Here is a 57,117-nt window from a genome sequence, read left to right as displayed (position 1 = left end):
GCGTTATCAAGCGGCTGCCAACTGACCTTCCTCGCGGCGATGGTTTTCTTGACCGGCCGTGCGCTTTTGTTCAGCGCCGCATAGAGCGCCTCGAAACGTTTGTCGGAAGATAGCTGATGAAAATTGTCGTCTTGCAGGACCTTGGCGACACTTGCCGCATTGGCCGCTTTGCCGGCGAGCAGCGAAAGTTCCACCCAGCGTTCGCGACCGACGCCGGGCGCCGCGCCGATCGCCTGGACGACCTCCGACGAGAGGCGATCCATGACCGACAGCATCTTCGAGACTGAAGCCGCGTTGGCGGCAAGTGCTGTCGAGATAACCTCCCTGTCATAGCCGAGCTCCTCGAGCCGTCTGGCGAACAGCGCCCGCTCGATGAAGGTGAGGTCCGAGCGCGCCGAATTCTCCTGGCCCTGGGCGATCACGTGGGTCCGGTCGTCGATCGTCTTGACGACGGCGCGGACATTGCGGCCGAGCTCGCGGGCGGCGCGCAGCCGCCGATGGCCAAAGACCACCTGATAACGCCCGTCGATCCTGGCGTGGGGACGCACCAGGATGGGCGTGTCCTGCCCGCGCGCCCGGATCGCTTCCACCAACGCGTGAAAATCCTCGTCATCCTCTGACAGGCGATCCTTGACGAAGGAGGCTTCGACGAGATCGGGGTCGAGATCGACCACCGCTTCGCCCTCCAGGAATTTTTCCGCCTGCTTGGCAAGCTCATCCAGCGAGCGGACGAGCGACCGGCCTGCCCCGCGCATCGGATAATTCGGCGCGCCGGCGTTTTCATCCGGCATATCGGCCAGCCCTTCAAGCAGATTCTTTCGTGCCATCGCTTCCTCCGATTGCGGTCATTGCATTGATTTGCTTTACGGAAACGGCGAATTTGTCAGCCGACAAATTCACCGCCCCCATGCCTGGTGGATGAGGCCGGCGATCTCCGCGTTGACGGCGTCCATCGCCTCCAGCGCGCGATCATAGGTTCCCCGGTTCATCGAGGCGCGCTCGACCTCGTAGAGCGTTTGCTTGGTGATCCCGGCATCCGAGATCGCCGTCGATTTGACCATCTGGTTCTTCAGCATGAACTCGTGGAACATCGTCGACATGAAGCCAACCATCTGCGCCTGCGGCACGTCGGTCGGCTCGTAGCGGGTGATGAGATAGCGATACCAGGAGAGGTTCACCTCGGCGCCGGCGGCGCGGATCGGCTTCAGGATGCCGCCGAGCAGGAGCAGGAACTGGCCCATCGACATGACGTCGAGCATCTGCGGATGGATGGTGATCAAGACACTTGATGCCGCCGTCAGCGCCGTCAGGGTGAGATAGCCGAGCTGCGGCGGGCAATCGATGACGACAACGTCGTAGCGGTCGTCGACTTCGGCGAGCGCGCGCGAGATGCGGGTGAAGAAGGTCTTGCCGTCATTGCTCGACTTGTCGGCCATGGCGAGGGGCGTATCGTACTCGTATTCCTGCAGGTCGAGATTGGCCGGCACGATATCGAGGCCAGGAAAATTCGTCTTTTGGATGATCTCGGAGAGCGGCTTCTTCCCGCCGTCATAGCGGATCGCCTCATAGAGCGAGGAGGCCTGGTCGAATTCCGGCTGGAAGCCGTGCAGGGAAGAGAGAGAGGCCTGCGGATCGAGATCGACGGCAAGCACGCGATGGCCGGTCAGCGCCAGATGCTGGGCGAGATGGGCTGATGTCGTCGTCTTGCCCGAGCCGCCCTTGAAGTTGACGACGGCGATGACCTGCAGTTTCTCATGGGCGCGGCGGTGGGGCACATACATGCGGCTCTCGGAGCGGCCATGCGCATCGAGATAGCGCCGGAGCTCCAGCATCTGCTCGGCGCTGTAGGAGCGCCGCCCGGAAGGCGAAGTCTGCGGGCAGGGGCCTTTGCCTTCGAGATGCAGTTTCTTCAGCGTGCTCTGCGAGGCCCCGACATAATTGGCGACCTCGGCCAGGGAAAAGCGGCGCAGCGTCTTCTTTGCGTTCGGCGGAAAGCGCTGCACGCTCAAAAGATGCAGCTTCTTCGAAATGACATCGCCGTGCTCGAGAATCTGATCCTCGAAATGCAGCGGCGCGGCCTTCAAGGCGTTCGAATTGGCGTTCATCGGCAGCAATCTTTCGGATAACGATTTTCGGGAGCAAAAGCCCTTCTAACCGTTATTATCCGCGATTCTCCGATGCCGGCCAAGAAATTTAAGGTTAACGCATATTAACCTTTTCGGTGCTTGTTCAAGCACTTGCCGCCTCTCTGCGTGATGTCCGGACGACCGGGGATTTTGGGCCGGGGGCGCGGCGAACGCGCCCCCGGCGGCACCCGGCCGAAGGGGAGGGGTCATTCGGCGGGCTTAGCTCAGTGGCGCTTCGCCTGTCGTGATGCGCTGTTCGTCTTCGCCGAACAGGTGAACGGTGTCGTGACCAGGGGCGATCCTCAACACGTCGCCTGGGGCGGCCCTGATCCGCTCGCGGAAGACGCAGGTCAGCGTCTGCCCTCCGAGCCGAACAAGGACGAGTGTTTCCGAGCCGGTCGGCTCGACGACGACAGTCGTCACTTCGATGCCGTTGGGGTCGAGCATGATATGTTCGGGGCGAATGCCGTAGGTCACCGCATTGCCCGGGCGGCGTTCGCTCGGCAGCAGCAGGCCGTCCCCGGTTCTGAACCCGTCTTCGCTCATGCTGCCCTTGATGAAATTCATCGCCGGCGAGCCGATGAAACCGGCGACGAACAGATTGTTCGGGCGGTCGTAGAGTTCGAGCGGCGACCCCGATTGCTCGATCAGCCCGTCCTTCATGACGACGATCTTGTCGGCCATGGTCATGGCCTCGATCTGGTCGTGGGTGACGTAGATCGTCGTCGTCTGCAGCCGCTGGTGCAGTTCCTTGATTTCCGAGCGCATCTGCACCCGCAGCTTGGCGTCGAGGTTCGACAAAGGCTCGTCGAACAGGAAGACGGCCGGATCGCGCACGATCGCCCGGCCCATGGCGACGCGCTGCCGCTGGCCGCCGGAAAGCTGTTTCGGATAACGCTCCAGCAGGTTTTCCAGCCCGAGGATTTTTGCAGCATTGCCGACGCGCTGATCGATCTCCGATCTTGGCATGCGCTTCATCCGCAGCGAAAAACCCATGTTCTTGGCCACCGTCATATGCGGATAGAGCGCGTAGTTCTGGAACACCATGGCGATGTCGCGATCCTTGGGCGCAAGCTCGTTGACGATGTGCTTGCCGATCTGGATTTTCCCCGAGGTGATGCCCTCCAGGCCGGCGATCATCCTGAGCAATGTCGATTTCCCACAGCCGGACGGGCCGACCAGGACGACGAATTCGCCGTCGCCGATATCGACGGACACGCCTTTGATGGCCTTGAACGCGCCGTAATCCTTGCGCGCATTGCTGACCGAAACATGGGCCATGAAATTCCTCCCGAATTCGCCGTCAAAGACCGTTCAAGACACTTTTGAGATAATCGAGGCCGAGGCGCTCGCCTTGCCTGCGCGCGGCCAAGTCCTTGCCCGGCCAGCCATAGGCGGCATCCTCGTGCTCGATCGACAGCGTGCCGTCAAAACCGTAGCCGCGGGCCTGCCTGAGGAAACGCGGCCAGTCGAGCAGGCCGAGCCCCGGCAGCTTGTATTGCCACCAGCCCTTGCCGTGATAGCCGAGCGCCTGCAGGGCCTCCTTATCGATCGCCGTATCCTTGGCGTGCAGAATGGCGATGCGATCCTTAACCGCCTCCAGCGCCCGATAAGGATCGACACCGATGCGGATGAGGTGCGAGGGATCGAATTCGAGGCCGAAGCGGCTGTCCTCGATTCGGCGGAAAAGCTCCTGCCATCCCTTCGGCGTCGTTCCGATGAAATTGTCTCTCGGACCCGGCCAGTTCTCGATGGCGAAGGTGAGGCCGCTTGCCTGCGTCTCTGCGATCAGCCCGTTCGCGAAATCGGCGAAGTCATCATAATTGGCGTCGTCGCTCGCCGTGTCGTCGCGGCCGGGAAAGATGACAAAGATCGGAACGCCGGCCTTGCCGACCGCTCTGGCAAATTCGGAGGTCCTTGCCCGAAGCTCACGGCGCTTGTCGCGGTCGGCATCGAGCTGGTTGCCGAAAAAGGTGATTGAGGAAACGAAGAGGCCGCGGCTTCTTGCGAGCGTAACGGCGTCCTCCACCCGGTCGGGCGTCTTGATGTGGCCGCCGACATCGATCTCGATCGCATCGAACCCCGCCGATGCGGCGAAATCCACCACTTCCTCCAGCGGGCGGTCATTGAATGTCGAGGTATAGAAGCCGATCTTCACCATATCCTCCGATCTTCATCAAAATCCAGGCCCTGCGGCCGTTTCAACTGTTCAGCCGATCCATGAATTTCAGCGGCGAGCGCGTGCGTTGCGCCACATCTGCCGATGCGAGCATGAGGGCCGCCGCCATCGGCATCGCCGCCGCGCCCATGGCCGAGGCATCCTCACCGATCGAGGCGCGATGCAGCGAGGGCAGGTTCGTGTCCTCGGCGTCGAGATGTTCGTGCACATACCGCAGCAATTCATCGACGATGCGGATCGGCAGCCGGCCGCCGACGAGCACGGCGTCGGGATCGACGATCATGGCGATATGTTTGACGGCGACGGCGAGATGCGCGCTCATTTCCTTCAGCCACTGCGAAACGAGGCGCTTGCCGCGCGCATCGAGCGCCAGCAGATCCTGGGGCACGCTCACCTTGATCCCATGCCGGGCGAGGAATTCATAGAGGAAGAACAGCGAAAAGATCTCACCGAGAAGCTGAACCTTCTGTGCCTCGCCGTCGCGGCCGTCGGCAATCGGAAGCCAGCCGATCTCGCCGCTGAGGCCCATGGCGCCGCGATGGCCGTTGCCGTCGAGAACGAGGCCGCCGCCCGGGCAGGCATTGACGGCGATATAGAAGAAGCTGCTGCTTTCCGCGCCGAGGCCGTAGTTGAGCTCGGCAAGGGCGGCGGCATTGGCCTCATTCTCGGTGAAGACGGGATGCGGCGTCAGGTTCTCCAGTGCGGCGCGCACGTCGAAATCAGTCCATTCCTGATAGGCATCGGGCTTGCCGAGTAGCGAGATTTCGCCCAGCCAATCCGGCATGGCGAGACCGATGCCGGCAAGGCGCGCATCGTCGATCAGCCGGCTGCGCTGGAAATGCGAGATCGCATCTGATGTCAGCTGCATGAATTCCGACGGCAAGATGAAGCGCTTTTCGTGATGCACCCGGGCGCGCACATTGCCGACGGCGTCGACGGCCAGAATCGTTAGATGGTCGCGGTCGATATTGATGCCGATCGCGTAATAAGCATCCGGATTGATCTCGAGCTCGATCGCCGGCTGGCCCCTCAACCCATGCCGACGGCGGGCTTCCATGATCAGGCCCTCGTCGAGCAGGCGGTCGACGATGCGGGCGATCGCCGGTTTGGTAAAGCCGGTTTGCCTGGCGATCTCGGCGCGTGAAATCGGCGCCTGGCGGTGGATGCAGCGGAGCACGACGGCCCTGTTGTGCTCGCCCGCATCTTCGACATTGGCGCCCGTCAGATCGGGAGAGTGCCTGGCGCCGAGTGTCTGGTTCATGTGTTCAATCCTTCCGCACGCGTGAAGAGTGAAGCAGACCTCTTCATCCCTTCACCGCGCCGCTGGTCATCGCACCGAGGATCAGCCTCTGGAGCGACAGGAAGGCCACGATCGCCGGAACCACCGCAATCAGGCAGGCGGCGGCAAGCAACTGGATGGATGAGTCGGTCTGCATGCCGCGGAAGTTAAAGATTCCGACGCCGATCGGCATCAGGTCATTTTTGGTGAGCAGCAAGAAAGGCACCAGGAATTGCGACCAGCCGGCAATCACGGTGATGATGAAGACCGAGGCGATGCCCGGCGCCGACAGGGGCAGGATGATGCGCCAGAAGACCGAGAAGCGGTTGCAGCCGTCGATCATCGCCGCCTCGTCGAGGCTGCGCGGAATGCCGTCGACCGTGCTTTTCAACAGCCAGGTCGCCAAGGGAACGCCAAGCGCGATATAGACCATGACGACGGCGAAATGCGTATCCAGCAATCCGAGGCGGTTCATGTAGCGATAGAGCGGAACCATGATGACGAGCGGCGAAATCATCTGGAAAAGCAGCAGCCCCATCATCGACAGGCCCTTGCCGCGGAACTGGAAGCGGGAGAACGCGTAAGCGGCGGGCAAGGCAACGATCAGCACGCCGAGCCCGCTCAGCGCCGCAAGCTTCAGGCCGTTCCAGAGATAGATCGGAAAATAGCTGTTGTTCAGAACGGTGATGAAATTCTGGATGGTGGGGTTGTCGGGAATGTAGCGCGCGGCGCCGCGATAGACCTCGCGCTTGTCACGTAGCGCCATCGAAAGGAGATAGGTGAGGGGGCCGGCAAAGAAGACGAACATCACCAGCATGAAGAAATAGCTCATCGCGTCGCCGAGCCGGGTTCCGGTGCGTCCGCTCATTGCTCTTCCTCCTTCGGCAGGAACGAGGCGTAGACGAAGGCGAGCCCGAGGCTGATGATCAGCATCAGCACGGAGAGCACGCTGCCGCCGGAGAGATCGTAATTTCGGAAGACGATATTGAAAACGTAGAGCGAGATCACCTCGGTCGCGCGCCCGGGTCCGCCGCCCGTCAGTGTGATGATCGCATCGAAGGTGTTCACCGTCTGGATAGTGATCAGGATCATGTTGACGAGGATGGCGGCGCGCAGCTGCGGCAACGTCACGAAGAAGAACTGCTGCGATGCGTTGGCGCCGTCGACCTCGGCGGCTTCGTAGAGCGAGGGATCGATCGATTTCAGCGCCGCATACATGACGACCATTGAAAAGGCCGTGCCCCGCCAGATGTTCGAGATCAGCGTCGACCACGGCGCCATCGCCGGGTCCGAGAGCCAGGCGACGGTCGGCATGTGCATAAGCCGCAGAATACTGTTCAGCGCGCCGTAAGGCGCTTCGGAAAACAGCATCTGCCAGATGATGCCGCCGGCAATGCCCGGCACGACCCAGGCGACCAGCGCCGTCGTCCTCAGAATCGTGGTGCCGAACAACCCGCGCTTTTCGCCGCGAATGACGGTGACGGCGACCGCAAGGCCGAGGATCTGCTGGCCGATGACGCTGCCGCCGACGAAGATCAGTGTCGCCCAGAGAATGTCGGGGAGCTGCGGCGAGCTCAGCGCATTGGCGATCGAGCCAAACGTATATTGCTGGTTTTCGCCGATCAGCGTCGCATTGGTGAAGGAAAGCCGGAAAACGTCGATGACGGGATAGAGGTAGAATATGCCGATGACGACGATCACGGGCATGATCCAGGGCAGGGGTGCACCGGCGAACCGGCGCATGAACGTTCTGCTTTGAGGCGGGCTGTCAGCCTCGATGGCAATAGGGCTCATTGGCTTCTCTGTCCGGGTTTGGCACTGTCGACGGCGCCTGCTGACAGGCGCCGTCATGCTCAGATGCTGCCCCTCACCCTCACCCTCTCCCCCGTAAAAACGGGGAGAGGGGACGTGCCCTGCGAGGCGCTGGTGAGGGACGGAGAGATCGCGTGTGCGGGGAGAAGGTGCCGGCAGCCGGATGAGGGGCTGGCCGCGATCCCTGAGCTCAGCCGTGGCATCACAGGCGCTTGTAAGCCTCCATCGCCGCGCTGAATGCGGCATCCAGGGCTTCTTCCGGTTTCTTCGTTCCCGAGAGCACGTCGCCCATCATGATCTGGATCTGGTTTGATATTTCCGGATAGATCGGCACGCCCGGACGCGCCTGGCCGTCGACGAGGGCATTGGCGAAGGTCTTGTTGGCTTCCGTCGAGAAGACCTCATACTTGTCGAACAGTGACTTGCGGGTCGGCAGCTGCTGCTGCAGCGCGTTTGCCGGTCCCATATAGACCTCGCGCGCCAGGTTGGCGCACATCTCGATCTTCTCCTTGTCCTTGCTGAAGGAAGCGATCGTCCAGCCGCCGGTGCCGGTCGAGCGTTCATTGACCGAGGGGCCGGGGATCGGCGAGAAGGTCCAGTTTTTGAAATCGTCCTCGTCGAGCGTCGACTTCAGCTGAGCATATTGCCAGTTGCCGCCGATGAAGAGCGCCGTCGTCGCAGCAGCGGCCGCCGCGTTCATGTCGTCATAATTGGCGATGGTGGTGACGCGCTTGGGGGCCGCGCCGGAATCGACGAGATCCTTGAAGTAGTTCAGCGCCTTCAGGAATTTCTCCTTGTTCTCGCCTTCGCCGAAGATGGGCTTGCCAGAGTCGTCGACGAGCTTGCCGCCGAGCGCCCAATAATTGGCGAGCCAGTCGAAGGTCGTGCCTTCCCAGCGCCCGCCGTTGAAGAGCACCCCTTCCATGCCTTCCTTGGTGGAGGCAAGGGCTGCCTTCTTCAGGTCGTCCCAGGTTGCAGGCGCATCAGCGACGACAGACTTGTTGCGATAGAGCACGCGAAGGTCCGTATCCCACCACCAGGCGCGGATCGTCTGATCCTTGTCGGTGATGCCGCTGCGGATGAAGGGGAAGAGGTCGTCCACTTCTTCCTTGGAGAAGTAGGGCGTGAAATCGGCCAGCACGTGGTTGACCATGAACTGCGACAGCACGAAGGAGTCGACGGCGGCGCAGTCCGGCGCATTGCCGGCCTTGGCCTGTTCCAGCATCTTGGCCTGTTCGGTGCCGATGTCGGAGGACATGAATTGCATCTGCAATTTCCAGTCCGGGTGCTTCTTGATGAAATCGACGAAGAGCTTCTGGTAGCCCTCGGCGATGGCGGGATCGGAATTGTTCGGGCTGTCGTTCGTCAGGCGGACGACGAGAGTCTTCGGCGCATCGGCAGTGCCGATCCGGTCTTTGGTGGCAAGTTCCTGGGCAAAAATCGTGGATGCTGAAAATAAGACAGTGCTCAGCGCCAATGCGCTGACGGTTGCGCTCTTCATGATGGGTCTCCTCCCCATTTTGAACGAATACAGCCTGGCGGTCGGTTGACCTCTCCTCATTTCCGTGCTGCATTAATTAGATTAAGTTACTTTGATTTGATGTCAAGCCAGAGCTTGGGAGGATGAGATGCTGGCGACATTCAACAGCAGCTAGCGCACGCCTCGGTTTTCGGAAGGGATGCCCGTCAAATTAAGTTATCGAGCGCGCCTTACGGACGCCCCGTGCATCCAACCCGCAATTTTCCTGAAGAAGAGTCCCGATCGATCGCGGATGGCCGCGATGGTGTCGGTTCGTCTTGGCCCGGCCGCAGCGGCAGCCGGAAACTGAAGTCCATGGAGGAGAAGATGCGTTTACTCATTGTCGGAACCGGCGGCATGGCCAATCAGCACGCCGCCCACTTCAAGACGATCGAAGGCGTGAGCGTCGTCGGCGGCGTCGATGTTGTGCCCGAGCGGCTCGCGGCCTTCTGCACCGAACATGGCGTCGCCAATCACTTCGCCACGCTCGAGGAGGCGCTCGCCTGGGGCGAGTTCGATGCGGTGGCGAACGTCACGCCTGACCGCATCCACCATCCGACGACGCTGCAGGCGGTCGCCGCGGGCAAACATGTCTTCTGCGAAAAGCCGCTCGCCACCGATGCCGTGAAAGCCATGGAAATGACCGAGGCGATCGAGCGGGCCGGCAAGGTCGGCATGGTCAATCTAACCTATCGCAATTCGCCGGCGCTGCAGAAGGGCCGGCAGATGGTGCTTGCCGGCGAAATCGGCGCGGTGCGCCACGTCGAGGCGTCGCATCTGCAAAGCTGGCTGGTCGGCCGCCATTGGGGCGACTGGAAGAGCGAAAGCAAATGGCTCTGGCGGCTGAGCAAGAAGCACGGCTCGAACGGCGCGCTCGGCGATATCGGCATCCACATCGTTGATTTCGCATCCTATGGCTCGGGCCTCGACATCGCCCATGTCTTCGCGCGGCTGAAAACCTTTGACAAGGCGCCGGGTCATAAGATCGGCGAATATGATCTCGACGCCAATGACAGCTTCACGATGAATGTCGATTTCACCAATGGCGCGATCGGCACGATCCAGGCGACACGCACGGCCGCCGGCCAGATGGATCAGCTCCGTCTCCGGGTCTATGGCGAAACCGGCTCGGTCGAGATGATCTACGATACCGGCAAATCGACGCTGCGCGCCTGCCTCGGCGAAGACGTGCACACGGCGACCTGGCGCGACGTGCCTTTCGATCCCGTCGAGACGAACTATCAGCGTTTCGTCCAGGCCGTGCGGGCGGGCAAGACCCAGGAACCCTCGTTCCGGCGCGCCGCCAACCTCCAGAAGGTGCTCGACAAGGCGCTCGCCTCCGATCTCAGCCACGCCGACGAGACGCTTGCGTAAGCCGGTCAAGCGCGCAGCGCTTTTGGCTTCAAGCCGAGGCCGGCGGCAGCAGCAGGGTGTTGAGGAAGGGCAGGAGGGCCGCACCCAGCGCAACGCCGCCGCCGCTGAAGCTTGCCGGCCGCATCGGCGAAATCCATGGCGTCAGCAGCGGCCTGGTCGAGGTGTCGCGCCGCTCGACGGAGAGCTGATGGATCAGCGCCTCGATTACGCCGTGCGGCAGGTCGCCGCCGATCATGACGACGCTCGGGGCGATGAAGCCGGCCATGGCGATGATCGGGTCGAGCAGATGCCCCGCGGCCTCGCGGATCCATTGCGACAGCGACGGCGAGGAAAATTCCTCGCCCTTGAGCAGGCGAGCGAAGTCCTCGTCGCCGATGCGTGAGCGCAGGGAACTGAAGCCGACGACGGTGTTGAGCTGGACATTATCAGGCCCCGTCAGCATTTCGCCGATGCTGCCCGCCCGCCCATGCACGCCGGAGTAGGGAATGCCCCGGATGAGGAAGCCCGCCTGAACGTCATCGTCGATGATGATCATCGCAAGCCCGCCCTCCGGCATGGCACTGCCAATCGTGCGCTCGGCAAGGAGGCTCGCCGTGCATTCGTTTTCGACGCAGGGCCGTGACATCTTCGACATCCCGGAGAGCTGCTCGCTGCGCGCATCGCTCCAATCGTTGGCGGCGATCCCGAGCCCGACGATCGGCAATGTCGCATGCCGATCGACCATGTCCCTGACTGCCGCATGCACCGCGCCGACCCCGTCTTCCGGTTCCACGTCGAAATAGACCCGATCATGCACTTGGCCGCTGAGATCGATCAGCACGATCTCGCCGCGCGTCCGGCGAAGCTTGACGCCGATCGAAAACGCGCCCTCCGGGCGCAGCGAGAATTCCGTGGCTGTTGCCCCACCGCCGAGCCCGTTGCGCCGGTTCGACGTCACGAGCTTCTCTTCGGCGAGCCGACGCAGGATATTGGTGATGCCAGGCCCGGTCAGCCCGCTATGGCGCCCAAGCTCGGTGCGCGTCAGTGGCCCATGCCGGCGGATGGCTTCTAGGATGACACGAATATTCCGATCGGCGATCTCCCCCGACCTCAGACCCACCGTTTTGGCGCGCGCGGCGCCCACCTCCTGCGTGTGAAGCCGACGCGGCCCTGACCGAAGATACCGCATGACTGTCTTTCCTGGAGCACTTCGACGGTGTGTATCACGCTTATCGGTGTTCGTAACGATTTTCCAACATCCGTTGTAACGAAGAGCTCCGGCTTTCGAAAACTGCAAGGGGTGCCGATCATTCTCGCTGCGTCATCTATATGCTAATAGCTGCAAGGACGATCGTTGCCGAATCCGTCGCGACAAGCCGGCCTGAGTGCGAAGTCAGCGCTGGAGTATCCAATCGAGCCGGTCTGCGCCGGGTCGGTAGAGCTCGTCGTGCAGGACGACGCCGACGTGGCAACGGCGATGAGCATTGCCATCGCTGCGGGCAATTTCCGAATCCGGCGCATCCCTCAACCCTCCCATCGCTCACTCACAGCCAGCGTCTTCAGTGTGGTTGCCAAAGCAGATAGATCGATGCTGCGATCGGGAAACTGTCATCATCGATCAAGATTGCGTTATCCTTGCGGCTGATGGTCGCCTACTTAGAAAGGGAGGGAAGGGAATTTCCGACGGGCTCGGAGGCTGTAGAAAGCTCCAGCCGGCTCGGAGAAACGACATGGCACGGGCCGTTGAGAAAATCACGCTCAGTGTTGGACGTGAGATCGCTTTCGATAAACTTATCTTGGGCGTCAGAACGTGCTTTGGATAAAGGCAGGGAGCTCGATCCAAAATCTCCCTGAGGACATAGCACGCCGCGGATTGCTGACCAGCCTGAATGTTCGCCCGCGGATGTTTCCATGCTATGATGGGCCTGCAAAGCTCAAGTTCGACGTCTGCAATATGCCAGAGGCCGAACGCTACTTTGCCCTGCGAAGGGAGTTTGCGCCCAGCAGGGGCTCGACCCCCGAAGCGCTGGGTGTGCTGCCCTTTTTGATTGATCGGGAGGAGGTTGTTCATGTCCACGGATCGTGTCGACCGCCCGCTGCAGCCGGGCGACCGGGCACCGAATGTTGTACTCGATGCGATCTCGCGCGAAGGCAAGATCGCGCTCGATGATTTTCGAGGCCGTAGCCCGTTACTGATCGGTCTATTTCGAGGCCTACACTGTCCATTCTGTCGGCGTCATGTCTCGGCGATGGCGCAGCTCAACCCTGCCCTGAAGGAGAAAGGCATCGAGTGTCTCGCCGTCGTCAAGACGCCCGTCGAACGGGCGCGGCTCTACTTCCGTTACCATCCATTACCCAACCTTATTAGCGCATCCGACCCGGAGGGGGCTTCGCATCGCGCCTTCGGTTTACCCATCCTCGAGCTCACGGAGAATGAAACCGCATGGCCGCACAAGCTCGGAATGGACGCGGTCATGACAATGCGGATCGATTTGCCGCGGGAGTTGCCCGTGCCGATGAACCCGGCTGCGGCGGGCGACTTTCTTGAGAAAAAGGACCCGTATGAAATGACGGCGGCCGACCAGCAGATTATCATCGCCGGTCACATGCCGCTTATCGGCGAGTTCCTGCTCGATCGGGAAGGCACTGTGCGCTGGAGTTTCACAGAAGCCGAAGAGGGGGGCCAAAATCTATGCCGGGCGCCGAGTCCCGAAGAATTGATGTCAGCAGCTTCCCAAGTCGCACTTCAATAAGCTGCTGAAAAACTCGTCCCACGAGACGGTTGGCAGCCTTATACCAATCGGCGAACGCGCAGAGCTTCCCGTTGTATACGATGATCAGCAGGTCTGGCGCCACCGGCGGACCGGGGGCATTGCGAAGCCCGCGGCCGGTCGTTACGCAGCTGCACCAAGTCCGTGGCGAGCAACGGTCATCAGAACCAGTAGCATCTAGACCAAAGTCAGCAGCGCGCCTGGAAGGGTCTCAACGAGCCATCAAGGTCAGGGCCTCGGATGGTAACCTCTTTGCAACATCCGCAATGAGGAGGAAGTCGCTCCCTCCCCATTAATCACTGCATGGCCGTGACCTCATTGATGGACCGGATCCGTCACCGCTTTGATGACCTCGGACGCCATCTTGAACTCCTTCTCGCGGCTAGTGATGCCATGGCGTCGCGCGATCCAGTTAAAATCCGTATAGGCGACGCGGACCGTTCCATCCTTCGCTTCGTAGACGAGAACTCTGACGGGCCAATCGAGCCCGGCCACTGGATTGGCGGTGATGAACGTCGTTCCGAGCGCCGGATTGCCGAACAGGATCAGCCGCGAAGGGCGGACCTTGTTGCCGGCCGCGTTGCCGAGCCCTGCTTGATCGATATCATCGAACAGCATTATGCCCTTCTCTGCGACGCTGGCCTCGATCTTTGTGACAGTCTCGTCGATTGAATAGCGGCTCTTCAGAACTACGACACCGTCCCGGGCACCTGCCTGGACGACAGTGGCCGATGCCGACAGAATTATTCCTGCCACTGAAAGCGCGGCCACGAAAAATAGTCTGATCGTTTTTCGCATGTTATTTCCTCCTTTGGGTTGTGTCTGCATTCAAAGTCATCGCCGGCTTCCACGCGGAAGGGGCAACCCTTATTCCGGCCGCGCCGGTGGGATCTATCGGTGCGGCACGCTCAGCGAACCCCCGAGCAGCATCGCTGCCGCGAGAGCTGCGATAAGCACGTAGACGGATGCGTTCCAGCCGACGTGATCGTAGACCTGACCAAGAACCACACTGCCGACCATGCCTCCGGTATAGTAGGATGCGAGGTAAATGCCGCTCGCTCCAGCCTTGTCGCTCCTGGCGCGTTGACCAACGACGCCGGTCGCTATTGCCTGTGCGAGGAAGGTGCCGACCGCCACCAGCGTCAAACCGATCAGGATGACCGGCAAATACGTACTGAGAAGCGCCACGAGGCCGACGATGGCGATCGCAAGCGTCAGTACGATTGCGGTTGTCGGCTCCATAGCGCTTGCGAGCCTGCCGGCGAAAGGCGTGGTGAAGATCGACGGAAGGAAGACGAGATAGACAAGGCCGAGCGCCATCGGCTGTACCCCAAGCGTGACAATCCGAAAATTGACGTAGGTGTAGATGCCGATGAACACGAAGAGGATGAGGAAGCCGATACCAAAGACGCGACGGAGATCCGGATCGGCAAGATGTCCGCCCCAGACGCGCATGGTGAGGTTCCCGCGATCATCGCTCCGCATCATGCTGGCCGTCCTTTTGAGCGTGAACCAAACCAGGGCGGCGCCGAGGAGGTTGAAGGCGGCAAACACCAGAAAATTTACCGAGAGGCCGCCAATGCCTGCAACGGCAGCGGACAGCATGCGGCCGAAGAGGTTGCTGGCAACATTGCCGGTGACATAGGCGGCAAGGGCCGTGGAGGCCTTTCCGGCGGAGAAATGCTCGGACAGATAGGCGGCCGTCAGCGTGAAGGCCGTCGACATGCAAAGCCCCTGAAGCACTCGCAGCGCGGCAAAGACGATGATGTTGTCGGTAAATGCCAGAAGCGTCGTTGGAACGGATAGGAGCGCGAGGCTGATCCAGATGCCGTTACGCCGGTCCAGGCCACTGCCGAAGAACGCGACGAGCAGACCGGCGAGCGCCATCCCGAAGGTGCTGGCATTGACGGCGAAACCCATTGTGGCGCGGCTGACCTGAAACCTCTCGACCAGGGAAGGCAATACGGCTTGCGCCGCAAAGAGATCGACCAAGGTCAAGAAGGCGATGAGCGCGATCAGTCCAAAGCGCCAACTGTCGGCGTGGATGGTCCGGCGCTCTTGAACGGATGCCGTGATTGGCTGTTCGATGTCGGTCATGCTTGTTCCTCCGGGGATGTCCGGCGTTTCCCTGCCAATGCGAGGGAAACGCCGGCGAGCGATGGGGCTGCTTCAGATGAAAGGGCAACGGTTACATCGCTGCGTCATCGGTGTGCATTTCCGGGCTCAGTATGTCGGAGGAATAAAGCACGGCCGGAGCCTTGCCATTGTTCTTCCACCAATGGGAGAGATGTCCAAACTCGGCCGTCACCTCGCCCTTCTTGTGCAGGATCGGCACCTTGCAGGTGCTGCTGTATTCCGTGATCGAGCCGGAGATGATCAGGATATTGGCCGGGCGCATCTCGTGCGAATGCCAGGGAACGATGCCTCCCGGCTGCACGACGAGCTTGCGCATGCGCAGCATGCTTCCCTTCCATGCCTCGCCCTTGGACGAGAGATCGATTGATTTGACAACACTGTCGGTAACGCCCTTCGGCATCATCGGGCCAGGCTTCATGCCATCTTCAGTGACCTGATCAGCCGGGCATTCGCCCGCCATGGCGGACGCGGCGGGCAGGCCGGCGCCGAGGACCACTGCAGCGAATGCGAGAGCGGCGAGGGACATGCGGTCGGGTTTCAATACGGGCTTCATCAGCGGTTTCTCCTTGTTGGAGCCCGGCGAGGACGGTGCCGAGCATGTTCGAAGACTGGCGGAGCGCCGATCGAAAGAGAAATGCCAGATGCTTTTGATTTCGATAGCCGCAAGCTATTGTCAGCCGCAGGGGAAACACCGAATGCCCGGCAGCTTGCCAGGCTGTGCTCCCGTGGTTGTTACGATACTGCCTTTAATGCGAACGGCCCGACGCTTTCGCCCAGCCATAGGATTTCACGGCGCCGACAAAGACTGAAACCGCCGGGGAGAAGCGTCGGCCCGCCACCGTCACAAGGCAGACCTCGCGCGAGACTTCCGGCTCCGCGACAGGTCGCACCTGCAATCCTGGGATAACGGCGCTGTATTCGGGAATGAAACAGATACCAAGGCCACCGGCGACCAGGTTCTGGATCCAGTCCTCGCGCTCGCTGGAATAGGAAACGAGTGTCTTCACGCCTTGTGCATCGCAGAGATCCGTGAGGTAATCCCAGTATTCGCAGTTGACACGCCGCAGGTAGATCTCACCGTCGATCGCCGCGATCGGAATGGCATCGTATTGGCCGAGGCGGTGGCCGGCGGGGAAAGCCAGCATGAACCTCTCACGAAAGAGCGAGGTCACGTCGAAGCGTTCCGGAAAGCTCGTTGCCGTCGACATGAGCGCCACATCGATCTCGCCGGTCTCCAGCAGATCGGACAATCGGGCGGGAACGCCCTCGATCAGCTGCAGCTGGATACCCTTGTGGCGCATATTGAATTCGGTGAGCAGACCGGTGAACCGGCGCGGTCCGATCGTGCACATGATGCCGACCTTGAGATGCGCTTCGCTGAGACAAAGAAATCGCGATGCCTCAGTACGCACACCCATCAACTCGTCCTGGATCTGCTGGAATCGTGGGCGAAGAAGATTGCCGAGATCTGTTATGTGCGTGAGATTGCGCTCCCGGCGGAAGAGCAGTCCGCCCACCTCATCCTCCAGCTGCTGGATGGCGCGACTGAGAGCTGGCTGAGTAACATTGCACTTTTCGGCCGCGCGCGTGAAGTTTCGCGTTTCACACACCGCCAGGAAATACCTTATATGGTGAATATCCATCGCCGCCCCTCGGCATGAATTCTATTTGCAATGCCCTCAATATTCTCCGCGGGCGGCATTCTCCTCCAATGCCATGGATTTATCAATTCCATACCAGACTGGCATTTCTAAAGCGAAGGCCCGTCGACCATTGTGATTGCAAGACGCCAGACGGCGTCGTCGATCGTAGTGGAGAGCGGATATGCTGAACGCCTTTGATCCCGTAACTGATACTCTCGTCGGCCGCAGGCCCTTGGAAGGGCGTAGCGCCATAGTCACGGGCTCGACCAGCGGCATCGGCCTTGGCATTGCACATGCGCTTGCAAGGGCAGGGGCCGCCGTGATGTTGAACGGCTTCGGCGATCCTGCCGAGATCGAGATGCTGCGCGACGGCATTGCCACCGATAACGATGTCGATGTTGCCTATGACGCCGCTGACATGTCGAAGCCGGAAGCGATCCGCATGATGGTCGAGAGGGCGGTCGCCCGTTTTGGGCAGGTGGACATCGTCGTCAACAATGCCGGTATCCAGCATGTTTCGCCGCTCGGGAAGTTTCCGCCTGAAAAGTGGGACGCCATACTTGCTATCAATCTTTCCTCAGCCTTCCATCTCGTCCAGGCGACGTTCGACAGCATGTGCGCCAACCGCTATGGCCGGATCGTCAATGTCGCCTCCGCCCATGGATTGGTCGCGTCCCCCTTCAAATCCGCCTATGTGGCGGCCAAACACGGTATTGTCGGCTTCACCAAAACGATTGCGCTCGAAGGCGCGGAATACGGGGTGACATCCAACGCGATCTGCCCCGGCTACGTCTGGACGCCGCTTGTCGAACACCAGATCGAGGATCAGGCGAAGTCGCACAACATCCCACGGGACGCGGTGATCCGCGACGTCTTCCTGAAGGATCAGCCGACGAGGCGCTTTGCCACCGTCGAGGAAATGGGCGCGCTTGCCGTCTTTCTCTGCAGCGATCTTGCCGGATCGATCACAGGCACGGCGATCCCTGTCGACGGCGGCTGGACTGCGCACTGATCGACTATTTAAGACACGGAGGTGCGATCGTGAACAAACATGTGGGTGCAAAACTCAAAATGCAGCCCGACTCTTCGCTCGCCGAGCGGGAGCCGCGGACCATCAATCTTGCGCTGCAGGGCGGCGGCGCGCATGGCGCCTTCACGTGGGGAGTGCTCGATCGGTTGCTGGACGAGCCAAGCCTGTCATTTGAAGGCATTGTGGCGACCAGCGCCGGCGCGATGAATGCTGCGGTCGCAGCCTATGGCCTGGCTGAGGGCGGACGGAACGGAGCACAGACTGCGCTGGCCAATTTCTGGCGCCGTGTCAGCCACGCAGCTGCATCCGGACCTTTGCAGCCAACCTTGCTCGACCGCCTCACGGGCTCGAAATCGCTGGAATTCTCGCCGGCGTTCATCATGTTCGACCTGGTGACACGGCTGATGTCGCCTTACCAGTTCAACCCCTTCAATTTCAATCCCCTGCGCCAGGTGCTGGAACAGTCGATCGACCTGGGGGCAATCCGGATGGCACGCTGCCCCGTCAAGCTCAACATCTGTGCCACCAACGTGCGGACCGGCAAGGTGAAGGTGTTCGGCAACGACGAGCTCTCGATCGATGCCATCATGGCGTCTGCCTGCCTGCCTTTCCTGTTCCAGGCCGTGGAAATCGGAGGGGAAGCCTATTGGGATGGTGGCTATATGGGCAACCCAGCAATCTTCCCGCTGATTTATGGCTGCGACACGCCCGATGTACTGGTGGTTCACATAAATCCGATAGAACGAACGGAACTGCCGCGTACCGCTGGAGAAATTCTCAACCGCATCAATGAGATCAGTTTCAATTCGTCGTTGCTGAGGGAAATGCGTGCGGTGGCCTTCGTCACACAGCTTATCGATACGGCAGCGACGCCGCCTTCCAATCTCAAGCGCATTTTCGTGCACGGTATCTCAGACGACCAAGCGATGAAAAACCTCAGCGTCGCCAGCAAGCTGAACGCCGACTGGGGCGCGCTCATGGACCTGAGGGATCGCGGCCGCCAATGCGCCGACCTCTGGCTGCAGGCCAATTACCAGGAAATTGGCAAACGATCGACCGTAGATGTCCGCGAACGTTATCTCTGATCCTCAGCCATTTCGGCGGTCCCGCCTCCCGCCCGCCGAAACTTGAGACCCCGTCCACCACTCCGGCGGGGTCTTTTTTTTGTCTTCAAGATTGCCTGTCGACGCATAGAGACGGCGTATCGAAATCATGCAGAGACAGCATTTCAGGTGACGGCTGGCTTCTGGGAAGGTGGAGACAGGCAAGCCGATGACGGTTTGACCTCACGCAACCCAGGAGATTTCTCATGAATACCACTCGTCTTCTCATCAGTTCGGCCCTCGCCGCCGCAGCCTCCGTTGCTGCGGGCAGCGCCTTTGCCGGCCCGGCTGCCAAGCCGGATTTCTCGTTCGAAAAGTGCTTCGGCGTCGTCAAGGCCGGCCTGAACGACTGCCAGACGGCCAGCCACTCCTGCGCCGGCACGGCGACCGCCGACAACGCCAAGGATTCATGGATCTACGTGCCGGCCGGCACCTGCACCAAGATCACCGGCGGAAGCAACGAACCCAAGGCCTGACCTTTCCACCACTTCAATCAAAGGAGTAATCGATGTCCAAGATATTTCCGAGCAATCCGGTGCCAACCGCCGCGGGCATCGGTCTTCGCTCTCAGCATATCGGCGAAATGCTGTCTCGCCGCCCCGCGGCGGGATGGCTTGAAGTCCATGCGGAAAACTACATGGGCGGCTCGGCGGCCGTCGACGCGCTGGAGCGGCTGCGGGAAAGCTATCCCCTCTCCATCCATGGCGTCGGCCTTTCACTCGGGAGCAGTTCCGGTCTCGACCGCGACCATCTGGAGCGCATGCGCAAGCTCTGCTTGCGTTTCCAGCCAAGCCTGGTGTCCGAGCATCTCGCCTGGAGCGCCGCCGACGGCGCCTATCTGAACGATCTCCTGCCGCTGCGTTACGACACCCAGGCCCTCGCGATCGTGACTGCCAACGTCTCGAGGCTGCAGGATACGCTCCAGCGGCGCGTCTACATCGAAAACCTCTCTGCTTATGTCGCCTTCGAGGGGTCGACAATGACCGAGGCGGAATTCCTGGCCGAGCTCGTGCGCCTCACCGGCTGCGGCCTGCTCCTCGATATCAACAATGTTCATGTCTCGGCCTGCAATCTTGGCTTCGATTCGAAAGCCTTCATCGACCAGCTTCCCGCGTGCGCCATCGGCGAGATCCATCTTGCCGGGCACGCGATAAACGAGGTCGAGGGTGATATCGTCCTGATCGACGACCACGGTTCGCGCGTTCCGCCGACCGTCTGGTCGCTCTATGCTTACGCGATCCGCAAGATCGGCCGGCGTCCGACGCTCATCGAATGGGATACGGATGTGCCCGCTCTCGACGTGCTCCTCGGTGAAGCCATGTGGGCCGACATGCTGGCGCAGTCGATCGCCTTCGAAGACCGCATGCTGGCGGAAAGGCCGACACCACAGTCGACCCGGTTCGAGGGGATGATCCTGCCATTGCGGGCCGACAGCCGAACGGGCCCAATGCCGGCGCTCGCCGCGTTTGCGACGATTAAGCCGTCAGTATTCGCCAATCGTTCGAGCGCAAGGAGGGTTGGCCATGCTCTCTAGTTGCGCACTGCAATCGCGGGTCGCCCAAGCCATCCTCGGTGGCGATGGCTGCGATCTTGCGCCGGTGCTGGCGAAAGGTGCTTTCGACCCGCTGCGTCGGTTCAACATTTACCGCAACAACACCTTCGCCTCACTGACAGCGACTTTGATCGCGGTTTTTCCGATCACGGTCCGGCTTCTGGGCGAAAACTACTTTCGTTACGTCGCCGGCGCCTTCATCCGGAATAATCCGCCGCAGGAAGCGCAGCTTGTTCGCTATGGCGGCAGTTTCCCTCGCTTCTTGGCCGACTTCGATGGCATCCGCTCCATGCCCTTCATTGCCGAAACGGCGCGGCTGGAATGGATGATTGCCGAGGCGCTGGATGCGCCGGCGCTGCCGAGCTGTCGCTGGGAACAGTTGGCGGACGGTGAAGCCGACACCGCTCCCGAGATTTTTCTTCAGCCCTCGCTGCGCCTGCTGGTTTGCCGTTGGCCCGCGCTCGACATATGGGAGGCGCATCAAGCCGGCGGACATATCGAAGCATTGGCGAGTCTGAGCCGCCGACCGGAGCGGATCGCGCTCTGGCGCGGCCAAGATAGCATGCGATTTCTGCGCCTCGATGCCAGCCATTTCGCCTTCCTTCATGCGCTGAAAAGGCGCGCCAGCCTGGAGGCTGCGGTCAGCCGCGTGCTTGCCCACACTCCCGGCTTCGATCTCGAGGGTGCCTTTGGCGGCCTTTTCGCCTTTGGCCTCGTCGCTCGCATTCGCCACATCAAGCCCGCAACCAAGTAAACAGGATGGAAGTCATGACTATGATGTCCCCTTCTTCAGTGCGACACAGAGGCGGTATTGTCGGATTCTATGTCGCCGCGCTCGAGAGCTTCAACAGCCTGCCGTTGTCGCTCGTCCAGTTCGTTTGCCGTCTGGCGGTCGCTCACGTCTTCTGGCAATCGTCGCAGAGCAAGCTTGCCTCCTGGCCGGCGACAATTCAGCTGTTCACGCTCGAATACCAGCTGCCGGCCATCGATCCCGGCGTGGCCGCCGTGCTTGCGACGACGGCCGAAGTGACTGGCTCGATCCTGATTGTTCTAGGCCTGTTCTCTCGCCCTGCCGCGATTATGCTGCTTTGCGTCATCTCGACGATCCAGCTCCTCGTCTACCCGCAGAACTGGCCGGACCACTTGCTCTGGACGGCGCCGTTGCTGTTGATCTTGGCGCGCGGGGCCGGCGCCGTTTCGCTAGACTATCTGGCAGCACGCCTGTTCCCGAGTGGGCGCTGAGCCATGCGCACCGTTATCGAAGAGACGAGTGGCGGTTCGCCGCTCATGGATCCAGGGGCATGTCAGGCGGCGGGTCGCCGCCCGAGGGTCGTCATCCTCGGGGCCGGATTTGGCGGTCTTGCCGCCGCCAAGGGCCTTCGGCATGCGGACGTGGATGTGACGGTCGTCGATCGGCGCAACTATCATCTTTTTCAGCCGCTGCTTTATCAGGTCGCGACGGCCGGGCTTTCGCCGGCCCAGATCGCCATGCCGATCCGGCGCATTCTTTCACGCCAATCCAACGTCACTGTGCTGATGGAGCGCGTCGAGGGAATCGACAAGCAGAGCCGGTTCGTTCAGACCACAAACAGACGCATCGCCTACGACTATCTGGTCGTCGCCACCGGTGCAAGGCACGCATATTTCGGAAAGGACGAATGGGCGGAGACCGCGCCCGGGCTGAAAACAATCGCCGATGCGACCGAAATCCGGGCTCGGATCCTGTCCGCCTTCGAACGTGCCGAGGCAGCCGAGGACGAAGCTGAGCGCCGGCGGTTTCTCACCTTCGTCATCATTGGCGGCGGCCCGACAGGCGTTGAACTGGCGGGAGCCATCGCCGAGCTGGCAAGAAAGGTCATCGTCCGTGACTTCAGGCGCATCGACCCGTCGTCGGCGCGTGTGGTGTTGGTCGAAGCCGGCAATGTCGTTCTGCCGACCATGCCGCCGAAATTATCCGACGAAGCTCGGCGACACCTGGAGATGCTCGGCGTCGAGGTATCCCTCCGGGAAGCGGTTACGCGCTGCGACGCCGAAGGGGTAACGCTTGCCGGCGGCCGGCAAATCCGATCGTCCTGCGTGCTGTGGGCGGCCGGTGTCATGGCCTCCAGGGCGGCGAAATGGCTCGGCGTGCCCGCTGATCGCTCCGGCCGCGTCCATGTCGACCGAAACCTCAACCCGCCGGGCAATGACGAGATCTTCGTGATCGGCGACACGGCGGCGGTCACAGACAAGAACGGCAGGCAGGTTCCTGGAGTCGCGCCGGCCGCCAAGCAGATGGGCGAACATGCGGCCCGCGCCATTCTCGCCGGTCTCGATGGCCGGGCGGTTGGCCTGTTCGGCTATCGCGACTTCGGAAATTTGGCAACCATTGGACGCAATGCGGCGGTGGCCGACTTTCGCCGCATCCGCCTTTCGGGATTTTCCGCCTGGCTGGTCTGGAACATCGCCCATCTCTGGTTCCTCGTGGGCTTCCGCAATCGCGTCGTGGTGTTTGCGGATTGGGCGCTGGCTTATGTCCGCTATGACCGCGCCGCCCGTCTGATCACCGACCGCCATGAACGCTAGAACATTCCCACGTATAAAGATGGGACGTGCGGTCACTGCACTGCTACTGCTTGCTGTGTTGTCGACGGCCGCGCTCGTCCATCTGGTCTGGTATCGCACCGCAAGCCGGAACATTGAAACGGTAGTCGCCAGCCTCGATGCTCAGAGTACCGCTGCGGTCCGCAACGAGCTTGCTTCAAACCTGGCGCTGGTTTCGAGCAGCGCGGAGATCGTCAGATCGGTCTTTTTCCAGGGAGCGATCAGACCGGACGACGAGGTAAAGCGTGAATTCCTGTTTCTGTCGTTGCTGCGTGAACAGCCGGCGATTGCCTGGATCGGTTTCGGCTTTCCGGACGGCCGTTTTTTTGGGGCGCACGCGCTGCCGGATGGCGAGATCGAAATGGTGGAGATCGGCCATGCACCACTCGGCAAGCCGCGTCCGCTGCGCCGCGATCTCTATAGGCCAATTCCGGGCGATATCTTTTTCGAAAATCGGCTGAAGGCCGAGAGTGTCTACGTTCCGGAGGGCTCGCCATGGTACAGACTTGGTCGGGCCAGCGCAGAAGCGGCCTGGAGTCTCGTCAATATCCTTCCGAACGGCTTCGAACCGGCGATCGTCGTCTCGAAGAAGGTCGAGGTGTTCAGCCATTTCGAAGGTGTGGTGATGGTGGCGGTCAGCCTGCATCGGCTGTCGGCCATCCTTGGCGGGCTCAAGATGCCGGACGGCAGCAAGGCCTTTGTGCTGGCGCGGGATAACGCAGTGCTGGCGACATCCGAGCCGTCAGACGGTATGGTCGCTGCTCGTCTCAAAGACTTTGCCGCGTCCGACGCCCTGGCCGCGGCAGTCGCCCTGGCTGCCAGCCCCGAAAAGCCCGACGGTTCCCGGACGCTGGTGGCAAGCAAGGCTCTCGGCCCAATCTTCGTGTCATCTGGCAAGTTGCCGTTCGAAGACTGGCGCCTGGTCACCGCCATACCGCGGGCGACTTTTGCCCGTGACATCGACGCCAATACCGAGCGACTGATCTTCATCATTGGGGGTATTGCTGTGCTGGCCGCTGTGACGGCGATCCTGTTTGCCAGAATTCTCTTCGCTCGGCCACTGTCGCGCCTTGCCGAGCAACTGCATCTGATCGAGAGGTTCGAGCTCGACGCCGTGGAACATCGCCCTGCGCTGTTGACAGAACTCGATCATTTCTCCTCCGCCCTAAAGCGCATGTCGAGCGGCCTTTCCGCGTTCGCGCGCTTCATGCCGGTCGAGGTCGTTCGTCCCCTAGTCGATGGTGGTCTCAAGCCTCGTCCCGGCGGCGAACTCAAGGACATAACCGTGTTGTTCGCGGATTTGCCGGGCTTTACGGAACTCACGGAAGAGTTCGGCACTGGCGTTGAACCAAGCCTGACACGCTTTCTGACCCTCTCGATTGCCGCTATCCATGCCGAGGGCGGCACAGTAGACAAATTCATCGGCGATGCGGTGATGGCGATCTGGAATGCTCCCGGCAATGTGCCGGATCACGCATTGCGCGCGTGCCGCGCCGCAGCGGCAATTCGCGATGCGATGCATGCCATGGCCCCAATCGCGCCCAAGCATGATGCCATTCGCGTGCGGATCGGTATCAACACCGGCGTGGCGCTTGTCGGCAATATCGGCTCGACTGAACGCCTCAGCTACACGGCGATCGGCGACGTCGTCAATCTCGCGAGCCGGCTCGTTGGCGTCGCCAAGGACAAAGGTGTAGAGATTGCACTAAGCGACGAAACGCTTCGAAAGACCCGTGACCTTATTCAAACAAGGCAGCTTGGCTGCGTCGGCATACGGGGAAGGATCGCGCAGGTCCGTGTGCACACGATCGATCCGGCTGTTATGGCGGACTGAAGGAGCATGACGATGCTGCTGCTCACAACGCTGATCTGGTTGCAAACCAAACACTTCATGGCTGACTATGTCCTGCAGCCCGAATGGATGATTGGCGGCAAAGGCAACTTCAGGAAGCCCGGGGCTTATGTCCACGCTGGTGTCCACGCCGTCGCCACCACGCCGATCCTCTTGGTTGCAATCGCGGATCCGATGTGGATTTTCGCCATTGCCTCCGGCGAGTTTCTGATCCATTTCCTCATCGACCACTTGAAGGCCATCCACGGTCAACGCCAGCCGCACCCGGTCAATACGCGTTCATTCTGGATACTTCACGGTGTCGACCAACTCGCTCATCATCTGACCTATTCGGCAATATTGGCGATTGTGGCCTGGGATACGGACTTCATTCCATGACAATGCGAGTGCGCAGGCGAAGAGCACCATGACGACTTTCATGATCGCTCTCGTTCGATCCTGAGAATTCAATGGCATTAAAACGAGGGAGCAAATCCTCGAATCATCATCTCGGCAGATGAGATCAGGTTATGCGGCACATTCCTTTTTCCCGCGCAGCTTAGAGAGAATTGAAGCTAGTTTTTTCAATCAGGAGGCGGGCAACAGCAGTTCGTGTCCTTCGCATCCTTCATAGCTCGCATTTAGATGGGTCTACGGTTCAGCTCCCATGCACGGCAGAGCGAAAAGTCTAGGAAACGGCGATCTTTTGCGGGCTTGACGTCAAATCAAAGTTACTTAATCTAAGCGTCAGCCGAACCCGCTGGGAGGAGGGGCCGGCATTCGCGATCCCTATCGCATCATCTTTATCTCCCAAAGCCATGATTCCGGATCGTTCGTCGCCGAGTTTCCAACAGGATAAGCCATGCCGCTCACCATCGCCCAACGCCTCGATAGTCTGAAGGTCCGTATCGCCGAGCTCGCGCATTGGCGGGACCGCCATAGCAGCCCGATCGATGGCTGGACCTTCGAGGGGGAGCCGATCGCCCGTCACCAGGACTGGCCGCATCGTGAGGGCGTGGTGCATTTTGCCGCGAGCGCCGAGGCGCCGCAGAGCTGGCCGCTCGAAGATATTCGCCTGCAGCTCGATCTCGGCGGCGAGAGCCTGATTACGCTGACCTATCCGGGCGACGAGACGGAGACGTTCGGTCTCGATCCCTATCACCAAGAATTCCCTGTCATAGGTCGCCGCTTCAAGATTGCGACGGAAAGCGTCGCGCGCTTTCCGTTCGGCGAGCCAAACCGGGCGCCGCGGCTGAACAAGGCCCGGTTCATCTTACTCGATCGTCCTGCTCATCAGCTGCATCTTCTCCTGAAGCAGGTCACTGAGGCGATCGGGGTACTCGGCGAACATGAGGTCGTGCCGCATCTGGTCGATGCCGCAGAGCAGGCCTTGCGCAGCCTCGACTGGCCGTCGGATACGGCGGCTTACATTTCGCGCACATCAGGCGCTGTCATGCAGCAGAAGATCTGGGAGCTGCCGGAGCTCGAGGCCAACCCGGCGGGCCTCTCCGACGAGCAGAGCGCTTCGGCGGCTTCCGCTTTCGAGACGCTGACGGCGCGGTTAAAGGAGCTGCAGAAGCGCTTCCCCCCGAATGGCGAACTGCTGCTGACCGGTCATGCCCATATCGACCTTGCCTGGCTTTGGCCCTATCGCGAAACGCGGCGGAAGATGCGGCGCACCTTCAACACGGCGCTGTCGTTGATGGAGCGCTCAGACGATTTCCGCTTCAACCAGTCGACCGCCCATTATTACGCGCAGATGGAAGAAGAAGATCCGGAGCTTCTTGATCGCATCAAGGAGAAAGTCGCGGAAGGAAAGTGGGAAACCGTCGGCGGCATGTGGGTCGAGCCTGATACCAATATGCCCACAGGCGAAAGCCTCGTCCGCCAAGTTCTTTACGGCCAGCGTTATTTCGAAAAGACCTTCGGCACGCGCCATACGGTGTGCTGGCTGCCGGATTGCTTCGGCTTCTCCGGCGCCCTGCCGCAGATCCTGAGACAGGGCGGCATCGACAGCTTCTTCACGATCAAGGTCAACTGGAGCGAGACTAACCATATCCCCTCCGATTTCTTCTGGTGGAAGGGCCTCGATGGCAGCCAGGTGCTGACCCACACCTTCGACAATCCGATGCAGGGATATAACGGCTTCGTGCAGGCCGACTGCTATGTGCCGACATGGAAGAATTTCCGCGGCAAGGTACAGCACGATACCTCGCTTCTCGCCGTCGGCTACGGCGACGGCGGCGGTGGCGTGACGCCTGAAATGGTGGAGCGCGAAGTGCAGCTGCGCGATTTCCCGGCGGTCCCGCAGGCACGCTGGGGCACCGTCAAAAGCTTCTACGAGCGGGCGCACAAAACCGCTGGGGAGAAGAAGCTTCCCGTCTGGGACGGCGAGATCTATCTCGAACTGCACCGCGCGACGCTGACGACCCAAAGCGGCGTCAAGCGCAAGCACCGCCAGGCCGAACGCGCGCTGATCACCGCCGAGACTCTCGCTTCGCTGGCCCATCTGCTCGGCGCCGAGAAGCCGAAAAGCCTCGAGGCGGACTGGCGCGTGGTGCTGAAGAACGAGTTCCACGACATCCTGCCGGGTTCGAGCATCCGCGAAGTCTATCAGGATGCGGAGCAGGAGCTCGGCGGCGTCATCGACCATGCCAAGGCCGAGCAGGCGAAGGCTTTGCAGGCGCTTTCGGCCAATTTGCCGAAGGGCGGGGTCACTGACGCGCTCATCGTCGTCAATCCCTCACTTGCGCCGCGGCCCGTGAGCGCGACACTTGCCGACGGCACGACGCTTTCGGCCGCTGAGATCGTCGCTCCCTTGTCGGTCGCCGTCTTCGACAGGCAGGCATTGAAGCCGGCGGGTGGGCTGAAGGCCGGCGCCGATCGCCTCGAAAACGATCATCTCTCAGTCGTCATCGGCAAGGACGGGGCGGTTGCCAGCCTCATCCACAAGGCGAGCGGCCGCGAAGCGGTCGATGGCTCCGCCAACCAGCTCTGGGTCTATCCGGCCGATAAGCCGCGCAACTGGGATGCATGGGATGTCGACGCCGATTATGCCGAAAAGGCCGTCCGGCTCGAAGCGCCCGAAAGCATCAGCCTCGTCGAAAGCGGCCCGCACCGCGCGGCAATCCGCGTCGTTCACCGCTACCGGCATTCGAGTGTCACCCAGACCTACGTTTTGACGGCCAATTCGAAGCGGCTCGACATCGAAACGACCATCGACTGGCACGACCGCCGCACCCTGCTGCGCACCCTGAACCCGGTCGACGTCAAGGCCCGCAAGGCAACCTTCGAATGCGCCTTCGGCGTGGTTGAGCGGGCGACGCATACGAATACTTCCTGGGAGCAGGCGATGTTCGAGGCCGCCGCCCATCGCTTCGTCGATATCAGCGAGCCGGGCTTCGGCGTGGCGCTTCTCAACAATGCCAAATACGGCCACAGCGCCCGCGGCAATGTGATCGGCATGAGCCTGGTGCGCGGTCCGATCTATCCCGATCCCCTGGCCGATGAAGGCGAACAGAGCTTCACCTATGCGCTGATGCCGCATGAGGGCGCCTGGCATGACGGCGGCGTGCTCGACGAGGCGCTCGACCTCAACCAGCCGCTGGTGACGGCCGAAGCCAAGGACCTGTCCTCCGGCAGTTTCGCGCCGCTTGAATTCGCAGGCACCCCCGTCGCCTTCTCGGGCCTGAAACCGGCGGAGGAGGGCGAGGGCCTCATCCTGCGCCTCTACGAACCGGCCGGCCGGCGCGGCCGCCTTTCCCTCGATCTGCCTTCCGGATGGAGCGCATCGCAGCCGCTCAACATTCTCGAAGAGCCGATGGAGCGCAAAGGGCCCGCCGACATCATGCCCTTCGAAATCAGGACCTGGAGGCTGCAGAAGGCCTGACGCCGCCCTTTGGAGAGACCGCGCCCGCCGATTCCGGGCGGCGGGGCGGTCTATCCACCCACCCATGCGAAGAAGTGGGGCCGTTGGGCCCAGCCGATCTGCACCGGCGTTCCGTTTGATTGCCGACGGCTGACCAGCCGCCGCCCTATCCACTTCCGGCAGTTATTATCCCAATCGCGCATCGAAGTTGCATGCTCCTCGAAATTGAACTTTTTGTTAGATTTTTATCGATCTGTTAGCCGGCTCAGGCATGGCAAAACTATTTCCCTTCAAAGGTAAGGTGATCTCGAAAGGCTGGCCGCAGATGTTTCGGTCGAATGATGTCGATCGTCTATTTCGAAGCCAGCCGGGGATATGAAGACTCCTGTTGCCGCCAAGCAGGAACTAAACATGCCCGCAAGCATCTTTTCGCGCATCAGCACCAAATTGGCCGCGCTTTCCGGCATCGGTATTTTCCTGGTGGCGGCCATGCTCTTCACCGTCTGGCAAGGCGGTCAGCATGTCTATGAGCGCGCAAAATATCAGGAAGGTCAGTTGATCGTTTCGCGCGATCTGGTCGACGCCAAGGCTTCGTGGCGCGGCCTGCAGGTCGGGGTGCGCGATCTGCGTCTCGCCAGATCTGCGGATGACATCGCCAAGGCCACCGATTACATCGCCGCACGCCACCATTCGGCTGTGAAATACCTCGACGAGGCTATGGCCGGGTTGCGGATGCAGGTCAACAAGGACCGGATCGTGAAGCTCAAGGCGTTGGCCGAGAGCCTCTTTGCCGCCACTGGCGACATAGCCGAAATCGCCAAGCAAAAGATCGCCCTCAAGGACGGCGATACCTCCCTCGATGCGAAGCAAAAGGAGGCACAGGCAAAACTGCTGGCGATTTCGGACGAGGCAGCCAAGCTGCTCGACGAAGGGGTGGACTCAGCCAAGACAATGGCGACGAAGGCTGAAGAAGAGGCGGATGCAGCCGCTCTTGTGGTCCTAAGCCTCAATCTCGGCGTCGGGCTGCTGACCATTATCACGCTGATCGGCGCTGCGGTTTTCGGCGCGCGGGTGATTGCAAAGCCGATCGGCCAGATCACTGCAAGCATGAGCGATCTGGCAGAGGGCAATCTCGACGCCGACATCCCCTTCACGGACCGGCGCGACGAGATCGGTCAAATGGCCAGCGCCGTTGCCGTTTTCAAGGAGAACGGCATCAAGGTTCGCGAACTCGACGCCGCCGGCGCGGGCAAGCGCGCGAAGATCGCCGAAATGCAAAAGAACGTCGATGCCGTCGTCAGTGCAGCTGTTGCCGGTGACTTCACGCATCGCGCCACGGCGGAATACGGCTATGAGGATCTCAATGAGTTCGCATCCGGCGTCAATGAGCTCGTCGCCGCGGTCGATCGCGGCATCGCGGAGACCTGCCGCGTAATCGCCGCCCTCGCCGACGGCGACCTGAGCGAAAACATGAAGGGTGAATTCCAGGGCGCTTTCGGCATGCTCAAGGAAAACGTCAATGCGACGATGAGCAACCTGCGCACGGTCCTCGGAGAAGTGCGCGGGGCCGTCGATATCATCAATGGCGGCGCCGGCGAAATGCGGATCGCCTCCGGCGATCTGTCGCAGCGCACCGAGCAGCAGGCGGCCTCGCTGGAGGAAACCTCCTCGGCGCTGGAGGAAATTACCGTCGCGGTAAAGCATTCGACCGAGCGCGCATCGGAAGCCAGCCACATGGTCGACGAGGCGAAGAGAAGCACCGGGCAGTCGAGCGCCGTCGTCAGCCAGGCGGTGTCGGCCATGGGGCGGATCGAGCAGGCCTCGGGCGAAATTGGCCAGATCATCAGCGTCATCGACGAGATCGCCTTCCAGACCAATCTTCTGGCGCTCAATGCCGGTGTCGAGGCGGCGCGCGCCGGCGAGGCCGGCAAGGGCTTTGCCGTCGTCGCCCAGGAAGTGCGCGAACTGGCGCAGCGTTCGGCCAACGCGGCCAAGGACATTAAGGTGCTGATCAACCGCTCCAGCGGGGAGGTCCATACCGGGGTCAAGCTGGTGACGGCGACCGGCGAAGCGCTGGGAGACATTCAGGGCCATGTCGTCAAGATCGACGAGTATGTGCGCTCGATCGCCACGGCCGCGCGGGAGCAGTCGACCGGGCTTTCCGAAGTCTCGACCGCAGTCAACCAGATGGATCAGGTGACGCAGCAGAACGCGGCGATGGTGGAGCAATCCACGGCGGCGGCAAACCGGCTGGCTGAGGAGGCGGCGAATCTCGCCCGCCTGATTGTCCGCTTCAAGCTCGACGCCGCCCAGACGGCGCCGCGCGCCATCACATCCGAAAATCGCCCGGCACCTTCGCCGGCGCGCGCCCTCGGCCGCAAGCTCGCCGGCGCCTTCGGCGCAAAAGCTGCGACGGTAGCTGCCGCGGCATCGTGGGAGGAGTTCTGAGAAGAAGCGATTAGCTAGCCAAATTCGTTGCTGTGAACCTGGCCTTCACCGGCTTACGGTCTTTGTGCGCCGGTCGTGGCAACGTAGACGGAGTAGAGTGAGCGCGTTGCGGCTATGAACAGACGGTTGCGTCCGGGGCCGCCAAAGGTGAGGTTGGCGACGGTCTGAGGGACGCGGATCTTGCCGATCAGCTTGCCTGTCCGATCGAAACAATGCACACCATCACCGGCACTGGACCAAAGGTTCCCCTGCACGTCGGTCCGGATTCCGTCCGGGATGCCGTTGTCGATAAGGCAGAAGACGCGGCCGTTCGCAAGCCTGCCGCCGTCGACCACGTCGAAGGCGCGGATGTGACGTGGCAGGCTTTCGTCGTGGCTCGCTGCCGAATCCGCGACGTAGAGGATCGTCTCGTCAGGCGAGAAAGCGAGGCCGTTCGGCTGGATGAAATCCGCGACGACGGCCGCAAGTTTACCGGTCGCCGGATCGAGCCGATAGACGTTGCGCGTCGCCTGCTCGGGCTCGGCCTGATAGCCCTCATAATTCGACATGATGCCGTAGGTCGGATCGGTGAACCAGATCGTGCCGTCCGATTTCACCACCACGTCATTCGGCGAATTGAGCCGCGCGCCTTCGAAACGGTCGGCGAGCACGGTGATCGAGCCGTCGGTCTCGGTGCGCGTGACGCGGCGCCCGCCATGTTCGCAGGAGACGAGCCGGCCCTGGCGGTCGCGCGTGTGGCCGTTGGTGAAGTTGGATGGCTGCCGGTAGATGGAGACGCCGCCCTCGGGCGTCCATCGCAGTATGCGCTGGTTTGGAATGTCGCTCCACAGAAGCTGGTTGGCATCGTTGAACCAGACAGGACCCTCCGCCCAGCGGCAGCCTGAATAGAGTTCTTCGAGACCGGCGCTGGTGACGATCAACTGCCGGAAGCGCGGATCGTGGATTTCGTAAATGCTGGCCTCGGCCATGGCGGTCTTCCTGATTATCGCATGCCGGCCCGGCGACCGCCGGCGAGCATGATCACGCTGATGATGATGAGGCCGGTCATGATGAGGCGGATACCCGCGCCGAACCCATAGGTGTTGAGCATGGAGACGACCAGGAACATGAAGAGCGACGCGCCCCAGATGCCCGGTACGTTGGAATCGCCGCCGGCCACCGCCGTGCCGCCGATCACGACGACGGCGATCGAGGTCAGCAGATATTCCGAGCCCATGTTGAGTGCTGCGCCGCCGGAGAAGCAGGCGAGCAGGTAGCCCGCGACGGATGCAAGCACGGCGCAGAAGAGGTAGGTGACGAAGCGCGTGCCGTCGACCGGAATGCCGGCCATGCGTGAGGCGGGCATGCTCTGGCCGATCGCCGAGATCCAGCGCCCGTAGATCGTCTTATGGAGCAGGAACCAGGCGAGAAGCGAGATGAGGAGCGCCACGATCGCCACGTTCGGCACGCCGAGCGTGTTCGAGGTGGTGAATTCCGCAAGCATGCTCGGCGGCTTGATGCGCAAGCCGCGGTTCGTCCAAATTGCCGCGGACTGCACGATGAAGCTCACGGAAAGCGTGGCGATGATCGGCGGAATGCGCAGCGCCTTGATCAGGGCATAGTTGCCGAGGCCGACGACGAGGCCGATGAGGATGGCGACAAGAAGCCCAGGCAGGATCAAACCGTTTTCGACATTCATCAGCTTCAGCGCCACCGTGCCGGCAAGTGTCATGGTGGCGGGAACCGACAGATCGATATTGCCGGGACCGAGCGTGATGACGAACATCTGGCCGATGCCGACGATGACCGAGAAGGCGGCGAAGGTGAGTGCCGCCTGCGACAGGCCGAGCGTACTGGCGCCAAGGGTCACCATGATCGTCAGGAACCAGACGACGAAGGCGGCAAGCCATGACCAGATCCAGGGTTTGCCGAAAAGGCTGAGAAGGGGAGTCATCGGCGGCGTTTCTCCCGTTTCTCCAGGCGGTTCAGCATCAGGCGAAGCGCGAGCACGATGATTAGGATCGCGCCCTGGGCTCCGATCTGCCAGTCGGGCGAGATGCGCAGGAAGGACAGGAATGAGCCGGCGAGCGTCAGCGTCAGCGCACCGATGACGGCGCCGACAGGGGAGACGCGGCCGCCGATGAACTCGCCGCCGCCGAGGATCACGCCGGCGATCGACAGCAGAGTATAACGCAGCGCGATATTGGCATCGGCAGACGTCGTGAGGCCGACGAGAGCGATGCCGGCTAGCACGGCGAAGAAGCCCGCCAGACCGTAGGCGGTGGCGCGAGCGGCGACGATCGACCAGCCGGCCCGCTCGACAGAACGCTGATTGCCGCCGATGCCGCGGATCAGCACGCCGAGCGAGGAGCGCATGACGAGAAGATGGGCGACGGCGGCGATGATGATGCTGGCGACGATCGCCATTGGCGCCAGCGGCGGCTTGACGGTCATCAGAGAGCGCACCCAATCCGGCGCCTGCCCGCCCGGCGCCGGCAGCAATAGCACGGCAAGGCCGCCCCAGACGAAGCTCATGCCGAGAGTGACGACGATCGACGGCAGGTCGCGCAGGTAGATGATGACACCGAGGCCTGCATAGGCTGCGATCGCTGCCGCAAGGATCAGGACGCCGGTCACTGGGTCATCGCGCAGAAAGGTTGCGCTCACGCACGCGACGAAGCTGACGAAGGTTCCCATCGACAGATCGAGATCGTTCACCGCCATGACAAGCATCTGGGCGATCGTCGCAAGCGCAATCGGCACGGCCAGATTGAACAGCAGGTTGAGCCCGACATAGCTCATGGCGCGCGGCTGCAGCCAGAAGACGGCGGCGAGCAGCAGGGTCAGCGACAAAGCGGGAATGGCAAGACGCATGGCGTCGGACGAGAGCCGGGCCGTCATGCGGCGACCCCTTCGAAGGAGGCGGCGATGATATTCGTCTCGTTGACGGCGTCACCGGCGAGTTCGGCGGTGATGCGGCCTTCGCGAAACACGTAAACGCGGTCGCAGAGGCGAACCTCGTCCATTTCAGTCGAATACCAGATAAAGGTTCGGCCGCGCGAAGCTTCGTCGCGGATGATGGCGTAGACCTCCTGCTTGGTTCCGACGTCGACGCCGCGCATCGGATCGTCCATCAGGACGACAGGCGCGCGTGTGGCAAGGGCGCGCGCGAAGAGCACCTTCTGCTGGTTGCCGCCCGAAAGCGACAATATGCGGTTAGCCATGTCGGGTGTGCGGATGTCGATCCGCCGCTTCCAGTCCGCGCCCTTGCTCTCCTCTTTATCAGCGAGAATGAGGCCGCGCCGCGACAAGTCACCGAGCGAGGCGACGGAAAAGTTGCGCAGGATGCTCCAGAGTTCGAAGACGCCGTTGAGGCGGCGGTCGCCGGCGACGAAGGTGACGAGCGGATTGTGCTCGGGCAGCCAGTTGCCGGACTGGGCGGCATGCAAGGCAAGCAGCAGCTCTGTCTGGCCGTGGCCGGCGAGGCCCGCCAATCCGATGATCTCGCCCTTGCGGGCCGAAAAGGGATGGCCCGCCGTCTGATGGGACAGAATGAGCGGAGCGGTGGATTGCTCGCGCGCCGGGCGCTGCCCCGTCTCCTCCTTCGCAACGGTGCCCATGGCCTCAACCAGGCCGTGATGGTCAAAGCCATAGGCGGGGCGTTCGGCAACGACGCGGCCGTCCTTCATGACGACGATGCGGTCGGAGGTTTCGAGAATCTCGTGCAGGATATGCGAGATGAAGATGACGGAGCCGCCGGCTGCGACGAAGCGGCGGACATGGTCGAGCATCTGGCGGGCGAGGCTCGCATCGAGCGAGGAAGTGGGTTCATCGAGGATCACCAGCCGCGGCGCAATGCCGGCCTCGGAAAAGGCCATCGCGATCTCGACCATCTGTCGCTCGGCGATCGAAAGGTCTCCCACTGCCCGGCCGCTGTCGATGCCGTGGCCGGGGAAGACCGCATCGAGGCTCTTTTCGATGATTCTTGCGGCGCGCCTGCGCCAGGCGAAGCCGCCGAGATGGCGATGCATGATGCGGGTGTTCTCGACGATGGAGAGGTTGGGGCAGAGCGAAAGCTCCTGGAAAACGCAGCGCACGCCGCGGGCTCGTGCCGCATTGATGCCGTAACGCTCCAGCCGCTCGCCATCGCTCGCCACACTTCCTTCATGGGGCGCGAGGCCGCCATTGATGACGCTGACGATGGTGGACTTGCCGGCCCCATTGTGCCCGACCAGCCCGACGCATTCGCCCGGCATGACGCGGAGCGTGACGCCGTCAAGCGCCCTGACCGCGCCGAAACTCACCTTGGCGCCATCGACGGCGATCACCGCCTTCAAAACCTCATCCATGCTACCCGCCACATCTGCTCGGAAAGACTGCCGCGCGGCCGTTTTCGGCCCGCGGCAGTCGCCGGGAGAGTTACTTTGCCGACTCGATGACCTTGATCGCGTCTGCCTGCGTGTATTCCACATTGGCGACGCCGCCGGCCTGGGTGTTGGCGAGGTTCGTTTCCAGATTGTCCTGGTCGATGCGCAGGAAGGGCACGACGAGATCCTTCTTGACCTGCTTGCCGTCGAGGATCTGCTGGGCGACCCAGAAGGCGAGGGTGGAGACGCCAGGCGCGATGGACACCGACATCGTCTCGTAGCCCTTGGCGTCCTTCTGCTCCTTCCACCACTTCAGTTCATCTTCGCGGTTGCCCATGATGATGGTCGGCATCTTCCGGTCGGTCGCGGCAATCGCCTGTGCGGCGCCGTAACCGTCACCGCCCTGCGTCACCACGCCGACGATGTCGGGCAGGCTCGGCAGGATGCCGGCAACGGCCTTTTGCGCCACGTCCTGCGCCCAGTCGCCATGCACGGAGCCAACGACCTTGAACTGCGGGAACTGCTTGACGCCTTCGTGGATACCGGCCGAGATCTCGTCATCGACGAAGACGCCGGCAAGGCCGCGGATCTCGAGCAGATTGCCGCCCTGCGGGAGCTTCTTCGACAGATACTCCACCTCGCTGCGGCCCATTTCCTTGAAATTGACGGCGATGCGCCAAGCGCAGGGTTCGGTCACGATGCCGTCGAAGGAGACGACGGTGATGCCGGCATCGCAGGCTTCCTTGACCGCGCCATTCAGGGCCGTCGGCGAGGCGGCGTTCAGCACGATCGCGTCATAGCCCTGCAGGATCATGTTCTGGATCTGCGCCGCCTGTTCTGTCGCCTGGTTCTCGGCGGTGGTGAAAGGGTCGGCGGCGGCAACGACGCCAGCCTTTACGGCCTCGCTCGTCACCTTGCCCCAGCTCGTCAGCATGGCCTGGCGCCAGGAGTTTCCGGCGTAGTTATTGGAAAGGGCGATCTTCTTGGCCGACGTGTCGGCAAAGGCGGAAACGGGCATGGCGGCGCAAGCAATAGCGGCCGATGCCAGAAGCATCTTACGGATTGTCATCTCTTCCTCCCTCATGATCGCGCCGGTCGGCGGATCGCTTCACTCCTGCCGGCTCAAGCGGGCCTCGAGTGAAAATTGTTCTTGAACTGAGCTTCCTCCTCTCAGTAAGGGCAGGATGCGGGAGATCGGCCGACCTGTACAGGGGCAAGGCAGCAACTCGTTTGCGGGTTTTGCGCGACAAGCTGCGGGTTTACGCAAGACGGCGGCCCACTTGCGGGCGCTTACTGGGATATGATCACGACAGGTTGAGGAGTCTGTTGTGACGGGAGGAACTGACAATGCTGCATCTTGCACCGGCAGCCCTGTTCGACCACTATCTCGGTATTTCGCGGCTGCTCGCGGGCCAGCTCGACTTCCGCTCGGCCATTCGTTCAGTCGCCGCCGAGGTCGCCCACATTATCCCGCACGACCATCTCGACGTCTGCGTGCTGCTCGAAGGCGGCAACTATCACACGGCCTATGAGACGGGCATCGAGACTGCCTGGGGCGAGATTGCCGGCGCGCCTGTCGTCAACAGCCCTATCCGTTCGCTGCTGAGAGGTGAGGTCGAATTTCTGCTCTCGGACGACGCCATGAAAGATCCGCGCTTTCATTTCGAGGGCGCCTTCAAGCGGCCGATCGTCGAGCAATCGCTGAGGAGCCGGCTGCATGTTCCCATGAAGGTGCAGGGCACGATCATCGCAGCACTTTCCTGCTCTTCTCACAGGGCGGGCGTCTATACGATGGAAGATGTCGAGCGCGCCCGCATCATCGCCGATCTGCTGACGCCCTATTTCTTCGCGCTGCAGGCGGCCGAGCAGGCGCAACGCTCGGCGATCGTGGAGGCCGAAGCCCGCGCCCGCGAGGAGGGGCTGCGTCAGGGCGCGCTGAAGCTGACCGAAGCCCTGGAGCAGGAACGCCAGCGGATCGGCATGGACCTTCACGACCAGACGCTTGCCGACCTGACGCGGCTTGCACGGCGGATCGACCGGCTGTCGCGCAACGGCGAGGTGGCGCCCGAGGCGCTCGAACCCGTTTCGCGGTCCCTGCAGCATTGCATGCAGGATCTGCGGCAGATCATCGAACAGGCAAAACCCTCCGTGCTCCAGCTTTTCGGCCTCGCGCAGGCGATAGAGCATCATCTCGACCGTTCGACCCGCGATACCGGATCGGGCATCGAATGGGGCCTTGTCGACGAGACGAACGGCGCGCTGGAAAGGCTGGAGCCGACCGTCAGCGTCGCCTTGTTCCGCATCGCGCAGGAAGCGATCAACAATGCCGTGCGCCATGCCGCCCCGCTGGCGATCATGGTGGGGCTCGAAGCCGACGACGAGCAGCTATCGATTCAAATTTCCGACGATGGGGCTGGCCTTGCCAAGACGCGAGGACGGATCGGCGGCGGCATCGACAATATGAAGACCCGCGCGCGGCTGATCTCGGCGCGCTTCACGATCGGCCCCGGCCATAACAATCGCGGGACCGCGGTGCGCGTCGTGCTGCCGCTGGCGCCGAACGGCCCGGCGGGCGAGCCAGACTGAGGAGAAAGACACGATGAAAGTTCTGATCGTCGAGGACGACCCGCTGCACCGGTCCTACCTGCACGAGGCTGTTAACGCCGCCCTGCCGGAATGCGACACGGTGATCGAGGCGGAGAACGGAACCGTCGGTGAGAAGCTCGCCCGCGACCACAAGTCGGCGCATATCGTCATGGATCTGCAGATGGCGAGCCGCAACGGCATCGAGGCGGCGCGCACGATCTGGAAGGAACGGCCGGAGACCCGCATCCTGTTCTGGTCGAATTATTCGGATGAGGCTTATGTGCGCGGTGTCTCGCGCATCGTGCCGGATGGCGCCGCCTATGGCTATGTGCTGAAATCCGCCTCCGACGAGCGGTTGAAGCTTGCCCTGCGCTCGATCTTCATCGAGAGCCAGTGTGTCATCGACCGCGAGGTGCGTGGTCTGCAGCAGAAGAGCCTCGGCCAGACCAACGGCTTCACCGATTCCGAATACGAGATCCTCGTCGACATAGCCCTCGGTCTGACTGACCGGGCGATCGCCAAACGCCGGAGCCTGTCGCTGCGCAGCGTGCAGAACCGCCTGCAGCAGCTCTACGACAAGCTCGACGTATATCAGACGACTGGCGACGACCACGAGGACGGCCGCTTCAATCTCCGCGCCCGCGCTGTCACGATTGCTTTCTTGCGTAAACTTCTGAATTACAGCGCTCTAGAACGAGCTGAGGCGGAGCTGCAGGAATGGCTTGATGGAAAGTAATTTCCCGAAGAGATCGGCGACATAGGCGAGCTTTTCTTTTGGGGCGCAGCCGTTTCAGGGCTCCTGCTTGACGCTGGATACACTCGACATCAAAATCGCGGTTTCGAAGGTGAGCCGGCTGTAGCGCTTTCACATCGTTGCTCGCCTCAAAGGATTGGCCACGGGGATTGACCAGGCGCCGACCGACGCCGCTGGTCGCAAGCTTGCGAGGCAACGCAGTGAATAAATTGTTCTCAGCCGGTTCTTCCAGCGACGGCCCATCCCCGCGCTGGAAGTTCCCGTTGCTGAGCAACCGGCGCTCGTTACGTCGGTCAGCGCTGTTGGTCCTCGCCCTGGTTGTTGCAACCATTGCCGTTTCTTACATTGACATCCGCCGATCCGAAGCTCCGACCGAAGATTTTGAAAATCGAGCGCCGAACAACGCTGCCCCTTCCGCACGCTTAGCCGTTCGCTCTGATCCGGCTGCTTCTTCTCCTCGTCCGACGATATCGATATCGCGGCATCTGATGGAGCTCCCAAAGCTCGACCTGGCAAGTCAGTTTCTGCGGATGTGGTTGGTCTCGGGCGCCAATATTTGCGGCGCTCTTCGAGAGGCGGGCATAGAGGTGAGCGAATGGAAAGCCGCATCGATGCGCAATCGCGATTATGAGTGTTATTTTCAGCGCATCTACGAACGGGACGAGGCGCGGCCGCTCAGCTCGACCTTCCTCAGGGTTCGTGGAGATGGGACGGGTAATATTGTTGAGATCCGCGCCAAGATCGTCGGACCGAAGATTGATGCTGAGGGACTTCTCGCCCCTGAAGTGCTGCGCATTTTCGAGATCATTGTGAAGCAGGCGTGCTGGCGAGATTTTGAAGATGCGCTTGCGTCGATCCAAAGCCTTCGCGATGTCGAAGCCGAACGATTCGGCTCTTATCTCAGCTTCAGGCGCGAAGCCGGCAGCGAAAACAGATTTAGTTTTGCTCTAGGCCTCAAGGCAGCTCCAGGTTCGCAGGCAAGAACCAGGGCGTATTTTTCGCCAGACCGCTGGCTGGCCACGACGGATCCGCGCATCCCGCGGACATCATCCGCATCGATCGCAACGGCGCGTTCAGATCAGCCAATGGCACTCAATGGCGGAGCAAGCGCCGGCTCCGATTCAAAACCAAGCCGGAACTGCGGCTGAGCTTCAAAGCCCCCAGCTTTGTGAGTAGGGAAGGTGCACCCGCTTCGGATATGGCGCGCCGGCGGATCAGCGCGACAGGCTGGCTGCCGGTCGAAAAGCGTCGGCTCGGGCGGCACAGTTCTCGACGACGAAATCCACGAAAGCGCGGACTTTGCGCGAAAGCTGGCGATTGGACGGCCAGACAAGCGAGAGTGAACCGAAGGGCACCATGAAGGAGGTGAGGACGGGGATCAGGCTTCCCGCTCGCATGTGCGATGCCGCGACATAGACGGGCAGGTGGGCGAGGCCCAAACCATCCTGTGCTGCCCGCAGCCCTGCATCCGTGTTGTTGAATGTTAGGCTTTTCTGCAGAAGCAGTCGCTCGTACGGCGCGCTGAAGGCCCAGGGCGCGACGCGGCCGCTGGATGGATATTTGAAGTGAATGCAGGCATGCCTGAAGAGATCGCCCGGCGTCTCAGGCCGTCCACGGCGCTCGAAATAATCGGGACTGCCGCACACGACGAAATGCTGATCGCCGAGATGGCGGGCGATCAGCCGCGCATCGGCAAGTTCGCCGCTGCGCACCACGACATCCAGACCTTCCGCAACCAGGTCTATGACCCTATCTTCGAAATCCACATCCAGCTCGATCTCCGGGAAGCGCTCGGCAAAGGCCGGCAGCATCGGCATCAGCAGATGATGCCCGACGATATGTGGGACGCTGACGCGCAGGCGCCCCCTCGGGCTTTCCCGGCTTTTCGACAGGGTTGCCTCTACGTCCTGCATATCGTCGATGATGCGTTTGTAGCGCTCGTAGAGAACAGCCCCTTCCTCGGTCAGGCTTATGCTGCGGGTCGTTCGGTTGAAGAGCCGCACGCCGAGCCGGCTTTCCAGACGCGCCACCGCCTTTCCAATCGCAGACGGCGAGACGCCGGCAATGCGCGCGGCTGCGACATAACTCTGCTGTTCGGCCGCATGAACGAAGGCGAAGACGCTCGCGAGACTATCCATGGCAAAATCCGATTGGAGACATTTTGTCCTTTATGTAAGTCCACGCACCGGAATTGATCAACATTGCGTAACAAATATCCTTTGTCTCGAAAGCCGGAAGGATGGGCCTGCCGAGATCAAGGAGTGGATGGCATGCGGGACTACGCGAAAGAATTACCGGAGCACAGGACAAGATACATTGGCGAGAACGACCTGTTCCTGGAAATCTTTCCTGGGAACAACCGCCTGGATGCGGCCGATCGACCGCCCCTGCTTTTCATTCATGGCGCCTTCACCGGCAGCTGGATGTGGAGCAAATATATTCCGCACTTCATGGCGGCGGGATGGGACTCCTACTGCATCAATCTGCGAGGTCATTACAAAAGCCGGTCGGTGGATTTTACGACGGTCGAATTCGAGCACTATCTGGAAGACGTTCGTGAGGCTATTTCCGCAATCGCCGAGCAACGTGCTGCCGCTCCTGCCGTAATCGGCTTCAGCATGGGCGGAATCCTCAGCCAGAAACTGGCGGAAAGCGTTGGCATTGCCGGGGTGGTGCTGATCGATTCCAGCATCTCCAGGCAGGTGCATGACGAGGTGCCCTACCAGGATCTTGCGCCTGAGATACCTGGCGTCGTTATTCCCGCGCCGGTGCGCGACGAGCAATCCAGCCCCGACGAAACTCCCGACGATATCGCCTTCCAGCGGAAATACCTGTCCATGGAATCCGCCAGAGCCTTCGGTGCCTTTTCCTTTCATTTTGGAGCCGAGGGGATTTCCGTCGACGGCGGCAAGATCACCTGCCCCAGCCTGGTGATCTCGGCTGTCAATGACGAAGTCGCCGACCGGCGAGGGCAGGCGATGGCGCGGCACATCGGCGGCGAGTATCTTGGTCTCTGGGGCACGACGCATACCGGCTTGCTGGTCGGGCAGAGATATTATGAACCCGTCAGCCGCATCATGAGCTGGCTCACGCGCTTCGATGAAGAGGGAATTCAGCCCTCGAGGCCGAGGCTCGCCAGCAGGCGGCCGACATAAGCTTCCAGGCCGCCGACCATATCGAAGCGATCGGGATCACGCAGCCACAGCATCTGCAGACCGTCCATCACGGCGATCAACTCGGCGGCGGTGGCCTTGCTGTCGATCCCTTTGTCGATCGAGCCATCGGCGATCGCCCGCTCGAAGGTCGCGGCGATATCGTTCTGCATCTCCGTGGTGCGAGCGAGAAACCACGCCTTGGCGGGGTGGTCCTTCATGAGGCTCTCGGCATTCAGAATGGCGAAGGCTCGGATGACCTCGATCATTCCGGCATTGCGGCGAAAGATTTCGACCATGCCTTTCAGCAAGCCGCGGAGATCGGAGCGACAATGCCCGATAAAATCGGCGCTATCGAGGTCGCGCTTGGCGAGGATGGCGAGCAGCAGATCGACCTTGGTCGGAAAATGGTGCAACAGGCCGGGCAGCGACAGGCCGACATCCCGGGCGATATCGCCGATCGCGGCATTCTGGTAGCCGTCTTCGGCAAAGCGCCGCATCGCCGCCGCCAGGATCTCTGCGCGGCGCTCTTCTCCCTTGCGCGAACGGCGCCGTCGCTTCTCGTCCTGTTCCACCTTCTGCTCTGCCATCGTTTCTCCCATCGGCCTCTTTTAAATGCAATACGCCGATCCGCAATGCTCCGGCCGATATCTCCTCTGCTTCCTTCCTACATCAGGTCCGTCAGCTTGACATCTTAAAAATACCGAGTAATCGGTAGGTTTAACAGGCGCGATGCTCGCGGTCTTTTGGGGAGGTTTGCATGATCGATTCCATTCTCGACAGGATGACGCTCGAAGAGCAGGTCTCCTTGCTGTCGGGCGCCGATTTCTGGACGACCGTGCCCGTCGAGCGTCTCGGCGTGCCGAAGATCAAGGTGACGGACGGGCCGAACGGCGCCCGCGGCGCGGGCTCGCTGGTCGCCGGCGTCAAGGCGACCTGTTTTCCCGTGGCCATCGCGCTCGGCGCCAGCTGGAATCCGGATCTCCTCAGGCAGATGGGCGCTTCCCTTGCGCGCCAGGCCAAGAGCAAGGGAGCGGCCGTGCTGCTCGCGCCGACGGTGAATATCCACCGCTCCGGTCTCAACGGCCGCAATTTCGAATGTTATTCCGAAGATCCGATGCTGACATCAGAACTCGCCGTCGCTTATATCGAGGGCGTGCAGAGTGAGGGTGTTGCCGCAACGATCAAACACTTCGCCGGCAATGAATCCGAGATCGAGCGGCAGACCATATCGTCAGACATCGACGAGCGGACGCTGCGCGAAATCTACCTTCCGCCCTTCGAGCAGGCGGTGCGCCGCGCCGGCGTGATGGCCGTCATGTCCTCCTATAACCGCCTCAATGGCACCTATACAAGCGAGCATCACTGGCTGCTGACCAAGGTGCTGCGCGAGGAATGGGGCTTCGACGGCATCGTCATGTCCGATTGGTTCGGCTCGCATTCGACAGCCGAGACGATCAATGCCGGCCTCGATCTCGAAATGCCCGGCCCGGTGCGCGACCGCGGCGAGAAATTGGTTGCAGCCGTGCGCGAGGGCAAGGTGGAAGCAGCGACGGTGCGTGCGGCAGCACGACGCATGTTGCTGCTGCTCGAGCGGGTCGGCGCATTTAGGAGCAAACCCGATCTTACGGAGCGGGCGGTTGACTTGCCGGAAGATCGGGCGCTGATCCGGCGTCTCGGCGCCGAAGGCGCGGTGCTCCTCAAGAACGACGGCATGCTGCCGCTTGCCAAGACGTCGCTCGACCGGATCGCCGTCATCGGACCGAATGCCGTCACCGCTCGCGTCATGGGCGGCGGCAGCGCGCAGATCGCGGCGCATTATACGGTGAGCCCGCTCGAAGGCATTCGCGCGGCTCTTTCCAATGCCAACAGCATCAGCCATGCCGTCGGCTGCCGCCACAACCGCCTGATCGACGTGTTCAAGGGAAAGATCACCGTCGAATATTTCAAGGGGCGCGGCTGCAAGGGCGATCCGCTTCATGTGGAGACCGTCGACAAGGGCGAGTTCTTCTGGTTCGAGCTGCCGTCGGGCGAACTCGACCCTGCCGATTTCTCGGCCCGCATGGTGATGCAATATGCGCCGGAGGAGAGTGGCGAACATGTCTTCGGCATGACCAATGCAGGGCTGGCGCGACTCTTCGTCGACGGCCGATTGACCGTCGACGGCCATGAGGGCTGGACGCGCGGCGAGAATTATTTCGGCACCGCCAATGACGAACAGCGCGGCGGGGTGAGCCTGGAAGCGGGCCGGTTCTACGAAATCGCTGTCGAATATGAACCGGCCATGGCGAGCGAGGAGGGCATCAACCTTATCGCCATCCGCTTCGGTGTCGAAAGGCCGCTCGGCGACGCCGATATCGAGGCCGCCGTCGAAAGCGCCCGCAATGCCGACGTGGCGCTGCTCTTCGTCGGCCGCGACGGCGAGTGGGACACGGAGGGACTTGATTTGCCCGACATGCGGCTGCCGGGCCGGCAGGAGGAGCTGATCGAGAAGGTCGCCGCCGCCAACGCCAACACCGTCGTCGTGCTGCAGACCGGCGGTCCCATTGAGATGCCTTGGCTCGGCAAGGTCCGCGCCGTGCTGCAGATGTGGTATCCCGGCCAGGAACTCGGTAACGCCGTCGCCGACGTGTTGTTCGGCGACGCCGAGCCGGGCGGCCGCCTGCCGCAGACCTTCCCGAAAGCGCTTGCCGACAATTCCGCCATCACAGGCGATCCTGCCGTTTATCCCGGGAAGGACGGGCATGTGCACTATGCCGAAGGCGTCTTCGTCGGCTACCGCCATCACGATATCAGCGCCGTCGAACCTCTCTTCCCCTTCGGCTTCGGCCTTAGCTATACCCGCTTCCGTTGGGGCGAACCGCGACTCTCCGCAGGAGAAATGGATCCTGAAGGCATAACCGTCAGCATTGACGTCACCAATACAGGCGACCGGCCAGGCTCGGAGCTGGTTCAGCTCTATGTGCGCTCGCCGTTAGCCAAAGTGGAACGGCCGGACAAGGAACTGCGCGCCTTCGCAAAGCTGTCGCTGCAACCCGGCGAAACAGGCACGGCCGTCATGAAGGTTCTGCCGCGCGATCTGGCCTATTTCGATATCGAGGCCGGCGCCTTCCGGGCCGAACCGGGTGGTTATCAGCTGGTCCTGGCGGCGAATGCCGCCGACACAAGATCCGTGATCCACCTGCCGTCGCCAGCCGGCTACGTGCTGCCACCGTCGATCGCATGACCCACGTCGAAACGGTCAGGCGTCATCGATTTAGGTGAATGAAAACAGTGCTCAAGAGCCTTTCCGGCCTGCCGGATGAAGCAGGCTGAAATTTTTAGATTCTCCTCTTGAATCGAAAATCGTGCGAAACCAGATCATTTTCGTCGGCAGCGCAAAAGCGGGCCGATGAGTAGTGCGGAGACGCAGGTTTGCGACGCGTCTCCATCCCATGTTGCTTTACGGAGGATATGGCTATGAGAAACGAACTTGACTTCGCCCCCCTTTATCGGTCCAGCGTCGGCTTCGACCGTGTCTTCAATCTCCTGAACAATGCGCAGCGCCTGCAGGCGATTGATGCCTGGCCGCCCTACGACATCGTCAAGACGGGCGAAGACGACTATCGCATCCAGATGGCAGTGGCCGGCTTCGCCGAAGGCGACCTCGACATCACCCAGGAGCGGAACGTCCTCCTGGTGAAGGGGCAAAAGCCGGCCGACGGAAAGGACGGCGAATATCTGCATCGCGGCATCGCCGGGCGCGCATTTGAACGGCGCTTCGAACTCGCCGATCACGTCAGGGTCGAGAATGCCTCGCTGAGGCATGGTATTCTCTCGATTGCGCTGAAGCGTGAAGTGCCCGAAGCCATGAAACCGCGCAAGATCGTTATCGGTGACGGCTCCTTTCAGCAGGCGCCTCTTCAGATCGAATCCGAGCGTCAGGTGGCTTAAGGAGAGCCTCTCCATGAAGTCCCGGATAAAGCCGTTCATCGTAGAGATCAGGAAACGTCGCGGAAGCAGCGCAAAAAACGCGGCAAAGTCTCTGTTTTCGAAATCGTTAGGCAAGCTCCGCAGCGCGGACGCGGTTTCTGAAGCGCGATCCTGAACAGGGCTTCCATGTCAATCGGGGCCGGCGCCATGTGGCCGGCCCTTGTGCACGAACGAGGTGGACTGAGTTTGTTCTCCCCTCGAACTCTCTTGCCGCAAATCCCGGCCTAACAAGCTTGGCCCTCCGTTCGGCCCTCCTGCAGGTCCACCTGCAATCAGACTGCATCAGGCTGGGTGCGCAGATTGGTGACGACGCGCCGGTTCTGCACCTTGCAGGAGCGCTCTGTGCAGTCGCGGACTTCGCGGTCGTTGCCGTAGCCCTTGGCCCACATGCGCTTGGGGTCCACGCCCTTCGAGGCCAGATAGGCCATCGCCGCGTCGGCACGTTTCTGCGAGAGCGTCTGCATTTTGGAGGCGGAACCGGAATCGTCGGCAAATCCCTGAAGCTTGAGCAGCCAGGTCGGGTTCTTGTTGAGCCAGGCGGCCTGGTTGTCCAGGGTGGCCATGGCGACGGAATCGAGCGCGGCGGAGTCCTGCTTGAAGTAGATCCGTCGGCCGACACTAAGAATGAAATCCTCCTCGCTGCCCAGCGCGACATTCTCGAAGCCGGGGGCGGGGTCGTTGGTCTGTCCGGTCATCGGCACCGCGGCCGGTTCTTCCAGGGAGGCGACCTCGGTGGTGGAGCAGGCGGCGAGCGCCAAGAGCATGGCTGCGCCGGCGAGGCGCTTGGTGTATCCGATCATCGCAGACATAGGGGTGATATTCCTCATTCGACCGGAGTTGTTTCGCTAACCTGCGTGGCGCCGTCAGCCTGGTCGGCAATATGCGGCAGAACCTGTACAGCAGTGCCGATGGGGCAGCGCTGATAAAGATCGATGGCGTCTTCATTGAACATACGGATACAGCCGCTGGAGGCATCTTTGCCGATGCTCCATGGCTCCAGCGTGCCGTGGAACCGATAGCCGGTGTCGACGCCGTCGCGATGCAGATACATGGCGCGGGGGCCAAGCGGGTTCTTCGGTGAGCCACCCGCGACGAATTCCGGCAGTTCGGGATGGCGCTTGCGCATCTCCGGCGGCGGCGTCCAACGCGGCCAGAGTGATTTGGCGTCGATGGTGGCGCGGCCAAACCATTTGAAGCCTTCGCGGCCGACGCCGACGCCATAACGGATGGCGGTCTTGTTCTCCATGATCAGATAGAGAAAGTGGTGCCTTGTATCGACCACAACGGTGCCGATCGGCTCGCTGCTGAAATATTTGACGACCTGGCGATGCCAGCGCCTGTCGATTTTGGCGAAATCGGTGCTGCGAAACGTCACGCCGTTGTCGACCGCAGCGCCGTCGAAATAAGAAGCTGCCGCGGCGGCTGCCGGTTTGCTGACGGCGCCGGTCCCAAGCAACGCCAATCCACCGAGCATAATACTCCTGCGGGTCCACACCATCGGCTAAATCCCCCCTGAAAGCCAACAAGCGAAGTGCAGTAAACCAGATTTTTTATTTGCCTCAATAGAAAACTCCTCTCCCTACCAAGATCGATAGAGAAGCTATGGTCGCCTGATGCTGTATTGCTTCGGTCGTTACTCCGGGCGGGAGAATGTTATGCCGACTGCGTACGGATCCGGAAATCGACAGGAGGCGCGGCCGGAGCCTGCATCGCAGGTGTCCCGTGCCGGCGTTCCAGTGTCGATGCTGCGTGCAACCTCTTCGCGAACGGCCGTCACCGCCAGATCATCGAATAAAAGATGACAAAAATAATCACCTTATGTTGACAAGCTCTATTTCGCTCCATAGGTTCCGCCCGCATCCGTGACGTAGGGACCAAGCAATGGCGCGTGTTTTTTTGAATGTTTCTAATAATGTATCGCGAATTTACAGAGACAGCCTTTTTGCGACGACCGCGATCGTCCTGATCGGCATTGCAGCATCGCCGGCCGCCGCCCAGAGCGCCTCCGCAGGTGACACCGCGACGACACTGGAGCCGATCGTCATTCAAGGTGCAGCCTCTGATAGCAAGACCGACCGGACGTCGGTCACCGCCAAGAACAGCGCGAGTGCGACCAAGATCAGCACGCCGCTCGTCGAGACGCCGCGTTCGATTTCCGTCACCACTGAGAAGGAAATCGAGCAGCGCGGCGCGCAGTCGGTCATCGAGGCGGTTCGTTATACGGCCGGCGTGACGACCGGACCGAACGGCTTCGATCCGCGTTTCGACCAGATCTACATTCGCGGCTTCAACATCACGACAGTCGGAGACTTTCGTGACAGCCTGCGCCAGCCCTATATCAATTACGGCATGTTCCGAACCGATCCCTATCAGCTGCAGCGCGTCGAGGTGATCAAAGGACCGGTTTCGGTTCTCTATGGTGCGGGATCGCCGGGCGGCCTCGTCAATAAGATCTCGAAGCTTCCGACCGAGGAGCCGATCCGCGAAGTCGGCATCACCTACGGCACCAAGGATCGGGTGCAGGGAATGTTCGATTTCGGTGGGCCGATCAGCGAAGACAACGACGATTTCCTCTACCGCATCGTCGGCCTCGCCCGGCGGGGCGACACCAATTTCGACATTGCCGACGACCGCTACTTCCTGGCGCCGTCCTTTACCTGGAAGCCAGACGAGGACACGACCTTCACGGTGTACGGTCTGGCGCAGTCGGACGAGACCGACTCCAACGTCGGCGCGATCACGACCTTGGACGGGAAGATCCACGAGCTCAGGGAGAGCGATCCCGACTACGACTACCAGAAGGTCAAGCAGCAGCAGGTCGGCTATCAGTTCGAGCATGAATTCGACAACGGCCTGACCTTCCGGCAGAACCTGCGCTATTCGCATCTCGATCTGGAGGCTCGCTATCTCGGCGTGACCAGCTGGACCGGGACTGTCGCGCATCGTGGCACAAATGCGATCCGCGACGAAATGAACGTTTTCCAGGTCGACAACCAGCTCGAAGCGAAGTTCGACACGGGCCCGTTGGCCCATACGACGCTGTTCGGGCTCGACTACACCAATCTCCAGTCGAGCTTTGGCTACGGCGCCGGCGCTGCCGATCCGGTGTTCGACTTCGATATCGCCAATCCGACCTATGGTGTCTCGGGCGCCACGCCGGACTACAGCATCCTGGCTTCCGACGCGGACATGCGGCAGGTCGGCATTTATGCGCTGGACCAGATCGAGGTCGGAAATTGGCGGTTCAACCTCGGCGGCCGGCAGACCTGGGTGAACCAGACGCGCGATGCGACTTTGCCCGCGGTCAGCTCGGAGGAGGTCGATAAGAACGCCTTCTCCTGGCAAGCCGGTGCCCTCTATCTCTTCGACAACGGCATTGCTCCCTTCGTCTCCTACGCCACCTCGTTCGATCCGGTGACCAACCGTTCGACCTCAGGCAAGACCCTCGCGCCGACAGAGGGTGAACAGTACGAGGTCGGTGTGAAATACCAGCCGCCGGGCTCCGACATCCTGCTGTCGGCCGTTGCCTATCACATCGTCGAAAAGAACAAGCCGGTGCTGGTCGACCCGCTGTTGTTTGCCTATGGATCGATCGGTGAGGTGACCGGAAAGGGTATCGAACTGGAAGCCCGCGCGGCGGTAGCCGATGGCTGGGATCTTATTGCGGCCTACACCTACAACCATTCAGAAGTGACGGGAGGCGGCGAAAACGAGGGCAATACGCCAGCCCTCACACCTTCGCATGTCGCCAGCCTCTGGGCCAACTATACGTTCCAGGAAACCAACCCCTTCCATGGCCTTTCCGTCGGCGCGGGTGTCCGTTATGTCAGCGAGAATTGGACGGACACGGCGAATACGTCAAAGAACCCCTCGAGCTTTTACATCGACGCGTCCGCCGCTTATGATTTCGGCGCGGTCGACAAGAAATACGAAGGCCTGACTGCGGCCTTCAATATCCGCAATATCGCCGATGAACGCGATACCGTTTGCAACGAGGGCTTCTGCTACCTCGGCCAGGGTCGCAACATGACCGGCACCCTGAAGTATCGGTGGTAGCACCATGGCGGCGGAGATGAACGGGGCGGGCGCACGCCCTTCGATCGCCGATCATCCTGTCGCCCACCAGGCAGTCGACCTCGACGGCTTGGTGGGCGATGGCCCGTTCGCCTATTGCCGCGGGAAGCTGCTTGCCTCTCCGCCGCCGGCCGGGATTGTCATTCCCTGCAGGGATCTTGGCGACCGGGACGTCTTTGACGGCATCATCGCGCGCTATTCCGAAAAATTCCCGGGCAGCGACCGCCGCGCGATCGTCTCCATGTGGACGCTCTATTATTTCAGCATGCTGACGATCGCACCGACCGTCCATATGTTCGTAAACCGCATCGCGCTGCCGCTGGAGATGGACCGGCTGTCGCTGATCTGCAGTGAGCAGACAGGTGAACCGGAAGCATTCGTGATGTCCGATCGGCCGGAGGCTGCGGCCGATCCGGCTGCCGAACTTCACCGGCTGATGCTCGGCCATGCCGAACCGGTCATCGCGGCGATCGCGGCCAATGCAGGCGTGGCGCCGAAGCTTCTCTGGAACAATGCCGCGGCATATCTGTCCTGGATCCTGAAAGAGATCGCCCACCGCCACGAGCCCGCTCTCGTCGAAGGCGGTCTGGCGCTGCTGAATGATTCTGAATGGCCGGGCGGCGGACGCAATCCGATGTTCGGCATGATCCGCATGGCACGCCAGCAATGCGGGCTGGAATTTGCCCGCCGGAAGGTCTGCTGCCTGCGTTATAACCTGCCGGGCGTCGGCGGCTGCGGCGAAGCCTGCCCGCTGCCGGACGGGCGGCATTAGGCCAGAACCGGACTTCGGCAAAACCGCTACGCATTTCGTCGGATTGCTTCATGTCTGCCGGCGCAGAACGAACAGCAGCATCGGCGCCCCGACCAGGGCCGAGATCAATCCCGCTGGGACCTGGTAGGGGAAGGCGATCATGCGTCCGGCCCAGTCGGCGATGACGAGCAGGACTGCTCCGATCAGCGCAGCTGCGAGAAGCTGGGTCGAGGGACGGCGAAGACCAAGCCCGTGGGCAAGGTGCGGCGCCATCAACCCGACGAAGCTCAAAGGGCCGACGACAAGCGTGGCGGCAGCTGTCATGATCGCCGAGAGCGCGAACAGGGCGCCGCGCGCCGGAGCGATCCTGAGGCCGAGTTCGCTCGCCGTCTCCGAGCCGAGCTGCAGCAGGGCAAGCCAGCGGCTTGCAAGAAAGGCCGCGATGAGACAGGCAAGCGCAATCAGCAGGGCGCTTGCCGCAACGCTGTTATCGACGAAATAGGTCGAGCCCGACATCCAGCGGATCAGCGCCAGGCCGCGCGGATCGCCGCTTGCCGCCAGCACGCCGATCCCGGCGTCGAGGATCGCGCCGAAGGCGATGCCGGCGAGCAGGACACGGTTCGGGCCGAAGCCCGAACGGGCGCTCAAGAGGAAGATCAGCAGTAGTACCGCAAGCGCGCCGCCGCCGGCAAAGGCAAGCTGGACCGTCAGCCCCGGCGCGGCAAAGGCGAACATAGCGGCTGCGACACCGAGCGTCGCCCCGGCCGATACGCCGAGCACCTCGGGGCTTGCCATTTCGTTTCCGGTCAGCCGCTGCAGGATCAGCCCCGTCACGCCGAGTACCGTTCCGGCACCGAACGCTGCGGCGACTCGCGGCAGGCGGAGGGGGAGGATTTCGCCCCATGAGGCGACGGGCAGCCAGGCCCAGTTTCCGTCGGGTGCACGGCCAAAGAAGATCGCGACAATCACCAGTGCGACGACGGAGGCGAGCAGCAGGACGAGGGGGGACGCTTTGCTGCTGACCGCGAGCCGTGGTGAGGTCATGGCGGGCAGCGTGCGTGAGGCTGTCGCAAGCCGTGGCAGAAGCGCGATGAGGATCGGCCCGCCGAGCAATGCCGTCACCGCCCCCGTCGGCACGAAATCACCGGGAGCAAGAAGCTTAATGGTCTCGTCCGTCAGGAGGAGAAGGCCGGCGCCGGCGATGGGCGACCAGATCAACTGGCTGAGGATGCGTCTGGCGCCGGCCAGCCGGACGATCTGCGGGGCGACCAGCCCGATGAAGCCGATGACGCCGACGGCGCTGGTGACGAGAGCGCTCAGCGCAATCGCGATCGCCAGGATGAAGGCTCGCGCCCATTTGATCGGCAGGCCGAGGCTGGTTGCGCCGGCATCGCCGAGCTGGCTCAGCGCCAGCGGCCGTGTGGCGAGAAGGGCAAGGGCGGCGAGCAGCGCGACCTTCGGCAGCAGCGATAGCGGGATCGCCCAGCTTTGCTGCGAGAGCGATCCGGCGCCCCAGATGAAGATCCCCGAGAGATATTGATCGTTCATAAGAATGAGGATCGCCGCCGCTGCCCCGCACCAGAGGCCGATGATCATGCCCGAGAGAATGAGGGAAAAGGGCGAAAAACCGTGCCGGGCGCTGATCGAAAAGATCGCGAAGGCTGCAGCGGCACTTCCCGTCAGTGCGACCGCGTCTCGGCCCCATCCCGCCAGCGAGGGAAAGGCGAGCATGACGGATACCAGCGCCAGATTGGCGCCGGCTGAGACGCCGAGTGTCGTCGGCGAGGCCAGCGGATTGCGCAGCACCTGCTGCAGGATCGTTCCCGAGAGTGCGAGCGCGGCTCCCGCGATCAGCGCCGTCGCCATGCGCGGCAGCGTGGAATAGACAAGCAGAAGGTGCTGGGCGTCGTAACCGCCTGTCGTTTCGAGATGCGGCAGCGCCGGCAGGAGATCGAGGACCGCCAGGCTGAGGCCTGAAAACAGCAGCGGCGCCGCAAGTGCCGGCGCGCCGAAGCGGGAATATTGAGGCTTCATCAGGCGGCAGTCTCCAGAACATCGACCATCAGGGTCGAAAAGCGCAGCGCTTCTTGGACCATTCCAAACATCAGGACGCCTGGAACGACCGAGATCCGCTGCCGCCGGACGAAGGGCAGGCTGGTCCAGAGCGGGCTTTCGGAAAGCCGGGTCAGGACATCGGACGGAAGCAGCGGCGACACGACGACGAGGTGGGCTTCTTCACCGAGTTCGGCGAGTTGCTCCAGGCCGATCGTCTGAAATCCCCAGTAGCTCGCCTCGCCCTTCCAGGCATTCTCCAGGCCGATGCGTCTCATGGCGCCGCCGTAAAGCCCGGGGCCGCTATAGATGCGCGCATGCCTTTGGTCGATGAAATTGATGACGGCGACAGGCGGTGCGGACAGGCTTTTCACCCGCTCGCGCAACCGCTCGAACGTGGCATCGGCATGGGAGAGAAGCGCCTCCGCTTCCCGCTGTCGCCCGATCATAGCGCCGAGACGCAGCGTTTCGGCGTAGGAGCGGTCGAGCGCATCGCCGTTCTGGGCATAGACGGTGAAAGTCTCCACGGGCGCGATGCGGGAGAGCTTTTCATCCAGCGCCGCCAGGAAAGGCGTGCTGAGGATCAGCGATGGCCGGAGGCTGGTGAGGACTTCGAGATTGATCTCCGACGTGGTGCCGACATCGACGACGCCTGGCGGCATAGACGGCTCGACAACCCATTCCGACCAGTTCCTGAGCGAGGCGATCGCACGCGGCACGCTGCCGAGCGCCAGCATCGTCGATGCCAATCCGTAATCGAGCGAAACGACGCCGTCATCGCCGGCGTGCGCAATGACGGGCGCGCCCGCTATCGCCAGCGCGCCCAGAAGAAAGTCCCGTCGTCTCAAAGCGCAGTCTCGCTCGGCTGATTTCCGGCGAGCGGCTTGACCATGAATAGGCACGGATGATCTTCATGCCAGAGCTTGGCAAACACCTCCGCTCTGACGAAGCCGTTCCGGTCATAGAAGCGCCGCGTCGCCTCGAATTGCGGTTCGTCGCGGCCGCGCGGCGCCAGCGTCTTGACCGTCAGCAGCCGGGCGCCCGATTGATGGGCGAAACGTTCGGCCGCATCGACGAGATGCCGCCCGGCGCCGTGGCCGTGATATTCGGGCCGGGTCGCGATCAGCGCGATCTCGACGGCGCCGGGCAAATGTGGCTTCAGCGCGATCATGGCGGTGACGACATCAGCCTCGATATAGCCGAACACCGGCAGATCTTCGACCGCCTCTGCGCTTGCTTCGATGACCTCGGGTTCGGAAAACCAGTCGGGCAAGGCTCCCATGATCGATCGGCAGAGCTCCCCCTTGCCCGTCAGGATCTCAATTGTTCGTCCCATTTTTTCTCGTCTCCGGTCGGTCAATTTAAACTTGACTCTTGTTATCATCTTAAATTAGACACTGCAATCACATCGTGTACCTTTGTTCAGAAAGGAGCGCCGAGGCCGAACCGAGCAGCAACGACAGAGCCTGATTTTCCATTTGTAAAAAGGGTACAGGGCAATGCGAGCATCGCATCGTGATGTGAACGGAAATGCGGTTGTCAATGCGATGATCGAAAACAAGGACAAACTCCTGAAAACGATCGAAAGCGTTGTCAAATCAAGGTCATATTCTGAGGATATATTTCAGGATGGTGTCATCAAGGCCTACGGCGTGAACGTCGAAGGCATTCGTTGCCCGATCGGTTACGCCTTCCGGATGGTCTATAACCTCGCGCTTGACGAGAGCCGCCGGCGGCGTCAGCAGATGAACAACTATAAGTCGATAGATCAGGTGCAGGAGATCACGGCGCCGATCCCCACGGTGCTCGATCAGCTCGTAGCGGCCGAGACGCTGCGCGACCTACTGGCCTCGCTCGAGAGGTTACCGAAGCGGACCAATGACGCCTTCATCCGCCACCGCCTGAATGGCGTGCCGCAGAAGGATATTGCGGCCGAACTCGGCGTCTCGAGGACGCTTGTCAATTTCATGATCAAGGCGGCGGAGCAGCATTGCCATTCGGCAATCACCGAGCCCGCCCGCCCCGATCAAGAGCGCCCGCGAGATATTACCGCTTCGCGGCGTGCAGCGCCTGCTGCAAATCGTTCCACAGCAGTTCCGGTTCTTCCAGCCCAACGGCGAAACGTATCGTCTGTTCGCTCACGCCGAACCGGATGAAGGTGGTCATCCGGTCGGGGATCTTCAGCGCGACCTTGGCGGGGACCACGAGCGTTTCCGGGCCTCCCCAGCTGACGCCGAGGCGGATCTCGAGCAGCGCGTTGACGAAGCGCGCGACATCGATATCGGGCGTGAGGTCGAAGGCGAAAAGCCCGGCGTAACCCGTGAGCGTCGCGCGTCCTGGATGATCCTGAAAGGCTGGGTGGCGGACGCGCGCGATGTCGGGATGCTGCTTCAGCCGATCGGCGAGCAGAAGCCCGCTGCGCTCATGCTCCTTGAGGCGCACACGCAGCGTGCGCATGCCGCGCAGCAGGAGCCATGCCTCGAAGGGCGAAAGCTTGGCGCCGACATAGGGGTAGGAAGTCGAGTTGATCTTGGCGATCGCCTCCTTCGTCCCGACGACGACGCCGGCGACCGTATCGCTGTGGCCGCCGAGATATTTCGAGGCGGCGTGAATGACGATATCGACACCGTGCTGGATCGGCTTCTGGAAGAGCGGCGTCGCCCAGGAATTGTCGATGATCGTGGTGACACCAGCCTCCTTCGCCATGGCCGACAGCGCCACGATGTCCTGAAGCTCGAAGACGAAGGAGGAGGGATTTTCGAGATAGAGCAGCTTGGCGCCCGGCAGCGCCTTTCGCACCTCGTCATGGTCGGAGGGATCGACGAAATCCACGGTGACGCCGAGCCTGCCGAGGAGCTTCACCAGAAGGCGGTAGACGTCATTATAGAGGTGGCGGACCGCGACGATCCGGTCGCCCGCTTCCACGAGGCTCAGAATGGTCGAGGTGATGGCGGCCGTTCCGCTGGAGAAGGCGCGCCCATCTTCCGCGCCTTCGAGGCGGGCGACCAAGAGCTCGAATTCGCGGACGGTCGGATTGTCGCCGCGCGAATAGATGAAGTTGCGCGCCCGGCCGGCGAACACATCCGCCATCGCCTCGTAGCTGTCATAGCTGAAGAGCGATGTCTGGAAGATCGGCGGCGAGACGGCGTTGAAGGCGGCCGGATCGACGGGCGTGAAGAGATCGTCGGCGGCCGCGTGGGCGCCAAGGTCGCGTGGGCTGAAGGACTGGTTCATGATGATCCTTTCATGGGCAAAAGCGGGGAGGGGGACGGATAGCGCTCAGAGGTTCGGCCGAGCGCTGCCGGAGCGCGCCGAGCGACCTCGCCAGGCAGAAGCATGACAGCAGGCCCGTGAGCGCCGAGGCTAGAAACATAGCTGCGAGCAGGCCGGAAAAACCGAAAAAGGGCGGCAGGAGAGCAAGCAGCGGAAAGAGAAGATAGCCGTTCTGCGCCAGGCCGACGGCAAGTGCCGCTTTCGGCCTGCCCTGCGCCTGGAAGAGGATCAGCACCGTCTGCCGCAGGCCGAACAGCAGGAAGGGAAGATGGGTTGCGATGATGGCCTGGCCGGCGATCGTAAGCACGGAAGCTTCGTCGGTGAAGAACGAAGAAAGGCGCTCGGAAAAGATGATCGCCGTCAGTCCGTAGACCCCGCCGACCGTGCACGTAACCACGGAAAGCATGCGGGCTAACGCCAGAACCCGCGATATATCCCTGCGGCCCCAGGCGAAGCTCAGGATGGACTGGGCTCCCAGCGAAATGCCGATGACCGGCAGTGCGCCGACCGCAAGCAGCCGCAGGGCGATGCCGACTCCGGCAATGCCGTCTTCACCGTGATAGGTGCCGGCGACCGACAGCATCGCGGCGATTGCGCAAGCGGTTGCGAGGCTCGTCAGCGTCGTCGGCGCGCCCACGGCAAGGACCAGCCTGAGATGCCTGAGATCGCCGAACCGCCAGCCGAACGTCAGCCGGATCGTGCCGAGCCTTCTGGTATGATAGGCGCCATAAATGCAGAGCGCCACGAGCTGGGAGAGGATCGTGGCGATTGCCACGCCTTGCAGGCCGAGGCCGAAGCCGAAGATCATGATCGGGTCGAGGATGATGTTCAGCGCGAAGCAGGCGACCAGCGTCCACATGCTGAAGCGGGCATTGCCCTCGGCGATCGCCAGGAAATCGAGAATGATCTGCGCCATCGTCAGCG

General features: G+C 61.8%; 51 protein-coding genes (2 of these 51 only partly in view). 22 read left to right on the top strand and 29 right to left on the bottom strand.

The genetic code is table 11. From position 1 onward, the window contains the following. From repB to Tal182_RS31420, 8 genes are all read right to left on the bottom strand, one after another. Positions 1-827: the 5' portion of a plasmid partitioning protein RepB gene (gene repB, locus Tal182_RS31455; protein WP_085862099.1), read on the bottom strand. The gene continues 148 nt to the left of window position 1, outside the view; 827 of the gene's 975 nt are visible here — the first part of the coding sequence; its start codon is at positions 825-827; its stop codon lies beyond the left edge, outside the window. 69 nt (positions 828-896) lie between these two features. Continuing rightward, a complete protein-coding gene (repA, locus tag Tal182_RS31450; RefSeq protein WP_085862098.1) occupies positions 897-2,105 on the bottom strand; it encodes a plasmid partitioning protein RepA in 1,209 nt (402 codons plus the stop codon). Between the two features lie 240 nt (positions 2,106-2,345). After that, a complete protein-coding gene (gene ugpC / locus Tal182_RS31445; RefSeq protein ID WP_085862097.1) occupies positions 2,346-3,407 on the bottom strand; it encodes a sn-glycerol-3-phosphate ABC transporter ATP-binding protein UgpC in 1,062 nt (353 codons plus the stop codon). A 22-nt stretch (positions 3,408-3,429) separates the two neighbouring features. Then, a complete protein-coding gene (locus Tal182_RS31440) occupies positions 3,430-4,284 on the bottom strand; it encodes a sugar phosphate isomerase/epimerase (RefSeq protein ID WP_085862142.1) in 855 nt (284 codons plus the stop codon). 43 nt (positions 4,285-4,327) lie between these two features. Then, entirely contained in the window at positions 4,328-5,566 is a 1,239-nt protein-coding gene (locus Tal182_RS31435) for an ROK family transcriptional regulator (RefSeq protein ID WP_064807919.1), read from the bottom strand. A gap of 43 nt (positions 5,567-5,609) precedes the next feature. Beyond that, the gene (locus tag Tal182_RS31430; RefSeq protein ID WP_064807917.1) at positions 5,610-6,452 is read right to left on the bottom strand and encodes a carbohydrate ABC transporter permease; all 843 of its coding nucleotides are present in this window, start codon (positions 6,450-6,452) and stop codon (positions 5,610-5,612) included. Beyond that, entirely contained in the window at positions 6,449-7,378 is a 930-nt protein-coding gene (locus Tal182_RS31425; RefSeq protein WP_064807915.1) for a sugar ABC transporter permease, read from the bottom strand. Before Tal182_RS31425 ends, Tal182_RS31430 begins: the two co-directional genes overlap by 4 nt. A gap of 220 nt (positions 7,379-7,598) precedes the next feature. Beyond that, positions 7,599-8,897, bottom strand: coding sequence for an extracellular solute-binding protein (locus Tal182_RS31420; RefSeq protein WP_085862096.1), 1,299 nt, complete (start codon positions 8,895-8,897; stop codon positions 7,599-7,601). Positions 8,898-9,242: 345 nt separating this feature from the next. On the opposite strand from Tal182_RS31420, the gene Tal182_RS31415 reads away from it, so the two are divergent. Then, positions 9,243-10,289 (top strand): Gfo/Idh/MocA family oxidoreductase, encoded by a 1,047-nt coding sequence (locus Tal182_RS31415; RefSeq protein WP_085862141.1) that lies wholly within the window; start codon positions 9,243-9,245, stop codon positions 10,287-10,289. 28 nt (positions 10,290-10,317) lie between these two features. On the opposite strand, the gene Tal182_RS31410 is transcribed toward Tal182_RS31415, so the two are convergent. Beyond that, a complete protein-coding gene (locus Tal182_RS31410; RefSeq protein ID WP_085862095.1) occupies positions 10,318-11,457 on the bottom strand; it encodes an ROK family transcriptional regulator in 1,140 nt (379 codons plus the stop codon). 143 nt (positions 11,458-11,600) lie between these two features. Then, positions 11,601-11,789 carry a hypothetical protein gene (locus tag Tal182_RS33070; RefSeq protein ID WP_082929727.1) on the bottom strand — a complete coding sequence of 63 codons (189 nt, stop codon included), beginning with the start codon at positions 11,787-11,789 and terminating at the stop codon, positions 11,601-11,603. A gap of 548 nt (positions 11,790-12,337) precedes the next feature. Here Tal182_RS33070 and Tal182_RS31400 point away from each other — a divergent pair. Continuing rightward, positions 12,338-13,021 (top strand): peroxiredoxin-like family protein, encoded by a 684-nt coding sequence (locus Tal182_RS31400; RefSeq protein ID WP_085862094.1) that lies wholly within the window; start codon positions 12,338-12,340, stop codon positions 13,019-13,021. Between the two features lie 333 nt (positions 13,022-13,354). Here Tal182_RS31400 and Tal182_RS31395 read toward each other — a convergent pair whose 3' ends face one another. The 4 genes from Tal182_RS31395 to Tal182_RS31380 form a co-directional block, all read right to left on the bottom strand. After that, on the bottom strand, positions 13,355-13,837 hold the full coding sequence (locus tag Tal182_RS31395; protein WP_085862093.1) for a DUF302 domain-containing protein: 483 nt from the start codon (positions 13,835-13,837) through the stop codon (positions 13,355-13,357). A gap of 93 nt (positions 13,838-13,930) precedes the next feature. Beyond that, complete coding sequence (locus Tal182_RS31390) at positions 13,931-15,136, bottom strand: MFS transporter (protein WP_085862092.1); 1,206 nt, start codon at positions 15,134-15,136, stop codon at positions 13,931-13,933. Positions 15,137-15,227: 91 nt separating this feature from the next. Next, positions 15,228-15,728 carry a cupin gene (locus Tal182_RS31385; RefSeq protein WP_085862091.1) on the bottom strand — a complete coding sequence of 167 codons (501 nt, stop codon included), beginning with the start codon at positions 15,726-15,728 and terminating at the stop codon, positions 15,228-15,230. Positions 15,729-15,921: 193 nt separating this feature from the next. After that, the gene (locus Tal182_RS31380) at positions 15,922-16,818 is read right to left on the bottom strand and encodes a LysR family transcriptional regulator (protein WP_085862090.1); all 897 of its coding nucleotides are present in this window, start codon (positions 16,816-16,818) and stop codon (positions 15,922-15,924) included. Positions 16,819-16,999: 181 nt separating this feature from the next. On the opposite strand from Tal182_RS31380, the gene Tal182_RS31375 reads away from it, so the two are divergent. The 7 genes from Tal182_RS31375 to Tal182_RS31345 all read left to right on the top strand — a co-directional run bounded on the left by Tal182_RS31375 (position 17,000) and on the right by Tal182_RS31345 (position 23,068). Continuing rightward, positions 17,000-17,830 (top strand): 3-hydroxybutyrate dehydrogenase, encoded by an 831-nt coding sequence (locus Tal182_RS31375; protein WP_085862089.1) that lies wholly within the window; start codon positions 17,000-17,002, stop codon positions 17,828-17,830. Positions 17,831-17,859: 29 nt separating this feature from the next. Further along, entirely contained in the window at positions 17,860-18,933 is a 1,074-nt protein-coding gene (locus tag Tal182_RS31370; protein WP_085862088.1) for a patatin-like phospholipase family protein, read from the top strand. A 224-nt stretch (positions 18,934-19,157) separates the two neighbouring features. Then, positions 19,158-19,427 (top strand): DUF2282 domain-containing protein, encoded by a 270-nt coding sequence (locus tag Tal182_RS31365; RefSeq protein WP_085862087.1) that lies wholly within the window; start codon positions 19,158-19,160, stop codon positions 19,425-19,427. A 32-nt stretch (positions 19,428-19,459) separates the two neighbouring features. Beyond that, positions 19,460-20,485, top strand: coding sequence for a DUF692 domain-containing protein (locus Tal182_RS31360; protein WP_085862086.1), 1,026 nt, complete (start codon positions 19,460-19,462; stop codon positions 20,483-20,485). Continuing rightward, complete coding sequence (locus tag Tal182_RS31355) at positions 20,418-21,257, top strand: putative DNA-binding domain-containing protein (protein ID WP_245344920.1); 840 nt, start codon at positions 20,418-20,420, stop codon at positions 21,255-21,257. Before Tal182_RS31360 ends, Tal182_RS31355 begins: the two co-directional genes overlap by 68 nt. A gap of 14 nt (positions 21,258-21,271) precedes the next feature. Continuing rightward, positions 21,272-21,745 carry a DoxX family protein gene (locus Tal182_RS31350; RefSeq protein WP_085862084.1) on the top strand — a complete coding sequence of 158 codons (474 nt, stop codon included), beginning with the start codon at positions 21,272-21,274 and terminating at the stop codon, positions 21,743-21,745. A gap of 45 nt (positions 21,746-21,790) precedes the next feature. After that, the gene (locus Tal182_RS31345) at positions 21,791-23,068 is read left to right on the top strand and encodes an NAD(P)/FAD-dependent oxidoreductase (protein ID WP_094299144.1); all 1,278 of its coding nucleotides are present in this window, start codon (positions 21,791-21,793) and stop codon (positions 23,066-23,068) included. A 175-nt stretch (positions 23,069-23,243) separates the two neighbouring features. On the opposite strand, the gene Tal182_RS33285 is transcribed toward Tal182_RS31345, so the two are convergent. Then, positions 23,244-23,465 carry a hypothetical protein gene (locus Tal182_RS33285; protein WP_348629013.1) on the bottom strand — a complete coding sequence of 74 codons (222 nt, stop codon included), beginning with the start codon at positions 23,463-23,465 and terminating at the stop codon, positions 23,244-23,246. Here Tal182_RS33285 and Tal182_RS31340 point away from each other — a divergent pair. From Tal182_RS31340 to Tal182_RS31325, 4 genes are all read left to right on the top strand, one after another. After that, positions 23,448-24,920 (top strand): adenylate/guanylate cyclase domain-containing protein, encoded by a 1,473-nt coding sequence (locus tag Tal182_RS31340; RefSeq protein WP_348629012.1) that lies wholly within the window; start codon positions 23,448-23,450, stop codon positions 24,918-24,920. The genes Tal182_RS33285 and Tal182_RS31340 overlap by 18 nt on opposite strands. A 12-nt stretch (positions 24,921-24,932) precedes the next feature. Next, entirely contained in the window at positions 24,933-25,316 is a 384-nt protein-coding gene (locus tag Tal182_RS31335) for a DUF3307 domain-containing protein (RefSeq protein ID WP_245344919.1), read from the top strand. A gap of 463 nt (positions 25,317-25,779) precedes the next feature. Next, the gene (locus Tal182_RS31330; protein ID WP_085862080.1) at positions 25,780-28,806 is read left to right on the top strand and encodes a glycoside hydrolase family 38 C-terminal domain-containing protein; all 3,027 of its coding nucleotides are present in this window, start codon (positions 25,780-25,782) and stop codon (positions 28,804-28,806) included. Between the two features lie 390 nt (positions 28,807-29,196). Next, the gene (locus Tal182_RS31325) at positions 29,197-31,233 is read left to right on the top strand and encodes a methyl-accepting chemotaxis protein (RefSeq protein WP_085862079.1); all 2,037 of its coding nucleotides are present in this window, start codon (positions 29,197-29,199) and stop codon (positions 31,231-31,233) included. Between the two features lie 53 nt (positions 31,234-31,286). Here Tal182_RS31325 and Tal182_RS31320 read toward each other — a convergent pair whose 3' ends face one another. The 5 genes from Tal182_RS31320 to Tal182_RS31300 all read right to left on the bottom strand — a co-directional run bounded on the left by Tal182_RS31320 (position 31,287) and on the right by Tal182_RS31300 (position 36,648). Next, the gene (locus tag Tal182_RS31320; protein ID WP_085862078.1) at positions 31,287-32,201 is read right to left on the bottom strand and encodes an SMP-30/gluconolactonase/LRE family protein; all 915 of its coding nucleotides are present in this window, start codon (positions 32,199-32,201) and stop codon (positions 31,287-31,289) included. A 14-nt stretch (positions 32,202-32,215) separates the two neighbouring features. Then, positions 32,216-33,166 (bottom strand): ABC transporter permease, encoded by a 951-nt coding sequence (locus Tal182_RS31315; RefSeq protein ID WP_085862077.1) that lies wholly within the window; start codon positions 33,164-33,166, stop codon positions 32,216-32,218. Beyond that, positions 33,163-34,113: an ABC transporter permease gene (locus Tal182_RS31310; protein ID WP_085862076.1), complete on the bottom strand. Its 951-nt coding sequence runs from the start codon at positions 34,111-34,113 to the stop codon at positions 33,163-33,165. The genes Tal182_RS31315 and Tal182_RS31310 overlap by 4 nt, the downstream gene beginning before the upstream one ends. Beyond that, entirely contained in the window at positions 34,110-35,561 is a 1,452-nt protein-coding gene (locus Tal182_RS31305; protein WP_085862075.1) for a sugar ABC transporter ATP-binding protein, read from the bottom strand. The genes Tal182_RS31310 and Tal182_RS31305 overlap by 4 nt, the downstream gene beginning before the upstream one ends. A gap of 70 nt (positions 35,562-35,631) precedes the next feature. Then, positions 35,632-36,648: an ABC transporter substrate-binding protein gene (locus tag Tal182_RS31300; RefSeq protein WP_085862074.1), complete on the bottom strand. Its 1,017-nt coding sequence runs from the start codon at positions 36,646-36,648 to the stop codon at positions 35,632-35,634. Between the two features lie 278 nt (positions 36,649-36,926). Here Tal182_RS31300 and Tal182_RS31295 point away from each other — a divergent pair, with 278 nt between their 5' ends. From Tal182_RS31295 to Tal182_RS31280, 3 genes are all read left to right on the top strand, one after another. Further along, the gene (locus Tal182_RS31295; RefSeq protein ID WP_085862073.1) at positions 36,927-38,165 is read left to right on the top strand and encodes a GAF domain-containing sensor histidine kinase; all 1,239 of its coding nucleotides are present in this window, start codon (positions 36,927-36,929) and stop codon (positions 38,163-38,165) included. A gap of 13 nt (positions 38,166-38,178) precedes the next feature. Beyond that, entirely contained in the window at positions 38,179-38,901 is a 723-nt protein-coding gene (locus tag Tal182_RS31290) for a response regulator transcription factor (RefSeq protein WP_085862072.1), read from the top strand. A gap of 281 nt (positions 38,902-39,182) precedes the next feature. Next, the gene (locus Tal182_RS31280; protein WP_085862070.1) at positions 39,183-40,067 is read left to right on the top strand and encodes a DUF6030 family protein; all 885 of its coding nucleotides are present in this window, start codon (positions 39,183-39,185) and stop codon (positions 40,065-40,067) included. 66 nt (positions 40,068-40,133) lie between these two features. On the opposite strand, the gene Tal182_RS31275 is transcribed toward Tal182_RS31280, so the two are convergent. Next, positions 40,134-41,057 carry a LysR family transcriptional regulator gene (locus Tal182_RS31275; RefSeq protein WP_085862069.1) on the bottom strand — a complete coding sequence of 308 codons (924 nt, stop codon included), beginning with the start codon at positions 41,055-41,057 and terminating at the stop codon, positions 40,134-40,136. A gap of 132 nt (positions 41,058-41,189) precedes the next feature. Between Tal182_RS31275 and Tal182_RS31270 the strand changes: the two genes are divergently transcribed. Then, complete coding sequence (locus tag Tal182_RS31270) at positions 41,190-42,074, top strand: alpha/beta fold hydrolase (protein WP_085862068.1); 885 nt, start codon at positions 41,190-41,192, stop codon at positions 42,072-42,074. On the opposite strand, the gene Tal182_RS31265 is transcribed toward Tal182_RS31270, so the two are convergent. Further along, positions 42,032-42,661: a TetR/AcrR family transcriptional regulator gene (locus Tal182_RS31265; RefSeq protein WP_085862067.1), complete on the bottom strand. Its 630-nt coding sequence runs from the start codon at positions 42,659-42,661 to the stop codon at positions 42,032-42,034. The two genes, Tal182_RS31270 and Tal182_RS31265, sit on opposite strands and share 43 nt — an antisense overlap. Positions 42,662-42,831: 170 nt before the next feature. Between Tal182_RS31265 and Tal182_RS31260 the strand changes: the two genes are divergently transcribed. Continuing rightward, positions 42,832-45,297 carry a beta-glucosidase gene (locus Tal182_RS31260; protein ID WP_085862066.1) on the top strand — a complete coding sequence of 822 codons (2,466 nt, stop codon included), beginning with the start codon at positions 42,832-42,834 and terminating at the stop codon, positions 45,295-45,297. A 233-nt stretch (positions 45,298-45,530) separates the two neighbouring features. Continuing rightward, positions 45,531-46,004, top strand: a complete 474-nt coding sequence (locus Tal182_RS31255; RefSeq protein ID WP_085862065.1) for an Hsp20 family protein — start codon at positions 45,531-45,533, stop codon at positions 46,002-46,004. 311 nt (positions 46,005-46,315) lie between these two features. On the opposite strand, the gene Tal182_RS31250 is transcribed toward Tal182_RS31255, so the two are convergent. Both Tal182_RS31250 and Tal182_RS31245 read right to left on the bottom strand, forming a co-directional pair. After that, positions 46,316-46,852, bottom strand: coding sequence for an OmpA family protein (locus Tal182_RS31250; RefSeq protein ID WP_085862064.1), 537 nt, complete (start codon positions 46,850-46,852; stop codon positions 46,316-46,318). Between the two features lie 14 nt (positions 46,853-46,866). After that, complete coding sequence (locus Tal182_RS31245) at positions 46,867-47,541, bottom strand: L,D-transpeptidase (protein WP_085862063.1); 675 nt, start codon at positions 47,539-47,541, stop codon at positions 46,867-46,869. Between the two features lie 383 nt (positions 47,542-47,924). Here Tal182_RS31245 and Tal182_RS31240 point away from each other — a divergent pair, with 383 nt between their 5' ends. After that, the gene (locus Tal182_RS31240; protein WP_085862062.1) at positions 47,925-50,099 is read left to right on the top strand and encodes a TonB-dependent siderophore receptor; all 2,175 of its coding nucleotides are present in this window, start codon (positions 47,925-47,927) and stop codon (positions 50,097-50,099) included. Positions 50,100-50,103: 4 nt separating this feature from the next. Next, a complete protein-coding gene (gene fhuF, locus Tal182_RS31235; protein ID WP_085862061.1) occupies positions 50,104-50,889 on the top strand; it encodes a siderophore-iron reductase FhuF in 786 nt (261 codons plus the stop codon). 48 nt (positions 50,890-50,937) lie between these two features. On the opposite strand, the gene fhuB is transcribed toward fhuF, so the two are convergent. From fhuB to Tal182_RS31220, 3 genes are read right to left on the bottom strand one after another with little or no spacing between them, the layout of a single operon-like run. Then, positions 50,938-52,902 carry a Fe(3+)-hydroxamate ABC transporter permease FhuB gene (gene fhuB, locus Tal182_RS31230; RefSeq protein WP_085862060.1) on the bottom strand — a complete coding sequence of 655 codons (1,965 nt, stop codon included), beginning with the start codon at positions 52,900-52,902 and terminating at the stop codon, positions 50,938-50,940. Then, a complete protein-coding gene (locus Tal182_RS31225; protein ID WP_085862140.1) occupies positions 52,902-53,732 on the bottom strand; it encodes an iron-siderophore ABC transporter substrate-binding protein in 831 nt (276 codons plus the stop codon). Before Tal182_RS31225 ends, fhuB begins: the two co-directional genes overlap by 1 nt. A 32-nt stretch (positions 53,733-53,764) precedes the next feature. Further along, positions 53,765-54,256, bottom strand: a complete 492-nt coding sequence (locus Tal182_RS31220) for a GNAT family N-acetyltransferase (RefSeq protein WP_085862059.1) — start codon at positions 54,254-54,256, stop codon at positions 53,765-53,767. A gap of 163 nt (positions 54,257-54,419) precedes the next feature. Between Tal182_RS31220 and Tal182_RS31215 the strand changes: the two genes are divergently transcribed. Then, positions 54,420-55,076, top strand: a complete 657-nt coding sequence (locus Tal182_RS31215; RefSeq protein WP_085862058.1) for a sigma-70 family RNA polymerase sigma factor — start codon at positions 54,420-54,422, stop codon at positions 55,074-55,076. Here the strand turns inward: Tal182_RS31215 and Tal182_RS31210 are convergent. Together Tal182_RS31210 and Tal182_RS31205 are read right to left on the bottom strand one after the other, a co-directional pair. After that, positions 54,967-56,154, bottom strand: a complete 1,188-nt coding sequence (locus tag Tal182_RS31210) for a PLP-dependent transferase (protein ID WP_085862057.1) — start codon at positions 56,152-56,154, stop codon at positions 54,967-54,969. The genes Tal182_RS31215 and Tal182_RS31210 overlap by 110 nt on opposite strands. Positions 56,155-56,164: 10 nt before the next feature. Further along, positions 56,165-57,117 carry the 3' portion of an MATE family efflux transporter gene (locus Tal182_RS31205; protein WP_085862056.1) on the bottom strand. It continues 466 nt past the right edge of the window, so the window shows 953 of its 1,419 coding nt (coding positions 467-1,419); its start codon lies off the right edge, out of view; its stop codon occupies positions 56,165-56,167.

Source organism: Rhizobium sp. TAL182, assembly GCF_002117725.1.
Classification (GTDB): Bacteria; Pseudomonadota; Alphaproteobacteria; order Rhizobiales; family Rhizobiaceae; genus Rhizobium; species Rhizobium esperanzae.
This window is presented reverse-complemented; position numbering and strand designations above follow the sequence as displayed.

Excerpts from the sequence above, each read along its gene's own strand:
- Tal182_RS31250 (WP_085862064.1), bottom strand. The coding sequence starts at position 46,852 with ATGTCTGCGATGATCGGATACACCAAGCGCCTCGCCGGCGCAGCCATG.
- Tal182_RS31410 (WP_085862095.1), bottom strand. The coding sequence starts at position 11,457 with ATGCGGTATCTTCGGTCAGGGCCGCGTCGGCTTCACACGCAGGAGGTG.
- Tal182_RS31350 (WP_085862084.1), top strand. The coding sequence starts at position 21,272 with ATGACTATGATGTCCCCTTCTTCAGTGCGACACAGAGGCGGTATTGTC.
- Tal182_RS31310 (WP_085862076.1), bottom strand. The coding sequence starts at position 34,113 with ATGACGGCCCGGCTCTCGTCCGACGCCATGCGTCTTGCCATTCCCGCT.
- Tal182_RS31320 (WP_085862078.1), bottom strand. The coding sequence starts at position 32,201 with ATGGCCGAGGCCAGCATTTACGAAATCCACGATCCGCGCTTCCGGCAG.
- Tal182_RS31260 (WP_085862066.1), top strand. The coding sequence starts at position 42,832 with ATGATCGATTCCATTCTCGACAGGATGACGCTCGAAGAGCAGGTCTCC.
- Tal182_RS31390 (WP_085862092.1), bottom strand. The coding sequence starts at position 15,136 with ATGACCGACATCGAACAGCCAATCACGGCATCCGTTCAAGAGCGCCGG.
- Tal182_RS31220 (WP_085862059.1), bottom strand. The coding sequence starts at position 54,256 with ATGGGACGAACAATTGAGATCCTGACGGGCAAGGGGGAGCTCTGCCGA.
- Tal182_RS31305 (WP_085862075.1), bottom strand. The coding sequence starts at position 35,561 with ATGGATGAGGTTTTGAAGGCGGTGATCGCCGTCGATGGCGCCAAGGTG.
- Tal182_RS31430 (WP_064807917.1), bottom strand. The coding sequence starts at position 6,452 with ATGAGCGGACGCACCGGAACCCGGCTCGGCGACGCGATGAGCTATTTC.
- fhuF (WP_085862061.1), top strand. The coding sequence starts at position 50,104 with ATGGCGGCGGAGATGAACGGGGCGGGCGCACGCCCTTCGATCGCCGAT.
- fhuB (WP_085862060.1), bottom strand. The coding sequence starts at position 52,902 with ATGAAGCCTCAATATTCCCGCTTCGGCGCGCCGGCACTTGCGGCGCCG.
- Tal182_RS31325 (WP_085862079.1), top strand. The coding sequence starts at position 29,197 with ATGCCCGCAAGCATCTTTTCGCGCATCAGCACCAAATTGGCCGCGCTT.
- repA (WP_085862098.1), bottom strand. The coding sequence starts at position 2,105 with ATGAACGCCAATTCGAACGCCTTGAAGGCCGCGCCGCTGCATTTCGAG.
- Tal182_RS31425 (WP_064807915.1), bottom strand. The coding sequence starts at position 7,378 with ATGAGCCCTATTGCCATCGAGGCTGACAGCCCGCCTCAAAGCAGAACG.
- Tal182_RS31330 (WP_085862080.1), top strand. The coding sequence starts at position 25,780 with ATGCCGCTCACCATCGCCCAACGCCTCGATAGTCTGAAGGTCCGTATC.
- Tal182_RS31215 (WP_085862058.1), top strand. The coding sequence starts at position 54,420 with ATGCGAGCATCGCATCGTGATGTGAACGGAAATGCGGTTGTCAATGCG.
- Tal182_RS31300 (WP_085862074.1), bottom strand. The coding sequence starts at position 36,648 with ATGACAATCCGTAAGATGCTTCTGGCATCGGCCGCTATTGCTTGCGCC.
- Tal182_RS31415 (WP_085862141.1), top strand. The coding sequence starts at position 9,243 with ATGCGTTTACTCATTGTCGGAACCGGCGGCATGGCCAATCAGCACGCC.
- Tal182_RS31295 (WP_085862073.1), top strand. The coding sequence starts at position 36,927 with ATGCTGCATCTTGCACCGGCAGCCCTGTTCGACCACTATCTCGGTATT.
- Tal182_RS31435 (WP_064807919.1), bottom strand. The coding sequence starts at position 5,566 with ATGAACCAGACACTCGGCGCCAGGCACTCTCCCGATCTGACGGGCGCC.
- Tal182_RS31245 (WP_085862063.1), bottom strand. The coding sequence starts at position 47,541 with ATGGTGTGGACCCGCAGGAGTATTATGCTCGGTGGATTGGCGTTGCTT.
- Tal182_RS31270 (WP_085862068.1), top strand. The coding sequence starts at position 41,190 with ATGCGGGACTACGCGAAAGAATTACCGGAGCACAGGACAAGATACATT.
- Tal182_RS31290 (WP_085862072.1), top strand. The coding sequence starts at position 38,179 with ATGAAAGTTCTGATCGTCGAGGACGACCCGCTGCACCGGTCCTACCTG.
- Tal182_RS31335 (WP_245344919.1), top strand. The coding sequence starts at position 24,933 with ATGCTGCTGCTCACAACGCTGATCTGGTTGCAAACCAAACACTTCATG.
- Tal182_RS31210 (WP_085862057.1), bottom strand. The coding sequence starts at position 56,154 with ATGAACCAGTCCTTCAGCCCACGCGACCTTGGCGCCCACGCGGCCGCC.
- Tal182_RS31375 (WP_085862089.1), top strand. The coding sequence starts at position 17,000 with ATGCTGAACGCCTTTGATCCCGTAACTGATACTCTCGTCGGCCGCAGG.
- Tal182_RS31315 (WP_085862077.1), bottom strand. The coding sequence starts at position 33,166 with ATGACTCCCCTTCTCAGCCTTTTCGGCAAACCCTGGATCTGGTCATGG.
- ugpC (WP_085862097.1), bottom strand. The coding sequence starts at position 3,407 with ATGGCCCATGTTTCGGTCAGCAATGCGCGCAAGGATTACGGCGCGTTC.
- Tal182_RS31385 (WP_085862091.1), bottom strand. The coding sequence starts at position 15,728 with ATGAAGCCCGTATTGAAACCCGACCGCATGTCCCTCGCCGCTCTCGCA.
- Tal182_RS31255 (WP_085862065.1), top strand. The coding sequence starts at position 45,531 with ATGAGAAACGAACTTGACTTCGCCCCCCTTTATCGGTCCAGCGTCGGC.
- Tal182_RS31240 (WP_085862062.1), top strand. The coding sequence starts at position 47,925 with ATGGCGCGTGTTTTTTTGAATGTTTCTAATAATGTATCGCGAATTTAC.
- Tal182_RS31380 (WP_085862090.1), bottom strand. The coding sequence starts at position 16,818 with ATGGATATTCACCATATAAGGTATTTCCTGGCGGTGTGTGAAACGCGA.
- Tal182_RS31400 (WP_085862094.1), top strand. The coding sequence starts at position 12,338 with ATGTCCACGGATCGTGTCGACCGCCCGCTGCAGCCGGGCGACCGGGCA.
- Tal182_RS33070 (WP_082929727.1), bottom strand. The coding sequence starts at position 11,789 with ATGCGCCGGATTCGGAAATTGCCCGCAGCGATGGCAATGCTCATCGCC.
- Tal182_RS31420 (WP_085862096.1), bottom strand. The coding sequence starts at position 8,897 with ATGAAGAGCGCAACCGTCAGCGCATTGGCGCTGAGCACTGTCTTATTT.
- Tal182_RS31275 (WP_085862069.1), bottom strand. The coding sequence starts at position 41,057 with ATGGATAGTCTCGCGAGCGTCTTCGCCTTCGTTCATGCGGCCGAACAG.
- Tal182_RS31340 (WP_348629012.1), top strand. The coding sequence starts at position 23,448 with ATGGTGGAGATCGGCCATGCACCACTCGGCAAGCCGCGTCCGCTGCGC.
- Tal182_RS31345 (WP_094299144.1), top strand. The coding sequence starts at position 21,791 with ATGGATCCAGGGGCATGTCAGGCGGCGGGTCGCCGCCCGAGGGTCGTC.
- Tal182_RS31365 (WP_085862087.1), top strand. The coding sequence starts at position 19,158 with ATGAATACCACTCGTCTTCTCATCAGTTCGGCCCTCGCCGCCGCAGCC.
- Tal182_RS31265 (WP_085862067.1), bottom strand. The coding sequence starts at position 42,661 with ATGGCAGAGCAGAAGGTGGAACAGGACGAGAAGCGACGGCGCCGTTCG.
- Tal182_RS33285 (WP_348629013.1), bottom strand. The coding sequence starts at position 23,465 with ATGGCCGATCTCCACCATTTCGATCTCGCCATCCGGCAGCGCGTGCGC.
- Tal182_RS31360 (WP_085862086.1), top strand. The coding sequence starts at position 19,460 with ATGTCCAAGATATTTCCGAGCAATCCGGTGCCAACCGCCGCGGGCATC.
- Tal182_RS31395 (WP_085862093.1), bottom strand. The coding sequence starts at position 13,837 with ATGCGAAAAACGATCAGACTATTTTTCGTGGCCGCGCTTTCAGTGGCA.